This window comes from Methanoculleus methanifontis (assembly GCF_030464365.1).
GTDB classification, from domain to species: Archaea; Halobacteriota; Methanomicrobia; order Methanomicrobiales; family Methanoculleaceae; genus Methanoculleus; species Methanoculleus methanifontis.
On record NZ_VCYI01000007.1, the window covers coordinates 1 to 54432 of the forward strand.

Consider the following 54432-nt stretch of genomic DNA (forward strand, 5'->3'; position numbering starts at 1 on the left):
GAAGCGTTTACGATTCCAGAGATGCAGGTTCATCCCTCAATCATCTCGGCGGATGCAGCCTACGATGCCCAGATGATCCGCCAGTACAACCGGAAACGAAGGATCAAGAGCAACATCCCGACCAACCCGAGATCCCGGATACACCCGAAGCGGGGAAGACCGCGCTGGTTCGATCCGACACTGTATAAAGAAAGAGGGGCTATTGAACGGTTCTTCAGCTGGATCGAGGCATTCAAGAAGATTGTTCCTCGATATGAACGCTATGAACACTCATTCCTCGGGCTGATCCACCTGGCATGTGCCATCATGATCTGGAGGGTTATGGGATGACCTCTCCTTTTTCTTACCGTAGTCACTCGTGGTGTGCTTCTCCCGCGTGACCATCTTCGGCTCCACATCGAACTCAATGATGAGCGGGGGCGCGGTCAGGTCGAAGGAGTAGGCGTCTCTCGGGTGAGCGGGACTGAACTCTATTGTCTTGTCGTAGAGCGTCACGTAGGGGTCCTGCGTCGGCGGAACCTCTGAGGGCCTGCTGAGCGTGGGGCCGGCAATACCACTCGTTGCGGTTGGATACGGGGTTGCCGGGGTCAGGTAGCCGAGGTCGTCATCCTCTTCGCCCTGCTCTTCCGGTGAAAGGCTGCCGGACCAGCCCGGATCGCTGCCGGTCGGCATCTCCGCGCAACCGGCGGATGCAAGAACCAGGATCATCACCGCAGTTACAAAGAGTGGCTTATACACCTTGCTCATCGCAGAGGGGTTATGCAAGGGGATATTTATGTTTTTACTCTTGATCCTTTAAAGAAACATTTTATTCAATAGATATTAATCGGCAGAAAAAATCGTTGGAAACCGGTCTGTTTTCGCGGCATAATTCCCGAAGATGTATTGCCGGGGCGGAAAAAGTGAGGCGCCAGGAGACATTCCCGGGAGAAGCCGATCATGCACCGGCATGCAGGAGAACCTTTTTATCGGACACTCGTATCTCTATCGCTCGGCCGATGATAGTACCGAAGAGACCTGAGCCACAGCACAGAGAGATCGACACGGTTATTCCGGGCAGCGCGAGCGACCTTTGCGAGAGCGTAAACGCTTCGTCTGCCCCTCCGGAAAACGGCGCGGCGCTCTGGTACCTCCTGGGCCTGACCGTCATCGGTGCCCTGCTGCGGTTCTACAACCTCGCCGGCAACTCCCTCTGGCTCGACGAGGCCACGACCCTCTCGTTTGCCGGGCAGTCACTCCTTGGCATCTGGGAGACCACCGCCGGCGGAGAGTTCAACCCGCCGCTCTTCTACTGGCTGGAGCACGGGATGCTCGTCTTCGGGGAGAGCGAGTTCGTGCTCCGGTTCCTCCCCGCGCTCCTCGGCGTTCTGACGATCCCGGTCGTATATTACATCGGCTCTGAGTTCCGGGACAGGAACGTCGGGCTCATCGCCGCCGCCCTCCTCGCGTTCTCGCCCTTCCATATCTTCTACTCCCAGGAGGCCCGGGCATACGCCCCCATGCTCTTCTTCTTCTCACTCGCACTGCTCTTCTACGTGCGGGCGAGCAGATCGAACGAGACCCGTTCCTGGGCTCTCTTCGGTGTCTTCTCTGCGATTGCCTTCTGGATGCACTTCTACGCCATCGTGCCGGTCGCCGTCCTCGTCCTCCACGCCCTGGTCACCCGCGCCGGGAAGATCCGAAAGGACGTCAGGAACGCGAGGAGCCCCGTCCTCGCGCTCGCTGTCTTCATCGTTGCCACCCTTCCCCTGCTCATCGTCACGGTTACCCTCTTCATGATGAGGACATCATCCGCCCCGACCTTCGGCATACAGGGGCTCGATGTCATCCACATGACCCTCTCGCAGGTGTCGGGGGAGAGCGACCTCATCATGGTTCTCTTCCTCCTCCTCTTCCTGCTCGGCGTCGCCTACACCTGGCGCGAGGACAGGAACGCAGCGCTCCTCCTCGTCTTCATGATGATCCTCCCGCTCGTCGCAAGCCTCATCCTCTCCTCACGGATGCCGATGATCCCGCGTTACCTCATCTACCTCCTCCCGGTCTACTTCATCGGGATCGCGTCGGCGTATCCTGGACTCCATGCCCTCGTCAAGGACCGGAGAGCGGTCTACCTTGCTATTGCAGCGGCATTTCTCGTCAGCGCACCCTTCCTTGCAGCCTACTACACGACACCGCAGAAGAACGACTGGCGGGGTTTCTCCGCGGAACTCGGCGGGATGACCGGGGAAGGAGATCTCGTCGTCGTGCTGCCGCCCTACATGGCGCAGCCGCTCGACTATTACTACAGCAACGCGACCGACGGAACCCTCGAACTCGGGGCGAATACCGGAGAAGATCTTGAGACGATCCGGGAGCAATATCCAGACCGTCGTGCGTTCTACATTGTGACCACCGACATCCTTGCCGTGGACACCACCGGGGATGCGCTGGGCTGGCTTGATAAGAATGCAGAGTTCGCCGGACAGCGCATGGGGATCTACCTCTTTGTGTCGGGCTAGAGGGAAGATCGATGGCTGAACCCTACGATCTCTCGGTCATCATCCCGACCTTCAACGAGGAGAAGAACATCGCCGCGATCATCGATGCGGTCAATGACATCTTCAGAGAAAACAGCATCCGCGGCGAAGTCCTGGTGGTGGACGACGACTCGAAGGACCAGACGATCCCGATCGTCCGGGAGATCGCCGGCCGGCAGGAGAACGTGCGCCTGATCGTGCGGAGAGACGATCACGGCCTCTCGCAGTCGGTCGTCGAAGGATTCCGGTCGGCGTGCTCGGATATCCTCCAGGTCATCGACGCCGACTTCTCGCACCCGCCCGAGCTCATCCCCCGGTTTTATGAAGCGATACGGGGCGGCGCGGATATCGCCATCGGGAGCAGGTACATGAAGGGCGGGGATATCGAGGCGTGGCCGCTTGCGCGGAGGGTTATATCGCTTTCGGCCACCGCGTTCGGGCGCGTGCTCTTCCCGGAGGTCACCGACCCCGTGAGTGGATTCTTTGCCGTGCGGCGCGATGTCGTCGACGGCGCCCCGCTTGCCCCCCGGGGCTACAAGATCCTGATGGAGGTCCTCGGCAGGGGCAGATGGGAGTCATTCGTGGAGATCCCGTTCGTCTTTAAGAACCGTGAGGAGGGGAAGAGCAAACTCCGGGCCGGCACCGTGATCGACTACCTCCGGCAGTGCGGCGGCATCGCCTGGTTCGCGGTCGCGCACCGGACAGGACCGGTATGGGCGGAGTGGACGAAGGTCATCCGGTTCGGGCTCGTCGGGATCTCCGGCATCCTCGTCAACATGGGACTCCTCTACGCCCTGACCGAGGTTGCCGGCCTCTACTACCTCGTATCTGCCGCAATCGCGATCGAACTCTCCATCGTGAACAACTTCGCCTTAAACGACGTCTGGACGTTTCGGTCGATAGAATTCCTGAAGTTCGGGCGGAGGTTTTCGCGGTTCGGATCGTTTCAGGCGGTCTCGATGGGCGGTCTCGCCCTCAATATGGCCGTCCTCTACCTCCTTGCGGAAGTTGCCGGGGTCTACTACCTCCTTGCGAACCTTGCAGGGATATCCGTTGCGTTTGCCTGGAACTATATGGTGAACAGGCACTACACGTGGACAAAAGCGTACTGAGGCTGGTCTCTCTCTTAAAAAAGCGGGTTAGGGTCGACGGCGGCATCGGCTACCCGGAGTACGCCCGGATAACCCCCCGGTAGACATCCGCTGCTCGCTCGAGCTGCTCCACGCTGACCCGCTCGTCCACCGCGTGCAGTGTCGGGATCTCCCCCGGCCCGTACTCCAGAACGTCGAAACCCCTATCGCGGAGGTACTTCGCGTCGCTTGCCGCCCACTGGAGGAAGGGGGCCGCCGTCCCGTAGACCCGCTCCACCTCCTGACAGACTGTCCGGACAATCCGGGCATCCGGGGGCGTCAGGGTCGGTTCGGCCACGTCCGTCTCGCGTATCACGGCGTCCGGCGCATGTTCCGCGATGCCTTTCCGGAGTTCGTCGAGGGAGCAGCCCCACGGCACCCGGATGTCGAGCTCCATCCGGCACTGCTCCGCCACGATGTTCGCCTTCTCGCCGCCCTCGATGCGACCGGGGTTGAACATCACCCGGGTCAGGACGTCTTCTCCTCCCTCGATCCCGAAGATCTCGGAAAAGACCCGGGCACCCTCCTTGATCAGCGGCTGCAGGTCTTCGTCGACGGGGAACGGGCGGGTATGAACCTCCCGCAGGTAGCCGAGGAGATCGAACGCCGCCATGACGGCGCTCTTCCCGACCAGGGGATAGAGGGAACTGTGGCCCGGCCTGCCGCTAAAGGAGAGGTCGACCCGGTAGAGGCCTTTCTGGCCGATCGCCGGGCTGGTCGCCGGCGTCGGTTCGGCGATCAGACACTCCCGGGGTTCAAGGAGATCCTGGGCGAGCAGTGACCGGATCCCGTACTCCCCGCCGGTCTCCTCGTCGCAGACGAAGGCGAACTGGGCCTTCGGTTCCACCCCGCTCTCGATGAGGTCGCGGTAGGCGATAAGGAGGGCGGCACATCCCCCCTTCATATCGGTGGCGCCTCTCCCCCAGACGTAACCGTCGGTAACCTCTCCGCTGTTGGGGTCGTGCGTCCAGTCGTCGGGGATGGCGGGGACGACGTCGACGTGGCCGCAGAGGAGGAGCCGGGAGTCCGGTTCGGTTGTGACGAGGTTGTCCCGGCCGCCGGGATGCGAGATGATGCGGTTCTTCACCCCGAGGGAATCGAGGAACTCCCCGATGAACGCGACGACATCTGCCGTGCTCCCCGGCGGGTTCTCGCTCCTGATCCGGACGAGCGACGACGTAAGTCGGGCGACATCCATAGAGTGCTCCCCTTATGCCGACCTGCTCTGGACGTACTCGTCAAAGAGCCGGGCAAGCGACGAGGTGTTATAGAGCAGTTTGATGAACTTCGGGTCGAAGAACTCGTCGATGAACGTCGAGAGATGCTCGGCCGGGATCGCTTTTTTGTCGTCGGGGTTGAGCACGATCCGGAAGCTCCGGTACTGGGCGGGGTCGTCGTTGTCGTAGACGCCAGTCCAGAGCATCGGGAGCGCCTCGTACTTCTCCGGCTGCTTCTCTTTGAGCCAGTTGATGAACCCGGGGAAGTGCACCCGGTCGCCGACCTTCTCCTCGTCCAGACGCCACCGCATGTATTCCATGGTCATGATATTCCGGGGCGACATGTAGTTGTAGGCGAGCGTGCTGAGCGTGTAGTCGATGTGAGCGATTGCATCGGTAAAGTAGAAGCGCAGAACCGGGTGAAAATCGGTTGGGCTTTCCAGGATCAGCGATTTGCTGTACAACTTCTGCAGGACGCGGACATACTCGTTCATTTCCAGCATACTCTCTCCTATTGGGGAGAGAGGTACAAAAAGTATTGCTTCCATACAGCAGTGCCGGTGATACGGGGCGGTGAGGGGCTTTGGTTCTGCTGAATTGGAGTGTGGCAGGGCCTGAGTTTGAGAATGCCGGAGGTCTTCGAGCGGGGAGGGGCCGGAGGGCCTGAGTTCGAGAATGCCGGAGGTCTTCGAGCGGGGAGGGGCCGGAGGGCCTGAGTTCGAGAATGCCGGAGGTCTTCGAGCGGGGAGGGGCGAACATCGCCTTCGAAGCCTGGTGGGTTCTCGAACTCCGTTCAGCGTTGCGGGCAGAACATCGCCATCGAAAATTGCTGCGCAATTTTCTCAAGCTCCGTTCGGCCGCAATAGCGGCCGAACATCGCTTCAATCAAAGAACGGCTTGCGCCTGTTGACGGCTTCGCGGAAGGCGTCTTCGAGTTCCTTGCCGTGCTTGCCCCGGATATCGACCAGGTTGTCGCTCCGCAGAAGACAGGGCTTGAGTTTCCCGTCCGAGGTCACGCGGAGGCGGTTGCAGAATGCGCAGAACTCCGTGTTGTGGAGCGGGCGCACCACCTCGACCTCGGCGCCGTCGAGGCAGTACTTCCTGCGGTGGTGCATCCGGCGGGTGACGACCCGTTTCGCCCGCTCGTTTAAGTCCTGCTCGACGCCATCCACGTCCCCGTGGAACTTGCACTCGTTGAATTCCATCAGCTCGATGACCTGAAGGATGACGTCGCGTTTGTTCCGGACGAACGCCATGAAGTCGTCCAGCTCGTCCTCGTTGATGCCGTCGAGGAGCACCATGTTGAGCTTGACCGGGGTCAGCCCTACCTCGATCGCCGCGTCGATCCCCTTAAGAACGTCCGCGAGGCAGTCTTTGCCCGTGATCTCGCGGTAGCGCTCGGGGCGGAGGCTGTCGAGGCTGACGTTCACCCGGGCAAGCCCGGCCTCTTTGAGGTCCGCGGCCATCTCTGCAAGCAGCGTCCCGTTCGTTGTCAGGGACGACTCCACTCCCGGCGGCACCGAGCGGATGATATCGACGAGGTCGCGGCGGAGCAACGGCTCCCCGCCGGTAAACTTGATACTCCTGATCCCGAACTGCACGCCCACCTGCATCAGCTCGGCGATATCCTCGGCGCTCATCTGCTCTTCCGGGTTCACTTCGCCTTCGGCGTGGCAGTAGATGCACCGCAGGTTGCACCGGTGGGTCAAGCTGATCCGGAGGTTGGTTACGGTTCGGTTATAGGGGTCCTTCAGCACCATCGCATGTTCCCTTGAAATTTTTTGCAATAATGTAGGTCTCGGCACTCCCTTTCCGCGACGCCTTCGTCCTGTAGCCCCGGACGGAATAGAAATGCTTTCTCACTTCGGCAATCAGTTCACCAAAGAGCTCACCCTGGAACGACTTTATCAGCATATTGCCGCCGGGTTTCAGGACCGTGCAGGCAAACGCCAGTGCGTCCTCGCCGAGCCCGATCGCACGGGCCTGGTCGTAGCTCTTCTGGCCGGAGAGTTTCGGCGAGGCGTCGGAGACCACGACGCTGACAACGCCGCCGGCCTCCTCGCGGATACGCTCCTGGACGAGGGGGTCAGTGAAGTCCCCGACGATGGTGGTGACGCCTTCCATGGGCGCGATGGGATTGAGATCCACGCCGATGACCTTGCCGTTGGTCAGGTCGCGGAGCACCTGCAGCCAGCTGCCTGGCGCCGCCCCGAGGTCGACGATGTTGTCGCCGGGCCTGATGATACCGTTTCGCTGCTGAATCTCCAGCAGTTTGTAGGCGGCACGTGCCCGATAGCCCGCTTTCATCGCCTTTCGATAGACACTGTCTTTAGTCCATTGAGAACCCATTGGGAGATACCCTCCACCTGAGGTCGACGGATGGCTGCCTGCACCGCCGGCACAATCAAGAAGATTATGTATAGTATTCGATGTTGTTAAACATGAATGATACGGTTCCGGAGTACGGGCGATCGGCGCCTGCCGCGACCGCTTCTGCGACCGGCGTCATGAGCCTTTTGCCGATTTTGATCGTAAAGCACTATAATGAATAGGGTGATTATATACTTTCAACGAGAGTTTAATAAGGGGTCAGAATGTTAAAGGCAACGATTAACGCAGAAATATTTCGGGAATCCATCGATGCGATCGCCGCACTGGTGACGGAGTGCCGCCTGCACACGGCCGAGGACCTGATCCGGACACGCTCCGTCGATACCGCAAACGTGGCCATGGTCTCCCTGGAACTCCAGAGCACGGCGTTCAACTCTTTCTCGGCGACGGCCGGGGAGCTGGGTCTGGATATCGCAAAGCTGAAGAACATCATCGGGATGATGGGGAAGGGCGACGCGCTGACCTTGAACCTGCTCGACGAAGAGCGGAAACTTGAACTGAGTTTTGGCGGCTACCGCTACTCCATCTCGCTCCTTGATGTCAACACCATCCGGAAAGACCCGAACCCGCCGGGAATCGACCTCCCCGGCAAGGTGGTCGTCCCGGGCGACGCGCTGAACAACGCCATCAAAGCCGCCGCCGTCATCTCCGATAAGATCGCGCTCGGGATCGACCCCGATGCTATGACCTTCTACATGGAGGCGGAAGGAGACACGGATCAGATCAAACTCGCGCTCGGCGAGGACGAACTCGTCGCCTTAAACCCGGTGCAGGCCCGCTCCCTCTTCTCGATCGACTACTTGAAGGACATGGGCCGGGTCATGGCGCGCGCGGACGAGGTGGAGGTCTACCTCGGTATCGATCACCCGGTAAGGTTTGTCTTTGACATTGCGGACGGCAACGGCCGCGTCGAGTACCTCCTTGCTCCTCGGATCGAGGCCGATTGATGGATGTAGTACTCGATCGCAAAGAACTCATTAAATATCCCTTTTTGAAAGAATCGCAGGAGCTGGCACGCCGGCACGTCGAGTCGCTCGAAGAGTTCCTCGGGAGCAGCCCGGGCTTCGCGGCGCTCGAACGGGCGGAGGAACGGGTCAATGCCGCGCTCACGTTCAAAAAGGAGTTTGGGGACGAAGACACCCGGAACCTCAAGCCCGAGCTTGAGATCGCAAGCTACGCCCTTGCCCGGATGCTCGTCTCCTGCATCAATGACCGGTCGCTCATCGACCGCCTTGCCCGCTACGAGGCCGAACGCGCATCGTTCTTCCTTGCGGCCGAAGAGCCGGAGATACGGCGGTTCGTTGCCTGGAGCGTCGGCATCGATACCGGAGCGGTTGCAATGCCGGTCACCCGGTATGTCGAACTGGTTCCTCACCTGCGCGATAAGCGGTGGCGGCTTGTCAACAGGGATGTTCGGCGGGGGGGCGTGAACCTTGAAGCGGGCGAGATCGACGAACTTCTCCGGGAACGGATCCGGGCGATCATCGCCGACCAGCTGCCGCTTCGGGTTCCAGCGGGGATCTGCGAGCGCCTCGCACCGGTGACGGGCGAGATTGCCGCGTTGCGGCAGCAGCAGATCCTTGAAGAGTTCGGCGAGATCAAAGAGGACGCGTTCCCACCCTGCATCAATGCGCTCATCCAGGCGATCACCGCGGGGACGAACCTGACGCACATGGGCCGGTTCGCCATCACGTCGTTCCTCCATACCATCGGGATGAACGTCGCGCAGATAGCGGACGTGTTCGCGCGGGCTCCGGACTTCGACCCGGAGATGACGATGTACCAGGTGGAGCACATCTCCGGGCGGGGCGGCACCGAGTATACCCCGCCATCGTGCGCCACCATGCGCACGTTCGGGCTCTGCGCCAACCGGGACAAGGACTGCGAACGGGTCAACCACCCGCTGAGTTACTACCGGTTCAAGAAAAATATAAAGAAAAAACGGAGTTAAGCGACCTTTTTATCAATCAGGTAGCCAGCGATACTGAGCGCAGCGATGAAGGCTACCAGTGCGACGACGTATGCAAGCCCTTCCATCACCTCTCCCATAAGTTTGGGCAGCGTCACCAGCAGCGCGATAAACAGTGCAAGGCACCCGAACGCGGCCAGCACCTCAAGAACCCGTAGATTCATGTAAACAGGTGGGGTACGTGCAGGTATATCTCTATCCCCGGGGCGGGGGCGACCCACACGCTTATCCGGGCCGACCGACAATCCCGCACGCGTGGAAAGGGACGAGGCACTGGCCCTGCTCCGGCGTTACGTGACGTCCCCGTCCCACATCATTCAAGTCGCACCTGCGGTGCTGCTGCTACGGCCCTTCACACCTAACGGTGCTCACGTTCCCGCCCTTCGGCCGGTCGCGTTCGGCCCGACGCACAGCCATGCCACGGCCGCCGTCATGAGGAAGGCCGCGGAGCATCTCGGCGAGGATGCCGCGACGTGGGAGGTGATCGGCCTTCTGCACGACATCGTCGGCGGAGATAAGGAGCGGCACGGTGTCGAGGGTTACCGGATTCTGATCGAGAACGGTGTATCCGAAGAGATCGCGGATATCGTCAGGCGCCACAACCACATGCTCTTTGGGGATTACGTCCGGCCGGTCGAGGTTGTGCTCCAGGCGGCGGACAGCGCGTCAGGCCTGATCATCGCCTGCGCCCTGGTGAAGGGCGGTGCGATCGACGAGGTCACCCCCCGGACGGTGAAGAAGAAGTTCAAGGAGAAGTCGTTTGCCGCCGGCTGCGAGCGCGAGAGGATCCGGATGATCGAACCGCTCATGGATCTCGAGACGTTCTACCGCATCGCGATCGAGGGGCTCACGGAAGGCCGCGGCGATCTCGATCTCGGCTGAGCGCAACCCATATATGGCTCCCTGACCGAGGATAGAAGGCATGATGCAAGAGCGCGGCAAGGTTATCGATCGCGTGGAAGAGGCCGTAGCGCTGCTCGTCGAGCGGATGGACGCCCGGCTCATCCCGGAGGTCGGGATGAACATCGTCTACGCCCTCCCCGATGCGCGGAGCAAAGAGGACGTGGCGGGAGTCCTCGGCCGGATCGTCAGGCTCGGCGAGGCGGTGCACCCCGTCGGGGAGATCGCGTTCGGGGCAAGCGACCACGTGGCCCGGATCGTCATCACGGCCATGCGTTTCGACCCGCGCATCCGGAGCGCCGCAAACATCCGCTTCTCGGAAGCAATCCTCCCTGAGCTCGATAACCTCCTCTTCGAGGTCTGCTCGTTCGACCGGGAAAACGAACCCGTGGGCGTGCAGACGATGGACTGGGGCGTCGCTTCCTGTTGCAAGGAGGGTGTACCCGACGTCATCTACGACCGTGGGGCCGTGGGGAAAGAGCCGATGATCCGGGTTCTTGGGGAAGATCCCGTCACGGTCGCACAAAATATTCTTAAACTGTCAAATCGCATAATCTATGCACAATTGTAAGGGTAGGTCCACATGGGAATAAAACCGTCATATATCAAGAATCTCGGCGAAGAACTCATCGTCAAGCATCGCGACAGATTCAGTGGAGACTTTGAAGAGAACAAGCACGCTGTCGCTGAGGTTGCCATGATCGACAGCAAGACCGTCCGGAACCGGGTTGCCGGGTACATCTCAAGAAAGATAAATACAAGGAAGCGATAAACTTCCACTATGTTTGAGGGAATCCTTCCGGCAATCATTACCCCTTTTTACCGGGACTCCAGGATGGGTCTCGATATTGAAGGATTACAGTCCAACATCGAATCACTCCTGCAGCGTGGAGTTCACGGTGTCGTGCCCTGTGGGTCGACCGGCGAATCCGCGACGCTTACGTTCGAGGAGCACGAGCAGGTGATCGGCAAGGCCATCGAGGTCGTCAACGGACGGGTGCCGGTGCTTGCCGGGACGGGATCGAACAACACGGAGGAGGCCGTTCGCCTGACCCGGTCGGCGAAGGACGCGGGTGCGGACGGCGCGCTCATCATCAGTCCGTACTACAACAAACCGAACCGTTCCGGGCTCATCAAGCACTTCACGAAGCTTGCCGACCTCGATATCCCGATCGTCCTCTACAACGTCCCCGGCCGGACGGGGCAGAACCTCCAGCCTGACCTTGTGGCGGAACTGGCCCGTCACCCGAGCATCGTCGGGATCAAGGAGGCAAGCGGCGACATCACCCAGGTCTCCCGCATCATCGAGGAGACGCGGGACGAGGACTTCAGCGTGATCTCCGGGGACGATGCAATGACGCTTCCCCTCCTCGCTGTAGGGGGCGCAGGCGTGATATCAGTGACGGCAAACGTCGACCCCGGCCGGATGGTGGGGATGTACGAGGCCTTCCGGGCCGGTGACCTTGCCCGCGCACAGACCCTGCACTACGAACTCGGCCCGCTCATGCGCGCGATGTTCATCGACACAAACCCCATCCCCGTGAAGAAAGCGGTGGAACTCCTCGGGATGGCCGCGGGGCCGGTCAGGCTGCCGCTCGACGAGCTCGACGAAGCAAAGACGGAACAACTGAGAAAGGTGCTGGTAAATCATGGTTAAGGTAGTCGTATCCGGTGCCCTGGGACGCATGGGGACCAACATCGGCCGGATCGTCGATGAAGCCGCCGACATGGAACTGGTCGGAGGCATCGATATACAGGAAGGAACGCTGTTCGGGACCGAGGTCGTCCTCGCCGAGAGGATGGACGCGTTCCTGAAAGAAAAGAAGCCCGACGTCCTGATCGACTTCACTGTTGCGGCTGCTGCGGTCGAGAACATCAAAGTAGCCGCTGAAAACAACGTGGCGCTCATCGTCGGGACGACGGGATTCTCCCCTGAGCAGCGGGCGACGATCGCGAGCGCCGTCGAAGGAACCGTCCCGGCGGTGATATCGAGCAACTTCTCCGTCGGTGTCAACATCTTCTGGAAACTCGTGCGGGAAGCGGCACGCGAGCTCGGCGATTACGACGTCGAGGTCACCGAAGCCCATCACCGCTACAAGAAGGATGCCCCGAGCGGCACGGCAAAGACCATCCTTGATATCCTCGACCAGGAACTTGGTGGCCGCGAGAAGGTCTACGGCCGCGTCGGCGAGACCGAGCGGAAGGGCGAGATCGGCGTCCATGCCATCCGCGGCGGTGATATCGTCGGTGATCACTCCGTTCTCTTCGCAGGGAACTTCGAGTGCATCGAGGTATCTCACCGGGCCTACGACCGGGCAGTCTTTGCCCAGGGCGCCGTCCGGGCCGCACGCTGGGTCGTCGGCAGGGAACCGCGCATCTACGGCATGCAGGATGTCCTCGGGCTGTGATAGGAAAAGCGAAATTTATTTTTGGTGCGGCTATAATACTATGTACATTCGGAGGAACAAAATTGGTAGCAGTTGTTGATATTGAGAAGTGTACCGGCTGTGAAACCTGCGTGGACGTCTGCCCGGCTTCCGCCATCACCATGGAAGACGACAAGGCAAAAGTCGACGCCGATCTCTGCGTTGATTGCGAGACCTGCGTTGACGAGTGCCCTTCAGAAGCGATCTCAATGGAATAAAGAAACCAACTCTTTTAATATCACCTGCACTACAGATACTTCTATCTATGATAAATGTAGGAGTGCTTGGTGCCACGGGAGCGGTGGGACAGCGCTTCGTTCAGTTGCTGGCGGATCATCCCTGGTTTAACCTCCAGACCTTGACCGCATCTGAGCGGAGTGCGGGGAAACCGTACGGCAAGGTGGTCAACTGGCGCCTCGATGCGCCGTACCCGGACAACGTCAGTGATATCGTCGTCACTCCCACAACCGTCGAGAGTCTGAAGGACTGCGACCTGGTCTTCTCGGCGCTCCCTCCTGAAGTGGCGACGTCTCTTGAGACGGAGATCGCCGATGCAGGTATCGGTGTCTGCAGCAACGCCCGCTCGCACCGCATGGAGGCAGACGTCCCGCTGGTGATCCCGGAAGTCAACCCGGATCACCTCGGCCTGATCGATGTCCAGCGGGATCGCGGACGTGAGGGTTTCATCGTGACGAACCCGAACTGCTCGACGATCGTCCTTGCGCTGGCCCTTGCACCCCTGAGAGCGTTCGAGTTCCACGACGTGCGTGTGGCGACCATGCAGGCCATCTCGGGTGGCGGGTTTGCCGGTGTCTCCGCCATGGAGATCTACGATAACGTCGTTCCCTATATCGGCTCCGAAGAGGAGAAGATGGAGATCGAGACGCTGAAGATTATGGGGTCGTTCGATGGTTCCGAGGTGACTCCGGCTTCGTTCGGCGTGAGTGCGAGCTGCCACCGGGTTCCCGTCATCGACGGGCACACCATTGCGGTCTGGGTCGACGTGAAGGAACCGGTTGCCGAGGTGAAAAAAGTTTACGCAAACTTTAAGTCCCCCTTCAGCAATCTACCCTTACAGCCGGAGAAGGCCGTTGAGCTCCTTGACCCGTCTGACCGTCCGCAGCCGCGGCTCGACCGTAACCGTGGACGGGGCATGACGGTGTCCGTCGGGAGAATCCGCGAAGGGTTACGGTTTGTTGCGCTCGGCCACAACACCATCCGTGGGGCCGCGGGCGCATCCGTTCTCAACGCAGAACTGATATGCTCAAGGAAGTACCTTTAGACGAGGTGGGCTAATGATAAAGGATAACACAGTATTCGTGGGAAACAAACCGGTCATGAACTACGTGCTTGCGGTGGTCACCCAGTTCAATAACGGAGCGGAGGAAGTCGCGATTAAGGCCCGGGGGAAGGCAATTTCACGTGCGGTCGATACGGCGGAGATCGCGCTCAACCGGTTCCTTGCAAACGTGGACAAGAAAGAGATCTTCACGTCGACTGAGATGATCGACACCGATACCGGCAAGACGAACGTATCAAGCATCGAGATTGTCCTCACTCATGGGAAGTGAGATCCCGAAGCATTTTTTGATACCATCAATGGAGCGTAGCGGCCGGGTTTCGACGAGGCCTCTCCGCTTGAGGTTTTCTTGTGACGGCGCTCCTGTACAGCGCGCCGGTGGTCTTCGGCGCTCCGGAATAATCCCCTCTTGCGCGCTCCATCCGTCAGACGGTCGAATATATGGCCGATTTGATACGGGTCGACCATAAAGGCTTTATGAGCCTCGCCATATATGCTATACTATGAAACGGTTGGCGGTCGGCATGGCACTGATGCTGGTAGCTGTTCTCGTTCTTCCCGCAATGGCGGCGGGCGATGAGCGGCACAGTTATATCACCGTCAAAGATGTCACCGTCCGGTTGGAGAAGGCAGACGCCGTCGTTACCATGAACTATACGATAGACGACGGCATCGGGTTCCTCGTTCTTCTCCTTGGGAAATCCGACCTGAGGGAGAAGGCACTCGAGGTATTGAACTTCGACAACGCCGACGTTCAGCATCTTGATCTTGAGCGTGTCGAGGTGCGCGTGAAGAACGCGTCGAACGACTACGGGCAGGGGTCGTACTGGTTCCCCGCGCACGGTTTCGGCGTGGTCGTCCCCTCGCTCACGGTCATCTCTCCCCAGGACGTCAAACACTACGAGAACGTTAACGAGTTCCCCGACGGACTCGGCTATTTTGCCTGACTGTCGGTAAGCCGGATGCAGTGCCATCTTTTGATTACGGTATTCTGGCCGCCGCTCATGCTTGCGGCGGCAGTCCGATCCCCGCCAGGGCGCGGCGGGTGTGGCGGGCGAAGTTAACGTCTTTTGAGGATGCCGCTACCTCGAGGTAGAGACGGTTCAGGTCGGCCGCCGTGTCGACGTCGTACCAGGGTTCGAGCAGGGAGACCGAGAGGTCCAGGCGTTCGGCGGTGTCAATCGTCCGTTGTGTCACACAGGCCGAACTCCAGGGGATGCCCGAGAAGAGCCGGGGGGTATGCTTCCGCGTCCCGATCAGGTAGTAGCCGCCGTCGTCGCACGGCCCAATGACAACATCGGCGTCATTGAGCCTGAGAAATGCTTCCGCGATGCACCGGCCGGGAAGGGTCGGGCTGTCGCTGTCGCAGAGCACGACCGCCGTTGCCCCCCACGAGAAGAGTGTTGCTGCAACGCTGTCAAGGCGTTCGCCCAGGTCTTCACCGACCTGGGGGAGCGTGGAAAATCCCGGGGGAACGATCCCGGCAAAGAAGCCGTCTGCAGCAGGGGGTGTGTAGGCCACGAACGGCTGGATTCCGTCGAGGGAGGCGAGTCGCTCGATCGCATCCCGAAGGAATCCAGCATACAACCGTGCCGCCTGTTGAGGCGTGAGCGGCGGAACGAGCCTTGTTTTCACTTTTCCGGGAACCGGTATCCGGGCCATAATGGCAGCCGCCCGCATCACAACTTCCGGCCCAGGCATCGCCCCCTCCCTACCTTCCCCTCGTCGGCGGCATCCACCCAGAGGCCGATGCCGCGTTCCATGTCCCGGAACGTCTCTGTCCCGAAGAGTTCGACGATCCGGCCCTTCAGGCCGCCGGCAAGGGCATCCCGGTAGCGGTGCATCTGCACCGTAAAATCCTCGCTGAGATCTTCGCACACCCCCACGGCAAACCCGTGCCGGCGGAGCAGTCTCCGGTAACCGTCCAGGGTCCCCATGTATGGGAAAAGCATGAATGCATTGAGATTGCGGCGTTCTTTCGCGCTCATGGGCCCGGTCTCTATCCAGTCGGTGAAGGCGATCGTGCCGCCGGGCGCCGCCACGCGGCGGCATTCGCGTATCAGCCGGTCCTTATCAGTGACGTAACACCAGGAGTCCTGTCCCCAGACAATGTTGAAGGTTCCCGACTTGAAGGGCATATCGAGAGCGTTGCCGGATCGAAAGGTGACACGGTCGTCGAGACCGGCACGTTCCGTGCGTAACACCGCCTCGTTCACCATCCGCCCCGTTGCATCGAGACCCGTCACCGTCGCGCCGTAAATCCGTGCCAGGTGCCGCGCCGGCCCTCCGAGACCGGAGAGGACGTCCAGCACCCGTGTGCCTGCGTTCACACCCGCTAACTCCGCGAGGATATCGGTCTCCTGCTCGCCGCCGACGTGGATCTGCTCCCCCATCAGCATCTCCCAGATGACGCCGACCGCCCCTTCGTAGGCGGCAGTGACGTCGCCGATGTTGATATCGAGCATATCCCTCTCACCTCCCCGGCGCCGCCCGCCAGCACTTCGGGTCGGGCCCACAGAGGTCGCCGGTCTCGTAGTATGCCGTCGCCCGGCATCCCCAGCAGACGACGTTCTGCTCGCACCGGGTGCAGAGGGACGAGTTCGGACCCTGCTGCCGCATCCCCGAAAAGAGCAGTTCGCTTCGATGCTCTTCGACGATCCGGGAGAGCGATTGCTCCCTGATGTTTCCGAATCCCTTCCTGATGACCGAGCAGGGCGTGACGTCGCCGTCCACCGTCACGCAGATCACGCTGCCGCAGTAAAATTTGTTGACGTCCATCGTCTCGAACGAGAAGGGAGAACCGGGGTAGCAGATCGCGTCCCGTGCCCGGCAGGCGTCCTGGACTTCCCCGGCTGTCGGCACCCATTCCGGGTGGCGGCATGCCCTGCCGACCGTGCAGATCTGCGTCAGACAGATCGCCGTCCCGACCTCCTCACAGAAGTGCCGTATCGTCTTCATAACGTCTTCCCCTGCGAGCGGCCGTGTGAACGTGATGCAGTTGACGAGCTCGGCTGTGGGTTTGCCGAAGGCGACAAGATTCTCGATGCCGCGGCGGATAGCCCGGATCTTCTCCCCGGCATCCCCGTCATGGAGTTGGGCATAGATAACCGGGTCGAGGGTGTCCAGGTGCACGGAGATGAAACCTCCTTCTGTTACGGCGACAGCGTGCTCTGCGACCTCTGGATCGGCGAGCGGGATGCCGCTCGACCAGATGTTGTTGACAAAACCGAGGTCACGGGCGCGTTCTGCGAGATCGTACCAGTCCTTGCGAACCAGCGGATCGCCTCCCAGCCAGTCGACGGCTTTCACGCCCATCTTCGCCGCCGAAGAGAGCGTGGCGGCGATATCGTCGGCGGGGAGTTCCCCGGCCCGGGCGGCATCGGCCGGAGCGTAGCAGTAGCGGCATCCCTGCGGGCACGCAAGGGTCGACTCAATCTGCAGCGAATAGACCCGCCCCCCCTCGAAATACCGCACCACCTCATCTGTTGCAGGATGAAGGCAGCCGGTGATGACCGTATTGAGATTTCGTCCTCCCGCATCCATGGCAGCAGCCCCTACACAGCCTACCATAAACATCATCATATAAGTGGGTGACGGAGATGCAGCCTTTGCGGGAGGGGTTTTCGCGTATGCTCTCGATCATCACGCCGGTGCTCAACGAAGAAGAGAACATCCCTGGATTTCTGGCCCACATCAACGATCTCGAGGGCCCGTTCGAGGTAATCGTCGTCGACGGCGGGAGCACGGACGGTACGTGCAGAGCGCTCGAAGCGGCAGCGGAGTCGTTCGCCCATAGGGTCGCGGTGCTCTCCTCCCCGGCGGGAAGGGCCGTCCAGATGAACGCCGGGGCCCGGCATGCCGCGGGAACCGCTCTGCTCTTCCTGCACGTCGACTGCAGGATACCTCCGGATGCCCCGGGCGCCATCGGCCGGGCACTGGAGCGTGAGGGCGTCATCGGCGGAGGATTCCGGCACACGTTCGCGAGCCGCGACCCCCTGCTCCGCCTGACAAGCAGGTTCGGGAACCTGCTGGCGGCGAGGACGCAGACGTTCTTCGGGGACTTTGGTATATTCATAGAAAAAGAGGCCTTCTTTAAGCTCGGCGGATACGAGCCGCTTCCCTACCTGGAGGACGTGGAATTCGCGCGAGCAGCACGCCGGCACGGGAGGCTTGTCCAGCTCGACCTCCCCATCGTTGTATCGCCGCGGCGATACCTCCTGGTGGGAAAGTACCGCCTGAGCGCCGTCTATGTCCTGGTTATGCTCCTCAATACGGTCGGCATCCGGCCGAAGCGCTTCATCCGCTATGTCGTCGAGAAGTAGGGGGTTGGGCGTCTCTACGCCTCTCTCTGCAGTGCGACCGGTTCGCGCTCGTCAGCCCACCTGCCAAGGAACGACTGGAGGTAAACGCCGAAAAAGGCGCAGAATAGGCCTCCGATTATCGCGAAGACAATATACAGTGCACCGTTCGTACTTGTTATGGGGAACCCGGAGATCTCGCTGCTGATCGAGAGGATGTAGATGCTCGCCCCGTAGGCGATGGCCCCGATCGCCAGGACAAAGAACGGCAGGGCGACCACCCGCTGGATCGCCTCGCGCTCGTTCAAGAAGACGTCAATAATCTTTCCCACCGATGCCACGAGACCTGCGGCGATGAACCAGATGACGGCACCGTAGATGAACGCCAGGAGCTGGATAACGATGCCGAACGGGGAGTAGTACTCAAGGAGGCTTATGAGCCCGAGAATAACCCCGACGATTCCGAGCAGTATCGCTGCGATGTAGGATACGAAGGTGAACCTCCCGCCGTGGAGCGATGCTTTCAGCGAGGTGATCAGGTAGCCGAAGACCTCGTCTATCCCGACGCCTTTGAAGAGCAGGTAGGTGCCGATGACGCCGACGACGACGATGGTCGCACCTTCGGGGTATCCGAGCAGGTATCCTACCGCGTAGAGGAGCATGGCGAGACCGAGCGGGACGAGCACGATCTTCGAGACCTTCGGGTCGTCGAGAAGGCGCCTTAAGATATAGTATGTCCCTTCAAGGTTCGGCATCTGGTTGACAACGACCCGCCGCACGCTGCTGACCGGCACCCGCGACTGGATGATGGGGAGAACATACTCGTCCTCGGCGCCGTCCGTCACGATGATGCAGGAGGTCGAGCCCGTTGTGGAGAGGATTGCATCGAGACTGGACGCTACGCGTCGATCGCCTTCGAGCAGGTTCATGTGGTTGCCGCAGATGACGGCGACGGCGACCTCTTCCTCTTTTTTTGCGAGTTCGTCGTGGAGTTTGATCGTCTCGAAGATGGCGTTGACATCGGAGTCCTCGGGATCGATCAGGGCCAGTGAAGTCGCTGCATGGAGGCATGCCTCTCTGCCCACGATGGGACCATCGATCCCGGCCTTAAACCCGAGATCGTCATCGCGATCAACACAGAGGACAAGCGTCCGCTCTTTCGCCATTCAATAGAACATCGCCTCAGATCTATTAAATGATTTGCGGCGCGGTAAAAAAGTATTAGATAAGTTTTGCGCGCTGAAGCAGGAGCAGGTCGTCGGTCGTGATCTTCTCACCGTCACGGAACTGCTGGAAGACACGTTCCGCTTCTTTCCGGACGGCCTTCTGCTCTTTGGTGACTTTGGTCTTTCTGGTCTTCTTCCGAAGACCCGAGATCACCTTGTCGTAGTCACGGAGTTCCTTCTGGCAGGCGATGAACTGCTTGTGCTCCTCGTCCGCAGCCTCCTGGGCTTCGACGAACTGCTGGTGGGCCCGATCGGCCTCTTCGCGGGACTTGTCGGCCTTCCTGTAGGACTCCACCATCAGGTCGTGGTGCTGCTGTGCGGCCTCGGCTTTCTCGGTTACTTCCTTGTGGATCTCGGAAGCCTGCCTGCGAAACTCACGGGCGTCGGTAAGTTTCGTCCGCATCTCCTTGTTCTGTTCGAGCTCAGCCTCCTGGTCCTTTGCCGCCGCCTTGAGCTGCTTGATCTTCTCGATCAGTTCGCGCTCCTTATCGGTGCTGTAGACCTCGGTCTGCTGCTTGAACTCCAGGTGCTCGATCTGCTTCTGCAGCTCTTTGATGCCCCGGTTCTGGAGGTTGCCGTGCTCTCTCTTGAAAGACTCGATCTCTTCGAAGAGCGCGTTTGCCTTATCGTTGTATTCGTTCCTCTGGTCTTTCAGCACCTGGACTTCTTCGTTGATCTTATCCCGCTGCTCCTTGTGCTGCTGCGCCTCCTCGACGAACTCGCGGGTCTGGGCGTTCAACGCGTTGCGTTCCCGGGCGTTTTTACTGGCAAGCGCGTTCAACTCGTTGCGCCGGTCTTTGTGCTGTTCAGACTCCGCAAGGACTTTTTTTCTTTTTTCAATCAGATCGTTCAGCATTCTTTACCAATCCTCGACATTCGGTACCTGTCTCATATCCCCGCCAGCAAAAGACCGCTCCCGTATGCTGCAGGATGCCGGAGGCTCGTGTAGCGGCTACACCACAAGAAAAGACGTTTCCGGACTCGGCAATCGAGACCGTCGTTCATCTGTCTGCTCATGTGTTCAACCCCGGTACTTTGGCAATCGCAGACCCGGTGGATCTGTGCCCTGCACAATACACCCCGTGCTGGAGGGATTATACAAGAACGTCTATAATTCAAACGTCATCTGTACTCTTAAGTATTTCGCAGGAGCGCAGAGCACGCTTCTGAGGAACGCTTCCGATTTAAAAATGGTATGAAAGAGGGTAGAGGGTTTTAGAGGAAGTCGATGACGGGGCCGCCGCTCGGGGCGTCCCTTGCCATGCGCCTGCCGGACTGCGCGCTGGACCGCTGCGAGACCTGTTCGTAGGCGTGGTGGCTTCCGAGGATCTGTGCACTTTTTACTCCGGTCATGACTGCCATGACGCGAACTCTTCCTTCGTAGTCGCTGTTCACCCGCGCTCCCCAGATGACGTCCGCGTGGGGGTCGAGTTCGTAGGTCAGGGAACTTGCGATCTCTTCGGCGTCCTGGAGGGTCAGGTCGTTCCCACCCGTGATGTGGATGAGGCTCCCCGTGGCTCCACGGTAGTCGATGTCCAGTAGGGGATGGTTGAGGCACTCGTGAACAACGTTCTCGGCCTTGTTCTGCTGCTTGCTCTCGCCGACGAGCATCACGGCGACGCCTCCCTTGCTCATGATGGCACGCACGTCGGCGTAGTCGATATTGATGAGCGAAGGCTCCGTGATCGTCTCGCTGATGCCCTTGACTGTCTCCGCGATGAGCTGATCCATGACCGAGAACGCCTGACCGAGCGGGAGGTTCGGCACGTATTTGATGAGGCGGTTGTTGTCGAGCACGATCACCGAGTCGGCAGCGGACGAGAGTTGTTCAAGCCCTTCTTCCGCACGAAGAAGCCGGGCCTTTTCGACCTGGAAGGGATAACTGACCATGCCGACGACGATGGCGCCCTGCTCCTTTGCGATCTGCGCGACGACCGGGGCGGTGCCGGTGCCGGTCCCTCCGCCCATGCCGGCGGTGATGAAGACGAGGTCGGCGTCGCAGAGGAGGGTCTCCAGGGTCGGCCGGGCCATCTCGGCCGCACGCCTGCCAACGTCCGGGAAACCGCCGGCTCCAAGGCCTTTAGTGAGCGACTTGCCGACAAGCACCCTCTTATCGGCCTGGATCATGTCCAGGTGCTGCTTATCTGTATTGACTGCGATCGTTTCGGCACCACTGACCTGCATGTGGTACAGACGGTTGACGGTGTTGTTGCCCGCACCGCCGCATCCTACGATGACAATACGTGGCTGGCCGATGATGTCGTCTTCACCATCCGCCATGTCTGTCTTGCGGTACTTTTCTTGTTCTGCGTGTTTTAACGCCTCGTTGATGATCGTCTGCATCAATAATCCTCCTAAACTTTGAATGAAATCTGGTCGGCCTCACGCAGAACACGGTTTCCATGCCGTTCAAGAAGCGCCCGGACTGAATACCTCACAGCCTCCGATACCGTGGGGAATTCGCCGGCCTCCACCAGCTTCTCGAGCATCTCAACCTGTTGCCGTGGCAATCTGATTGTAATCCGATCCATCATTTCAATCACTCATATCTGACATGTGGCTGCCCCTTGTCGGTCATTTGTCAGACAAACGTAACCTTTTCGTCTGACTGTATCAGATAAGGCATAATAATATTCGGATGATATATATGTCTATCGATATGCAATCATGTCTGACATAATGGTTTTATGGATAGCAGCCGACAACGTATCTTCAAAGAGTTGCCACGAATATGAGAGATAATCTCCCTGAAAGGGCGGAACATGGCGGCCGGGTGCGGTGGCACCGCACCCGGGAGAGGGGTGACCTGCTTGATTTCAGTGCCAACGTGAATCCGTATCCTCCAGAGTTTCCCTGGATTCCGGACGCTTCGGCGCTGAAAGATTACCCCGACGACCGGTATGAGACGCTTAAAGAGGAAATCGGCAAAACACTCGGCCGCGATGCCGCAGAGATCGCCGTTGGCAACGGTTCCGTCGAGTTGATCCGCGCGTTCTGTTCTGCCGTGCTCAGGGCTGGTGATACCGCCCGTATTGAGCCGCCGACGTTTGCCGAGTATGAAATGGCGGTGAGGCTTGCCGGTGCCCGGTCTACGGCGGATGACGACGGAGCTGCTGTCTGGTTCGTCTGCAACCCGAACAACCCCACCGGGAAACTCCTGACCCGGACGGAAGTCCTCAGGCTGCTTGATGATGCCGCCGGTCAGGGAACGTGCCTCTTTCTTGACGAAGCCTTCATCGAACTCTCCGACCCGGCCCAGAGCGTTGTCGACGTTTCGGACGAGAACCTCTTTCTGCTGCGCTCCCTGACAAAGAGTTTCGCCGTGCCGGGCATCCGGTTCGGTTACGCCTTCGGCGCGCCCGAGCTCATCGAGAAGGTCGAGACAGTCCGCCTTCCCTGGACGGTGAACACGTTCGCCGAATCCTTCGCGATCGAGGCTTTCCGGCACTACGACCTCCTCGAAGAATCGCGGAAGCGGATTGCCCGGGAGCGGGCCTGGCTCTGCAGCCACCTTGACGCTCTCGATCTCGGCTATGCGCCGCCGTCTGCGAACTATATTCTAATTGAAGTCCCGCTGGAGACGGAGGTGCTCGTTGAGCGGCTCCTCTCCCGCGGCATTCTGGTGCGGGACTGCCGGTCGTTCGGGCTTCCCCGTCACATCCGCGTGGCCGTGCGGACGCATGAAGAGAACCGGCAACTCATCGAGGCGCTCGAAGCATGCTTGCCCTGATCATGGCCGGAGGGCAGGGCACCCGTCTCCGCCTGGGTGAGAAGCCTCTGGTCACCATCTGTGGGCGGCCGATGCTCTCCTACGTCATCGACGCCTTCATGGCCGCAGGCCACGAGGTGGTCGTGGTCGCCTCATACCGGACGCCGTTCACCAAGAACTGGTGCCGGGCGCAGGGGGTCGCCCTGTACGAAGCGGAAGGGCTCGGTTACATCGAGGACATCAACGCCGCTGCGGCGGACCTGGAGGAAGAAGGAACACCCTTCTTCACCTGCGTCTCCGACCTCCCCTGCCTTGCGCCCGAGATCGTCGCCGGCGTCGAGGAGACCTGGCGCCGGGCGGGAACGCCGGCATGCTCGACGTGGGTGCCCCGCGACCTCTGCGAGGAGCACGGCTGCCGCACGCAGTACACCGAATCGGTCGACGGTATCCCGGCCTGCCCCGCCGGAATCAACATCCTGATGGCGGGTGGTTCCGGTGCGGCCCAGGACGAACTGCAACTTCTCCTGCATGACAGGCGGCTTGCCTTCAACGTCAACACGCGCGAGGAACTGGCGCTGGTGCAGGAGTACCTCTGCCGGAAGCGGGACGCGTAGGGCTCCCGTGGATGGTCTCGTCGCCGGGCGGAACCAGTGCACGGCGGCACTCGATCGGAAGAATACCGCCTCTGGCTGGCCACAGGGGTGACGTGCCGGGTGGACCGGCAGACGGGGAAACTGTATTATTGGACTATTGCCAATCTTTATATATGGAATCCTGCCGGGAAATCGAACTAGAAGGCCATATCATTGATTCAGGCGTCATGACCCTGGTGTTTGACAGGATCATGGATATGGGGGGAGAATTCGAGATCCTCACATTCAACGTCGGAAGACTGAAGACGGACACGAGTTACGCACGGCTGCGCGTGACGGCGCCCGGCGATCACCAGCTTGACGCCATCCTCTCCGAGCTGCACCGGCTCGGCGCACGTGCCCCCGAGATCGACGACGTCACCCTCGTACCGGCAGAGGGCGACCGGATCCTGCCGAAGGGGTTCTACTCGACCACCAATCACCCGACCTTCGTAAAATACCAGGGCGAATGGTTGCCCGTCGAACAGATTGAGATGGACTGCCACATCGTGGTCGAGGAGAAGGAGAAACGGGCGATCTGCACACCGATCTCGAAGATCAAGACTGGAGATGCCGTCGTCGTCACCGAGGCCGGGGTTCGCGTGGTCTACCCCGAGCGACCGAGGAAGGTCAGCACGTTCGAGTTCATGCACGGAACCGTCTCGTCCGAGCGGCCGAGCGAGGCGATCATCGCAAAGATCGCCCGCGAGATCCTGAAACTGAAGAAGGAGGGGGGGAAGATCGCGCTCGTCGGCGGCCCCGCCATCGTCCATACCGGAGCGGCCGATGCTCTTGCGAAGATGATCCGTGCGGGCTGCATCGACGTACTCTTTGCAGGGAACGCGCTTGCTACCCACGATATCGAGTCCAACCTCTACGGCACGTCGCTTGGAATGAACGTCAAGACGGGCACGCTCGTCACCGGCGGGCACAAGCACCACATCCGTGCCATCAGCGAGATCATGCGGGCGGGCTCCATCAAGAACGCGGTCGACCAGGGAATCGTCACCGGTGGGATCATGTACGAGTGCGTGAAGAAGGGCATCCCGTTCGTGCTCGCCGGCTCCATCCGGGACGATGGGCCGCTCCCCGACACGATCACGGACGTCGTAGAGGCGCAGGAAGTCATGCGCCGCCATATCCACGATCTCGGGATGGTGGTGATGGTGGGGACGCTCCTGCACTCGGTCGCCGTCGGAAACTGCCTGCCGTCGTACGTCAAGACCGTCTGCGTCGACATCAACCCCGCATCGGTGACGAAACTGATGGACCGGGGCACGACGCAGGCGATCGGCGTCGTGAGCGATGCCGGAACGTTCCTCCCGCTGCTCTGCAAGCAACTGGAGAAGTGCTAGCGGGTGAGCGGCATACAGAACGGCTCTTCCTGATCCAGCACGAACTCCCACTCTTCTTTGCACCCGCACTCCGTTTCCATAAGGGCGCGCAGGAGCCCGACATCTTCAGAGAGCGAGTAGTCGATGATCCCCTTCACGATCGGGCCGTCGCATCTGCCGCAGTTGTGCGGCCCCCGCATCTTCCCGCCGCCGACGGGGTCGCAGAGGATATGCACCGGGGACGCGATCAGCACGTCGAGGACGCTCCAGAGGTACGGCGGCCGGTATGCGTGCTGTTTCCAGAGGTGTTCGACCTCGGTCCTGCTCTGGACGGTGCAGAGGTTCATGGAGATGCTGTCCGCAACAGGAGCGACGTCCTTGATCGAGCGTACCATGTCGTCGCGTGCCTCGCGTTCGGTCAGGAACGGCGGTTTCATCAGCAGGTAGACCTTCATGCCCGCACCGGCAGCGTGGGCGGCCTCTGTGGCGCGGAGGAAGTCGGCGTATGAGAACCCCTTGTCGATGCTCCTCTCCCTGATGAGATCGTTCGTGGTCTCGAGGCCCACGGCGACGTGGAGCGGCTTATCCCAGTCGCCGGTATCGATCCCTTCACGGAACTCGCTGACTGCGTCGGCATCGACGTACTCGGGCCGGGTCTCGGCGATCACGGCCTTGCCCCGGAATGCCTCCGCGACTGCGCGCCTGACCGCGGGGGGAACCTCGTCGGGGTCGAAGAAGCTCCCCGACGTGAAGATCTTGAGCACCTGGTAATCCTCGTCGCGGAAGTTCTCTTTCACCCAACGGACCTGGCGCATCATCCGTTCGGTGAGTTCGTCCCGGGCGAGGTCGGGATAACGCTCGTGCCGGTAGCCGCACATCCGGCACCGGTTCCAGGAGCACCCGCCGCTTCGAAAGATTACCGTCAGCGTATCGAGGATCCGCCCTTCATAGCGGTCTTTCCCCCGCCAGGACGCCAGCGGTTTCTCGGTTAATTTGGATACCATTATACCTCATATTCGAGGATGTTATGATATGAAAAGGATCGCATGGCTGACGATCATCGCCGCGATGATGCTTGTCGGTACGGCATCGGCCGCATACATCTCATTCAATGCCCCGCAGACGGTGTACGTCGGTGACACACTCGATATTACCGGTACCACGATTGTGGGAGGTCTTCCCAAGCCGACGGTCAACCCCGGATTCAGCACGGAGATTGTACTGTACCGTGCCCAGTACATGAAGCATGAGATTGCCCGGAACACAATCGTCGTCCAGGAGGACGGGTCGTTCTCCACGACGTTCGAGACCGACGGTCTTGAGCCGGGGCAGTATTCGATCGAGATCATCGATCCCACGCTCTCCACCTTCGGAAGCAGTTCGAAGGTCAGGCAGATCATCTCCCTGGAAAACCGGTCAGAGAATCTCAAGATCGACGCGCCGCTCAACCAGGACTTCGACGGCATGCTCGATATCCAGGGTTCGATCGCGGATCTCGGTGACGCGGGCGTGCAGGTCAGGGTCGAACGCGATGGCTTTATCGTATACGGGCCGGAGTATGTGGCGACCGACAAGAACGGAGCGTTCTTCGTTGCTGTGCCCATCTCCGAAGGCGGTTCGTACGAGGTCGCCTTCTCCGACGGCAAAGGCTACATCGGCGACGCCGTATTCGTGGTGGCCGGGACGCCTGATCCTGTGCCGACGGAGGCGATGATATCCGCGAGTTCCCCCGCCAGCCGGTCCTCCCCGGCGTACTTCGAGGTCGACACCAGGAGCGGCACGGTGAATATCGTAACTTCGGCCGGGATCGACTGGGTGGTCGAGTACATCGATGAGGATGACAAGCACCACAAGGTCAACGAGAAAGGCATGCTCGAGCCTGAGAGCGTGGAGGTTGCCTCACGGGGTGGCCCGGTCTACGTCAAGGTTTACCCCATGAGTTACAACGACAGCGAAACGGTGCAGGTCTCGGCCTCGAACGCCGACTCGGTCAGGGTGAGCCAGACTGCGCCTGGTCTCTTCGGAGACGCGACCCCCACCCCTGCACAGGCTGCACCGCTCCCGGCTGCTCTTGCACTCATCGCGCTTCTTGTCGTTGTCTTCGCGCGCAGGGGATGAATAACCTTTTTTTGTCCGGTGACCAATAGGTTAAGGCGAGCCGGGATAGTCTAGTCCGGGAAGGCGGTGGCCTTGAAAGCCACTGGTGCCTGGCACCTCGGGAGTTCAAATCTCCCTCCCGGCGTATCTGATTAAAAAGTAGTTCTGTTTTTTTTTATGGCGAAGCCTCGCCGGTCACTTCATTCCTCCCCGATCCAGCCCTCCCGCACCCACCGCTCGTACTCGTCCGGCCGCCAATCCCTGTTTTCCCGCACGATCCCGGCGAAATACTTCCGGTTTTCCGCCATCCGGGCCTCCTGGTCGGGATAGCGCGGCCGGTCCCTGACGGCAAGGACGAGCCGCCGCCCGAGATCGCGTGCCGCCGGTTCGGCCCGGTCGAGCGCCTCCGGGTCGTCATCGAGTGCGACGCTCATCCCCCCGACCGTCGTCACCCCGAGGTAGTTGAGCACGTGGTTCAGGTAGCCGACGACCGCGTCGCCTCCCGAGATCGCGGTGGTCGCGACGCTGCAGCCGTATTTCCCGGCGAACTTCTGGTAACGCATAGCGTCCGCCAGCCGGTCGATGAAGACCTTCATCTGCCCGCTGACGTTGTCGACGTAGACCGGCGAGGCGAACACCAGCCCGTCGGCATCCAGCATCCGGTCGTACGCGGCGGGGAAATCGTCGCCAAAGACGCACGTCCCGTCCAGGCTGCAACTCTCGCAGCCGGTGCAGGCGACGATCTGCAGGTCGGCGCGGTCGATGAGATCGATCTCGGCACCGGCCTCTTTTGCCCCGGCAAGCACGAAGGTTACAAGTTTTCTCGTCTTGCTCTGCATTCCTCGCGGACTTCCCGCAACTGCGGTTATCTTCACTTTTTCATCAAATCCTGAGGATGCGTTGGCTCCGGTGCGGGAAAAATGTGCGGAACCGGGGAGGCGGGCCGCTGTGGGGCGGTGCGCGAACGTATGGGAGACGGTTGGTGATTAGCATATCCACACACGGATTTCCGTTGGCTATCGCCACTGGGGAGGGGCTGACGGGGAGGGGGATGCCCCCCCCTCCCCTGTCTCAACTCCTAAGCTGATGTCTACAACCCCCACCCCACCCGGCCTTCGGCCTCCTCGAACGCACCTTCGGTGCTCATGCTCCGGCCCCGTGGCCCGTCGCACCCCTCCCCAGGGGGCGGGGGCAGTGCATGGCGATATCCCCCACGGTCCACTGTACGGGACTTTTCACGAACCCGAACGGTTCTGTCGATCGCCTACATAGGCGCTACCTGCGCCACAAGAGAACCCGGGAGACGGCCGTGGATATTGCCCGTAAGCAGATCCCGCTAGGACTTCCAAAAAAAGTTAAAGAATCTTCTCCCCGGCCTTCGGCCCGGGGGAGCACTCGTAGATCTCGCGAACCTTCATGACGAAGAGGGTCTTTGCCGGTGCCTTCGCCATCTTCGACCGAACGGTGAACTGCATCTTCTCGAACTCCGGACCGCTGGTCTTGATCTCGATGTCGCCCTTGACCTGGAAACAGCCCTTCGTCTCGGGCCCCCAGACATAGATGGAGACCTTCGGGTTCTCCTGGACGTTTGCGAGCGTCTTCTTCATGAAGTTGTCCGCGATCCAGATCGTCTCGTCGTCGACGAGTTCCACGAACCCGATCGGCACCACGTTCGGCCAGCCGTCCTTCGAGGCCGTGGCGACCGGGAACGCCTTCATCGTACGAAATGCTGCCTTCATCTCTTCAGTAAGTGCAACCATCAGTCTTCACCGGTATACTCTCTCGATTGCAGGTTTAAAAACGATCCTGTTGATGCTAAACGGCGATTGCGGTGAAACCAGCCGGGGACGCGCCCAGGTGGGGAGCGGGCCGTGCCTGTGCCGTGAACGGCAGCACCCCGGTCACGGCTCGAAGTCCATCACAACGGCGGAGTGGTCGCTCAACCCCTGGCCCCGCAGGTCATGGAGGTACCAGCACGCCGTCGGGTTGAGGCGCACGGACGCGAAGATGTGGTCGTAGCGTTTGCACTTCGGCACATCCTCGGGCCCGCGGTCGGGACACCAGCTGTACTCCCGCGCCTGGTAGCCGTGGAGTCTGCGGAAGACGTCGGGGAGGTCGTACTCCGCAAGACCGGGGAGGACATTCATCTCGGCGTTGTACCACCACTTTCTCGGGCGGCCGAGATACTCGTCGCTCTCGGAGATCGTGGTGTTGTAGGTTTTGTCCGGGATGATGTCACGGTAGAAGGGAACGATCGTCCCGTCGGGGAGCTCCGCCTCCGGGATATGAAGATCGCCGCAGAAGATCCGTGGTCTTGCCGATTGGGTGGCGAGGTGGTGGTAGATCCCGACCAGCGTCTCGGCCTTGACGATCTCGTTCCTCCTGCTCCCTATGGCCGTCGGCACGTGAGCGTTGTGAATCTCGAACTCGCCCGCCGGTGCGCTGACGACGGCAGAGACCACTCGCTGTTTCCACGGGATATCGAAGTCGAGCGGGTTTAGTGGCGTGAGGGGATACCTGCTCGCGATCAGGCACCCACAGTTCTTTGCTTCGCCGGGAGGCGAGTACTGTTCCGAGAGCCGGGAGACGCTGTACGCGAACTGAAACGGATCGTTCGCGCCCCGTGCGCGGAGTTCGTTCAGGCGCTCGGCCATGTAGGCCACCCGCGCGATCTCCACCAGCGCGAGGCTGTCGACGGAGTAAAGGAACCCGTAATTCTCCAGTTCTTCCCGGAAGAGCGGCAGAGCCCGGTCCGTCACCTCCTGGAAGGCGACGATATCAGGCGAGTACTGGGAGACTGCTTCAACTTTCTTCTCCACGCTCTTAAGACCGGAGCGGAAGAGATCCACGTTCCATGAAATGAGCCGCATATGCCCTGTACATGGCATGTTGGCATTCCTTATTCATTAATTCATCGAGTTGAGGCTAATTTCAAGGTGTTTATGCGGGACGGGGTCACCCGCTCCGCTGCTCCGGCCCGATCCCGTGTTCGGCGCAGTGCTTGTCGATGGCGTCGAGGAACCTCCTGCCGTAACGCTTCAACTTCGCCTCGCTGACGCCGTAGATCCCGAGGAGGGCAACGCCGGTGGTTGGGTAGAGTTTCGCCATCTCCTTGAGGCTTTTGTCGTGGAAGACGACGAACGGCGGCACGTGGTCGAGGTCGGCAACGATTTTCCGGAGCCGCCGGAGCCGGAGGAAGAGGGCCTCATCATAATCGTTCTCGACACGGGGCGCGACAACGCCCTCAGGATGGGGCTCTGCGAGCGGCACCGGGATCTTTCCCGCGAGCACCTCCCGGCTCCGGCCGTTCGAGACGAGGACGGGGTACCGGCCGCCGGTCGACGTGATGAACCCCTTCCCGACCATCTCCTGGATGAAGAGGAGCCACTGGTCACGGGTGTAGCCTCCGCCGGAGCCGTGGGCAGCAAGCCGGTCGTGCCCGTTCTCGCGGATCCTCGCGCTCTTCGAACCGGTGAGGACGTCGGCGATGTAGGATGCGCCGAACCGTTCCCCGGTCTCCTGGATACAGGTGATGACCGCCGACGCGACCTCCGTGCCGTCAAAGACCCGGATCTCCGTCTCACAACGATCGCATGTGCCGCACCGCTCCTCCGGGTAGGACTCGCCGAAGTAGGCGAGCAGGAACTTTCTCCGGCACCCGGTGGTTTCGCAGTAGTCGAGCATCGCCCCGGCTTTGCGGTAAGCGACGTCCTTCTGCGCCGCATCGCTGCTCTCCTTCTCGATGATGTATTTGATCGTGCCGTAGTCGCCCCGGGAATAGAAGAGGATGCAGTCGCTTTGCTCGCCGTCCCTACCCGCTCTGCCGGTCTCCTGGTAGTAGGACTCGATGTCCTTTGGGAGGTCGGTGTGGATGACGAACCGCACGTCCGGTTTGTCGATGCCCATGCCGAAGGCGACGGTGGCGCAGATGATCGCGACGTCGCCGCGCGAGAAAGCCTCCTGGTGTTCCGCGCGGACGCTGTCGGGGAGGCCCGCGTGGTAGGGAAGTGCCGAGAACCCCTTGTCCTGCAGTTTCTTTGCGAGTTCTTCCGTCGCCTTCTGGGAGAAGCAGTAGATGATCCCGGCGTCGTTTGAGTGCTCGCGTAAGTAGGCGACCAGGCGCGGGAAGTAGCGGGCCTTCGGCACCACCCGGTAGGTGAGATTTTTGCGGTTGAAACTTCCGACGAACCTGGCCGGGTTCTTGAGGGCAAGTTGCACCGCGATGTCGTTCTGGACGGCGGGGATGGCGGTCGCGGTCAGGGCGATGATGGGGACTGTGGGAAACCGCTCTTTGAGCACCCGGAGCCGGCGGTATTCGGGGCGGAAGTTGTGGCCCCACATGGAGATGCAGTGCGCCTCGTCGATGGCGATGAGCCGGACATCGGCTTTTGCGATGAGCGAGAGGAAGAACGGCTGCACCGCCCGTTCCGGCGAGACGTAGAGGATCCGGATGCGGCCTTCGAGGATCACCCGCTCGACGATCTTCTGCTCCCCACGCCCGAGCGAACTGTTGATCGTCGCCGCCGGGATGCCGTTTGCCCGCAGACCGTCGACCTGATCCTTCATCAGGGCGATGAGCGGCGAGACGACGACCGTAAGCCCGCCGAAGACGAGGGCGGGGAGCTGGTAACAGAGGGACTTGCCGCCCCCGGTCGCCATGACGGTGAGGACGTCGCGCCCGGCGAGGACGGCGTCGACGATCTCTTCCTGGTGAGGGAGGAACGACGTGTAGCCGAAGTATTTCTCAAGAGCAGTGTGTTTTGCGTCCATTGCGTCACAGAACCTGATGTGCTGATACGGTTGAACCGGGGGCGGGATAGCGTTTATTGTTCCCGCACCGATGCGCATATCCGCGGGGAACGCACGTACTGAAAGCGATGAAGAACGTTGACATGACGGTTGAGAAGAACGTCCTCACCATACGCGTGGATCTCGAAAAAGAGTTCGGCGCATCGAAGAGCGGGAAGTCGATCACGATCGCCTCGACCGAGGGCAACGTCTCGGTGCCGGGGCACGAGGACATCAAGATCGGGTTGAACATCTACCGGAAGAAGTGAGCGGGCATTGATCTTCTCCCGGCGCTGGCGGTCAGGGAGAGCCATCGCTCATTTTGCGTGAGCGGTATCATCATCCATGCTCTGCAAGTTCACGCGAAGGCGCGAAGTGCGACGTTCCGCTAGGACCGGAGTTTGAGCACCGTCAGGTGCGAAGTGCGACGTTCCGCTAGGACCGGAGTTTGAGCACCGTCAGGTGCGAAGTGCGACGTTCCGCTAGGACCGGAGTTTGAGCACCGTCAGGTGCGAAGTGCGACGTACCGAAGGACCGGAGCGTGGGAACCGTCAGGTTTGAGTGCTGGCAACAACACGACCGAAATAAGGAGAGATCCCCATGCAGTGGACCGTGGGACTATCGCCGTGGGGGGTGGGGACAGGGGAGGGGGTTTCCCCCTCCCCACCTGACGGTGGTCGAGCTCCGGGCGTTCCGCCCATCGCACTCCCCGTCAGCCCCACCTCGCACCTTCGGTGCTCGAACTCCGCTCCTGCGGAGCGTCGTTCCTCCAATGGCGATATCCCCTTGAAATCCGTGCCAGTATGACTGCAGAAATTTCCAGATACGAAGAATGTGAGCACTGTGAGGTTCGATTCGGGACGGACCGAAGGTCTTCGAGAACGCGAAGTTCGTGTGATTGTTGACGAGTTCCCGTCGCGCTTTGCTCCCTCAGTGCTCCTACACCCGTCGTTCCGCTGTGTGTACCCCGCACCTGACGGTGCTCGCGCTCCGGACTCGAAGCCCTTCGGGCTTCTCATGCTCCGGTTCTAGTGAACCGTCGCACCCTTCGGCCCGTCGCAACTCGAAAACGCTTTGCGTTTTCTCGAGCTCCGGACGTTCCGTCCGTCGCACCCGGAAAACCTAACACCCTTCACCCCCGCCCCACGGCGCACCAGAGCGCCCCGTGGATCTCCCGGATCGGACAGCGGTCGCAGAGCGGCGACTTTTTGCAGATGGTCTTTCCCAGGTGCACGATCTGGGCGTGGTAGTCGTTGAAGAGCTCCGCGTCCTCTTCGAGGTTGTCGGCAAAGAGGCGTTGCGTCCGGTCGTAGGATGCCCCTTCGGGGAGGAGGCCGTAGCGCGAGAATATCCGCCGGGTGTAGGCATCGACGACGAAGACCGGTTTTTCGCAGGCATACAGCAGGATGGTGTCCGCCGTCTCCTCCCCGAAACCCCGGAGGGCAAGCAGTCGCTCGCGGAGTTCGCCGGTCTCAACGGCCGCCATCGCCGCCGGATCGGCCCCGAACTCCCTGACGTAGACCCCGGCGAACTCCCGGATCCGCTCTGCCTTCTGGTTGTAATACCGGGAAGGAACGATCAGGCGGGCGATATCGGCGGTATCTGCCGCGGTGAGGAGATGGGGGTCGAACATCCCGGCGTCTTCGAGGTTGCGGACAGCCTGCGCCGCGTTCGTCCAGGAGACGTTCTGGGTGAGGATCGCGCCGACCATCGTCTCGAAGGGTGTCTTTGCAGGCCACCAGTGCTGGTGGCCGAATGACGTGAAGAGGGCATCGTAGATCTGAAGGAGGTCGCCGGTGAGGGTCACCGCCATCACTGCCACCAGGATTTCGCGGCGATCGGCATATGCCAGTCGGTACCGAACGCTCTGCCGGTCACTCTTATCCCGGGCGGGGCCTGCCTGCGCTTGAACTCCGCCCGCTCGACCATTCTCGCGACCTTTCGGACGGCATCTTCGGGATACCCGGCGGCGATGATCTCGTCAGGTGACTCGAAACAGTCGATAAGACGGTGGAGGATCGCGTCGAGAAGATCGTAGGGGGGGAGGGTCTCCTGGTCGGTCTGGCCGGGCCGGAGTTCTGCGGAAGGAGGTTTTTCGAGCACCCTCTCAGGGATGACGGAGCGGCTCACGTTCAGCCACCGGCAGATCTGGTAGACCATCCCCTTCGGGACGTCGGCGATCACGGATAACCCCCCCGCCCCGTCCCCATAAAGGGTGGAGTAACCGACCGCGACCTCCGATTTGTTCCCGGTCGAGAGGAGCATGGAGCCGAACTTGTTCGAGAGGGCCATCAAGACTGTCGCCCGGATTCTGGCCTGCAGGTTCTCCTCGGTGATGTCGCAGGGGAGTCCGGCAAAGACTTCAGCGAGGCCGCCGTCGAACGCCTCCATCATTGGAGCGATCGGGATGCACTGCACCCGGATGCCGAGGTTCTCCACAAGTTCCCGGGCGTCCTCGACGCTCTCCGCGGAGGTGTGGGGGGAGGGGAGGAGCACCCCGAGAACATTCTCCGGCCCGAGCGCCCGGGCGGCGACGGCGGCCACGAGCGACGAATCAATCCCGCCGGAGAGGCCGAGATGGACGGATCTAAACCCGCACTTACGAACGTAGTCGCGGGTGCCGAGCACCAGCGCCCGCCAGATATCGGATTCAGGCTCCTGATCGTCGAGTGCGGCCGCCTGCGGGGCGAGGCGGGCGAGATCGACGGTTACGATGTCCTCGGCAAAGGCTGCACCGCGGGCGATGAGGGTTCCGTCAGCGGAGAAAGCAACGCTCCGGCCGTCGAAGACCAGGTCGTCGTTCCCGCCGACGAGGTTTGCCGAGACGATTGCGACCCCGTGTTCCTTTGCGGCCCGGGAGAGCACCTCCTCGCGCAGGCGCTGTCTGCCGGCGGCAAACGGCGATGCTGAGAGGTTCACGATCACGTCCGGCACCTGCCCGCCGCACAGGACCTCCTCGCCGATAGAGACCCCGACCGTTCTCTCACCGAGTTCAAAAACCCGGGGGATCCCGGCTGCCGGCTCGAAGTAACGGTCTTCGTTGAAGATGCCGGAGGTTGAGGTTTTCCGGAACGTCTCCCGCACCTCCCCGTCCTGGAGGAGAGCGGCGGCGTTGAAGAGCGGCCGGCCGGTTTCGGCAGGGTTCGGCTCGGCGAAACCGACGAGAACCGACGGGGCATCGGCGAGCCCGGCGGCCAGGTCTTCCAGGACGGCGAGGGTCCGGGTTATGAACCCCGCCTGCAGGAGCAGATCCCGGGGAGGGCAGCCGGTCAGGGAGAGTTCCGGGGCGACGATCAGGTCTGGCCGGTGGCGGGACGCCTCGCGTACTGCCGCCGCAATCCGGCCGGCGTTGCCGGCGAGATCGCCGACGACCGGGTTCACCTGGAGGAGTGAGATCTTCATGGTCATTCCCCGATTATGATCAGTAATGGCGGAACGGGTAGCATATGTCTTTGCATACTCTTGTTCGCGTGAACAGACCATATTCCTTTTAAAGGCCAAAAGTCAATGCGCCTTATAGGGAACTATGCAGAGAGCATACCGTGGAGGTATCCGGGGGCGAGCAACCTGACCTCGCGCCGCCGACATTCAAAGGGGGATACCCGTGTCCTCCTGCTTGCTGCATCGGTTCTCGTTGCCTTCATCGCAAACGCCGCCGGCCTCCTTGCCGGCGTTACCATCGTCCTTCCGCACCTGTTCTACCTGCCGATCATCCTTGCCGCCTACTGGTACCCCCGCCGCGGAACCATCTTCTCACTTGCCCTGTCTCTGGGGTACCTGGCGCTGACCCTGCCCTTCACCGGGAGCGATGTCGGAACGACCGTCTCGGTAATTTCGCGGGCGGTAGTCTTCGCCGCTGTCGGCGCTGCCGTGTCGCTCCTCTCTCTCCGGTTGCGGGAGCAGGAAGAGCGGTACCGGGGGATCTTCGACAACTCGGAGGCGGGAACGTTCATCGTTGCCCCCGGCGAGTCCGGGCCGCGCATCGAGGAGACAAATTATGTGGGCGCCGCGCTCCTCGGCTTCACGACGAAGAACCTGGCCGGGAAGCACGTTGCCGGGATCTTCGAAGACCCCGCTGCCTGGGAGGCACTAAAGGAAGATGTCGACCGGAACGGAACCGTCTACGAGTACGAGACGACGCTTCTCCGAATCGATGGAGCAGCCGTCCAGGTGCTCGTGTCGGCCGGCCGGCTCCCGGGTGAGCGAGTTGTCCTCACGCTCGTCGATATCACCGCCCGGAAGAACGCCGAAGACGCACTCCGCCAGACGAACGCCAAACTGAACATGCTGGGACACCTCACCCGGAACGATCTCGCCGCGGCGGTATCGGCCCTCCTCGAACGAATCGGCGGGGGGATGCAGGAGTTCGATGACCCCGATGTCCGTCGGTATCTCAAGAACCTGGAAGAGGACGCCCGGATGGTGCAGCGGCGCGCGGAGATCACCCGGGACTACCAGGATCTCGGCCTCCGACCCGCCGGGTGGCAGCCGGTTCAGAAGGTAGTCCGGGACGTGACGTCGTGCCTGCTGCTCCCCGGGATATCGGTTCGTTCCTGGGTTGAGCGGCTCGAGGTCTTCGCCGATCCGATGCTCGACCGGGTTTTTTCGAACCTGATCGAGAACGCCGCCCGTCACGGAGAGACAGCTTCAAAGGTTGTCATCACCTACCGGATCCTGGATGACGGGCTCTCGATCTCCATCGAGGACGACGGCGTGGGAATCGCTGAACCGGAGAAAGAGCGGATCTTCGATTACGGTGTCGGCATCGAAGGCGGGCTCGGGCTCTTCCTCGTCCGGGAGATCCTGGCCATCACGAACATGACGATCAGGGAGACCGGAACGCCCGGCAGGGGGGCGAGGTTCGAGATACATGTGCCCCCGGGCGGGTACCGGATAGTCTGAGGCAGAAGAATGTTTGCAAAGGTGCTTATTCCGACGGACCTCTCCGAGGCCTCCTTCACCATGGCGGAGCGGGTCGGCGAGATTCCAGGTGTCCGCGAGGTCGTTCTCCTCCACGCCCCAAGATCGGCAGGCTCCTCGCCCACCGATGAGGATGCGCTCCGCCGGATGCAGGAACTGGTGCAGCGGCAGGGATTCCCCGTCGAGGTGGTGGTTACGGAGGGTGACGGGACCGGTGTCCCGGAGAGGATACTCCGGACCGCTCTAGAGGCGGGGGCTGATATGATCGCGATTGGAGTCAGAGACCAGGGGCTTCTCCGGAACCTCTTCTCCGGAAACGTTGCGGCCACCGTGCTCCGGGATGCCCGGGTGCACGTCCTGATCGTGCCGCAGTCGGCAGGAGACGGGTCGGCGCTCTTTTCACGGCTGCTGGTGCCGACCGACCTCGCAGACCCGGCCCCCGAAGTCCGTTCGCTCCTCAAGGGCGCTGCCGGGGACGGGCCGGCGGTGCTCCTGCACGTCGTCGAGCCCGGACGTGCGAAGGCCGAGCAGGAGGCCGGCGACCAACTCGCCGCCCTGAAGAACGTTCTTTCGGGCGTCGGGCGAGATATCGAGCCGCTGGCACGGGTCGGGGATCCGGCACGCACCATCTGCACCGTGGCGGACGAGATCGGTGTATCCCTTGTTGTCATTCCGCGCATAGGAAAACGTGATGCTGCGGGAGCCGCCCCGCTCGGGAGCGTCACGAGCGCCGTTATAGGGTGTGTAAAACAGCCGGTGCTGGTGCTGGCGATCTCGATCCGCCTGGATATCGAGACCCGGGAGCTGCGGAGCGAGGAGTTCGGGCTCGCAGAAGAGATATGGCTCGATTACCACGAGTTAAAGGCAGATCCCGGAACAGATCGGATATTTGGAGTCTTTGCGGACGGTACTCTCGTTTCCGTCGCCCGGTGCCGCCGGCACCCGGACGGTTACGAGGTGGACGGCGTCTTCACCCCGGCCAGGTTCCGGGGCCGAGGGTATGCCCGGCGGGCGATGGACGCACTCGTCGAGGCGTGTCAGCACGACACCCTGTACATGCACTCGGTCAGGAACCTCGTCGACTTCTACGGAGAGTATGGATTCATATCGATACCGGAGAGCGATCTCCCGCCGACGATCCGGGCAAGATTCGCATTTGCTCTCGGCGAGATGGAGGGGGCGAACGTCCAGCCGATGCGCCGGGCCGCAGGCTGGTTCCGGCGATAGTGGCCCCGTGCGTTGTGCTCGCCTGTTTCAGCCGTCGTAGAAGTCCGGGAATTCTGCATCATCTTCGATATCGTCGGGATACGGGACATCGATGACGACCGCTCCATCTTCGAGGACATCACCGATCTCGATGTATACCCCTGCAGGAAACTCCCGTTCCTCTGTTCTGCCGTCAGAATGCTTGATATACGCCCACATACCGTACCTCTGCAGATTCATTGTTTCAGTGCTCCCGGCATACTCCCGGGAGCGTGCTCCCATTGCAGTGTCAGATGGTAGCTATATATATGTCTTTCCTGCCCGGAAAGTCTAAGAATATGTGAGTATTCCGGATTTCCGGGGGACGATATACCTCAAAGCGCGTGCCGGTTGATCGTGCGAGGGAGGCGCGACTCCCGGACACTCGCGACGATGGACACCCATATATATCGTGACAGTGCCCAAGGATGCACACATGCGCATCGGGATTCTCTCCGACACACATGACTGCCTCGAGATGGTGGACGCGGCCGTAAAACAGCTGAACGGGGAACGGGTAGATCTGGTGCTTCACGCCGGGGACTACGTCTCGCCGTTTGTCATTCCCCGGCTCGCAAACCTGCAGCCACCCATGATCGGCGTCCTCGGAAACAACGACGGTGATCATCACCTCCTTTCGGCACGGTTCGCCGAGCACGACCGGCTCAGCCTGCGGGGCACGTTTGCCGCCGTCACCGCGGGCGGCATGACAATTGGGCTACTTCACGGCGATGACCGCGAACTCCTGCAGGCGCTCATCGGACGGAAAGCCTTCGACGTCGTGGTTCACGGTCATACTCATCAGGCGCAGGTCCGCACGCTCTGCGGGACGCTGGTTGTCAACCCCGGGGAGACCTGCGGTTACCTGACCGGGCGGCCGACCGTTGCGGTGCTGGATACGGGAACCCGGAACGTGGAACTACTCTCCATATGAGGGAGTGGGAAAAAGAGGCGGTGCGGGTTATACCGTTCCCGCGTCGTCGGATCCTTCGTCGAGTCTCCAGGCAGGAGTGCCGGCATACCCGAGATCTGCCCTGAGCGTCGCCCCGGAGACCTCGAACGTATCCGGGACGTTGAAGTAGAGGTAACCCTTCAGCGATTCGTACCGTTCAAGCGACGTTCTGTCGAACGACTCCCCGAGCGTGGTGAAAGGCGGGACATCCAGGGGCGCAAACGTGGTTCCCCCGTATTCGAGGACGAACGCGTCCCTCGCAGGTGTCTCGATAGTGTAGAGGTCGGAGTCGCCCTTGTGCCCGAGGTTGGTCGACTTGACGGCTACGAGGAGGAACGTACGTCCTTCGCCTGCTTCGACGGTCGGCGTCGACTCATTGCCGGGAACCTCCCGGTATGCCGTTGCGGTTCGGGTGGATTCGGCAAGCAGCGAGACCATGTTCTCGGCGTCTGGATCATCGTAGGTGTGGCGGTCCATGAGCGGGAGAACCTTCTCCGGCGGTGCGACCACGACCGGTTCGGTGCTGACCGGGATGTCGGGTGTCCGCGCTGCGAGAGAGACGGCGGTGCTCATCGTGGATGCACGGCCCCTCTCCGAGTGTATCTCGCCGGCCTCGCGGCTGACCGTCTCGAGGTTCTCCGACGCCGTTGCCATGTCACTGAAGGCCGCCGGAACGGCATCCTCGTCGGCATCGGTCGAACTGAGAAGTTTCGAGCTTGCTGCGGAGTATGCCTCAAGCGACCTGACGAACTCGTCCTTGAAGGGCTGCCGTTCCGGGGAGACCTGGAGCGGCTGCACCTCGCGTAGCAGCCTGACGGAGAACGCATGCAGGTCGTCCGCCGCTACGGCGGCTGCCTCTGTGTCCTGCAGATAGAGGGCGTGGGCATGCTCCATCGAGAGCCTCATCAGGCGGATGCTGGCGGTGTCGACCAGTCCGGCCAGCCGTTCGTCGTCGTAGGTGTCGGGCCCGGCAACAGGCGCTTCCGGCTCGGTCTCGACGTCGGCACCCGTCGGGGTGGAGGCTGCACCGGTGGTGTTCCCCTCGTCGGGGGCTACCCTGGGCTCGTCAGGGTCCGCCTCATCTTCAGGGAGCACCGGAACCGCATCGTGGGTCTCGTTCTCGTCCGGGAATGCAGGGTCACCGGATGGCTCCGAACCGTTCTTTGCCGCCGGAAGTTCCTTGAGCGAGAACGGCAACATCTCTCCCGTCTCCAGGACCGTGAGCCCCTGGCCGGAACCGGCAGCGGCCGGTACGGTGAGGAGGAATCCCGCGCAGACGGCAATTCCAAGGAAAATCAGAGCGCTCTGGTGGTGCTTGCTCATGCGCATTTTTCTTTCAGTTAATGAATATAAATATTATTATATTTCCATATTGAAAAAAAGGGTTCTCTGGCAAAACCGTTTTCGATACCGCCGCATCTGCGGCATCCGCCAGCCTGCACACCTGGTAGTACGGACCCGCTCGCCGGAGGCCGTGATCCGGAACAGTCGGCAGAAGACCCGCAAACTGCTCATGGTGCAGCGGAATCCTGCAGGAAACGGGGGCATTATCCCGGTTACGGGAGAGGCATTCCAGGGGTTTTCGGCCGTTAAGACGGACATTCCGGGTATCGGTCTGATGTTCGCTGGAGATGTTGCGCCGTCTTGTGGAAACTTATATGAACTCTCGCGGGTTACCGGGTTAAGAGGAAGCCTGATGGAGATCGTGAAGATACCGAATATGGATAAAGCGGAGTACGATAAGCTCATTGAGGAGGGGTTTCTCAGCCGTATCGCATTCCAGGGCGGTAAATATCCGTATATCGCCCCGTTCCTGTACGTCTTCGACGGAAAGTTTCTCTACTTCCTGGCAACCAAGTACGGCAGGAAGAACGACCTCTTCCGGCAGCACCCGTATGTCTCCGTCGAGATCGAGAAGTATTCCGGCGACCTCTCCTGCTACACCTTCGTGACGATGCAGGGGTACCTGGTGCAGCTTGAGGACGCAATCGAGAAGAAGATCATCAGGGAGAAGTTCGTGAACATGATCAAAGTGCACAACCTCTCCAGGAACATCTTTGCGGCGCTCGGCCATAAGCCGGAGGAGCCGATCGAGGCGATCGCCTCCGAAGAGCGTTCGAATATCTGGAAACTTACCGGCGTGACCGATATCGTTGCTCTCAAGAATCTCTAATTTTTTTAACGAAACCCGTGCAGGAGCCCGCGGCGTGGAACCCTTAGGGCCGGGAAGGCACGGGACGGTATGGCTCCGAAATGCCGTTTGATGCTCTCCGTTCTTTTTATTGCGGTGCTGGTCACGATGCCCGCCTTTGCTCACGTTCCGCTCTTCGCCCGGGGCGGGTCGTCACCCGACCCGGCGCTCGTCGTTGAAGACCCTGCAAAGCCGTGGGTGATCTACGACACCCCGCCGCGCGGCACTACTGGTTCCGGATGGAGGAGGGGGAGCGTATCACCATGACAATGCTCGGGCCCCTCGCCCTCGTCATCTGGGCGCGGCGCGTGATCGGCCCCGTGCTTGCTTTCGTTGCCGCTATCCTGCCTGCCCGCCGTCCCCCGCCGTGAGTCACGCGAGAAGCGGTTCGAGCATTGCCCCGGCGGTATCGAGCAGAGCGGCGAGGCCTTCCGGCGTTGCGTTTCCTTTCTCCATCCAGCGGATGATGCCACGCCCATCCAGGAGGTAGATGTAGGCGAGCGACGGGTCTTCTATTCCGTAGGCCCGCCGGCACCGCTCGATATCCTCTGGAATGGTCAGCACCTGGTCATGCTTCGCGGGAGGGGTGCCGCCCGCGAGCCCCTGCCGGATGCTATCGGCAAGAGATCTCCCGATGAGGCTGTCGCCGACGACTAGAGCGAGGTAGGTCGCCACCCGGGGATTCTCGGTGAACGCTCCGATGAAGGGGCCGCTCCAGGACTCCGCCATCGGCCCGGCGGACTCGAGGAAGACGAGGACGACGAGTGAGACGTCGCCTCCTGCATCGTCGGGGAGGGTGACGACTCTGCCGGAGAGGGACGTTGCCATAAGGGTGGGAAACGTCCTGCCGAGGGCTGCGGGCACCGGTTCGGGGGTTGCTGCCGTTCGGTTCATGGCCTGCAGGTAAGGGTACCCATTAGATAAAGCTCTCCCCGGGGTGTGCGGTATCCGGGTGGGGAGCGTTGCGCCAAGCACTATAACTTTCAAGCGCAACAGTTCCTCCAGGGAGGCGTATCGGTTTGATCAGCATCGGGGAAGGATGGGAAGACCTTGCCGCGGCGCTCCGTGATTCGGATGCCGGGGAGCGCGTCTACGCCGTCGGATCGACGGACAGCGGGAAGACGACACTCTGCCGGTATCTTGTCGATACGGCGGCGACAAAGGCGAGGACGGCGTATGTCGACTGCGATACCGGGCAGTCCCGGATCGGCCCGCCGACGACCGAGGGGATGATCCTCTGTTCCGGTCCCACTTTCCTCCGGTTCGTCGGTTCGACGTCCCCGGGCGGCCACTTCGTCCAGACCATCACGGGAGCAAAGCGCCTCGTTGAGAAGGCCGAAGAACTCTCCGCCCGCGTCATTGTCATCGACTCGCCCGGGCTCGTCTCCGGCGGGGTGGGCATCGAGTTCCAGTTGCAGATGATCGACCTTCTCCGCCCCACCCGGATCGTCGCCCTCCAGCGCGGCCGGGAGCTCGAACGGCTGCTCACGAACTTTTCTCGCCGCCCGGGGACTGTGATCCACCGGATCGCTGTCTCCCCTGCCATGGTTGCCCGGCCTGCCGCCGGTCGGCGGCGTTACCGCGAGGAACGTTTCAGGGCCTATTTTACCGATGCAGAATTGCAGAATGTCCCGTTCCGTGGGCTCGGTCTCCAGGGCAGGGTGCCCGACATGAGGAACCTCCGCGGGATCGGTGGCCAGCTGGTTTCCCTCAACGACCCCGAGAACTTCGTCATCGCTCTCGGCATCGTCGAGGACCTTCATCCCGGAAGGCGGCTCGAGGTCGTCGCCCCGCCCTTCGACCCGGCCGCCGTCGCGTCGGTCAGGTTCGGCTCGATCTCCCTGGATCTCGGGGCGGTCCCGGGGTCGATGGAATCGTTCCGGTGCTGAGTCCTTCTCACGCCGGGATGAGCGAGAGCCAGAGTATGTAGACCACCGCCTGGGCGAGGGTGAGCGGGATACCGACCCGCGCAAACTCGGCGAATGTCAGTGTCTCGCCTTCCTTCTCCGCACCCTGGATGACGATGACGTTGCTGGCGGCGCCGAGGATCAGCATGTTCCCGGCGATGGTGCTGCCGGCCGCAAGCGCCATCAACCCGACGGTGGACGTCCCGAGACGGGAGATGGCCGGGAGGAAGAGGGCGACGAAGGGGACGTTCGAGATGAACTGGGAGACGACGACGCCGGTTGCGACGATGACCGGGACGGCGCCGAGATCGAGTAAACTCCCTTCTATGAGCGGCTGGAAGAGCCCCGACTGCCAGACGCTCGCCATGAGGATGAAGAGCATCACGTCGAGGTTGATCGACGCGAGCGCGTCGAGCGGTGCGATCGATCCCGTCACGAGGACGGCCACGGCGCCGAGGAGCACCACCTGCCAGATACGGAAGTCGACGTTCCCTACCTCTCTGACCGCGATCAGGAGGAAGACGATGACGAGAACGACGAGCGGGATGAGTGTGCCCATGGTATCGCCGGTGAAGAACTTGCGCGCTATCGTTGGTTTCTCTCTACCCGAAAAAAGGCTCTGCCGGGGCCGAGTGGCCTTCAGGCCTCTCGTCCGACGGTATAGTTGATGACGCTCTCACAGATGTCGCCGGAGTATTCCCCGATCCGCCGGATACTGTCTGCAATCTGCCCCGTCGGGATCGCCGTCACCGCCTCGAACCGGAGCGCCCGGGTATTGATATCGCGGGTCATCTCCTCAAGGTCGCGCACCCTCTGAAGCGTCATGTTCGCCTTCTCGATGTCTCCGGTGTGAAACGCCTCCATGCTCCACGAGAATATCTGCAGGGCAAGCGCGCTTGCCTCGTCCATGGGGTCGAGCGTTGCCGCCTCGATATCCCGGTCGATCAGGAGGAGAGCGTTGTGCGCGACCCGGGTGGCGTGGTCGGCAATCCGCTCGATGATCCTGCTCACCTGAAAGCAGTATGCCGCCTGGGCTACCGGGATGTCCATCCGGCGCGCGAGTGTGGCGTCGCTCACGATGAGATTGTCTTGCCGTGCGACGAGCCAGTGCAGCCGGTCGACCTCAGTATCCCGCGCGATGATGTCGCTCGCAAGCGCCGCGTCGTGGTCCCGTATTGCGGTCATCGCATCTTGCTGCATGCCCCGCGCGAGAAGGTGCATCCGTTTGATGGTGTTTTCAAACGGCATCTCTGCGGGGTTGAGGAGATCTTTGATCGTTATCGAGGTGTCGGTCTCGCCGACCACCTCCTGCCCGATCGCCATCTGCGTGAACTCCCTGACGAGCTGCAGGATGAACGGCGGCAGCCTTCCCTTCGACTCAAGGCGGATGGTCGTGAACCCGGCGATGTACGCCCCTACGAGGAGGCGGAGCAGGTAGGTGCGGTTGGTCGCGGCCCCGACCTCGAAGACCCTGGTCCGGTGGGCCGACTCGCCGCTGATCTTGGGGGTGATCAGGAGCGATCCGTCGGGCTGCACGACCAGTCCCACCGGATCGTTCTTCTGGATGTTCGCGGCCCTGATCCACTGTTTCGGCAGGGATACGATGTATGACGAACCGCCGGTGATCTGGACTTTTCTGATCTCCATGGGCTGGTAGGCGTTGGCGCCCGGAGGATATATGCATTCTCTGGGCTATATATGTCACCGGCATTTCCGGGGGACAACTATACCGGTATGGTCTTTTTCGGAACCTTCGGAACCACCCGGCCGCGCGGTTGTCGGCGGGGGAATTCCGCCGCTACACCCACATGAGCGCCGTGATCCAGAGGAGCAGGGCGAAAAGGATCGCGGTCGTTACGATAGACCCGATCCGGTATCGCCGTGCGACGGCCTTGTCCTGGGGGGCCCGGGGTTCTATCTTCATCAGAACCACGGCGACGAGTGCGCCCGCTATCAGCCCGACGATCTGTCCGGCAACCAGCAGCCCGGAAGTGATGATACTCATCGGTTGGAGCACCAGGACAAGGCCGGCCACCACCGTCGGCGGTATGATGGCGGCGGCGATGGCGACGCCGGCGATGACCTCCGCCGTACCCTTGCTGAACGCCACCGCCGCCGCGAAACCAAGGAAGACCGCCATCAGGCTGTAGATGGGGTTCAACACGAGGCGCGTGGCGATCGCTTCGGTCATCGTGAGCGGTATGGCGATGTTGATCAAGAAGCTGGCGACGGCGGAGAGGATGAAGACGCCCAGGAGCAGCGTCGCGAGCACGCCAAGGCATCGCGTGGCGTTCTGGATATCCCCGAGGCCGGCATAGACGGAGAACCCGTAGATCGGGCCCATGATCGGGGAGAGGAGCATCGCCCCGATGATGATCGTCGGGTTGTCGAGCAGGAGGCCGGAGAGGGCCACCAGTCCGGCGATGGACGTCAACGCGAGTTTTTCGAGATCGAGTTCGCCGTAACCCTTGACCTGATCGACCAGCTTCTCGACCGGCGTCTTCTCTTCCTTCTCCTCGACCTTTTTTTCGGCACGCTTCAGGAGCGACGAGATGACGAACTCGGGTTGTGAGACCTCGATCATGTTCTCGTTGTACCGGAGATCGAGTACGTCCTGTATCTTCTCGATCAGTTCGTCGAGGTTTTCGGCCGGCGTGTATAGGGTGATCTCGTAGATGTCCTGAACGAGCGATACCGTGTAGTGAAGCCCCTCGAGAACCTCTTCTATCCTCTCGTGCCCGTCCTCCCGCACGTGAACGACGATCTTCTTCATGTCTCCACCCGGCCGCCGGTAGTTCCACCGTGGGGCGTGAGTATCTGTGCCTCCCGGTCTGTTCCCTGCCGCGTGCCCGGCCGGAGGCTCTCTCCGGGAGCCGATCCTGCAAAAGCGGGTGCTGCACCATAACAGCCGGCAGGCGCACGGAGGCAGTGCTCCGCTACGCAGCAATACGGGTATTCTAGGGTGAGAAATGTCGACAAGGCGTCCCCCATCGTGTGATCGCCGGGCTCGTCATCGTCCACGGGAGCGATCCCGGCGACAGTACTATCCACGAAGAGTCTAATAGCGGCGAACGAGATTAACTTTTCCTGGACGTGCAGTGGAGAAGAGGCGAACCGACACCGGTCGTCCTGATGACATGTTACCCCGGCAGAACGCGGTGGTGCGTCGCGGAGACCTGCCTCCCGGTGGACGATGATCCCTGAAGAAATGCGGTTTCGCACCTGCGGTGCTCCGGCCCGTCGCACCTAATGGTGCTCCTGCTCGGTTCCTGCGGAACCTCGCAACTCGAAAACACTTCGTGTTTTCTCGAGCTCCGGCCCTGCGGCCCGTCGCATTTAGAGAGAAGAGGATACACGAAAAGACGACGTCAAGGGGGGAAGTGTCTTGTGTGGATCCAAATCTCTCTAGGTCTATCTAGTGCAGTCTAATATTTAATAATTTCTGTTTGGGAAATGTAGAAAATAAAGGTTTTGGCCGGTTGCCCGGGCATTTAAGGATTACCGTGCGGGAGCCGTCTCGACTCTCGCTCCTCGGGGCTCCGGCCCTTCTACGACCGGGTTGTCCGGATAGGTAACCCACTCGGTGAATGATCCCTCGTAGATCCGAACGTTCGGGTAGAGGTAGAGCCACTTTAAGAGGACAAACTCGTTCGTGGCTTCCCTCCCGGTTCCGCACGAGCAGATGACCGTCTTGCTCCGGTCGACACCATGTTCTTCCAGGATCATGTCGAGTTCGTCATTGGACTTGAGCCGCGCCGGGTTCGCCTCGTGCATCAGACTCTTCCAGGGCAGGTTGACGGCTCCGGGGATATGCCCGGCCTTCCGCCAGGGCCCCTTCCCTTCATAGACCTTTGCCGGGCGTGCGTCGAGCACGACCACGTCGTCGTTGTCTTTGATCCGCACGAACTCCTCGTACCCGATGGGGTAGTCGTCCCGGACCTCGACGGTGAAACTGGACGGCTCGACCGCGGGGTAGTCCTGCGAGAGTTCCCGCCCTTCGCTTTTCCACGCGTCAATCCCGCCGTCGAGGATGTACACGGTGTTGTGACCGTATTTCGCCAGGGTGTAGGCCATCATCGTCTGCCCGAGCCCGTCGCCCGCGCCGGAGAACGCGCCTTTCCCGGTGTAGACGACGACCGGGGAGTCGGCCTCGATACCCGCGCGCCGGAACGACTCCTGCAGGCAGGCGTTCGGGCTGTACGATCCCGGGAATCCGCGGTTGGATACCCGCAGGACGCCTTCGGTCAGGTAGACGGCACCGGGGACGTGCTCCTGGATGTAGTCGTGTATGTTCGGTTGAACGTCGACGATCACCAGGTTTTCATCGTTCAGGTGGCGATCCACCCACTCCGAGTTCACCAGTTTGACCTTCCCGTCTCCACGGGGATACGGGATATTCTCCCGGTCGCTCGTGGCCTGCAGGCGCTCCATGCCGCCGGGAGTAAACATCTTCTCTTCCATTTTCCCTCACCTCATGCTGGATACTCTCACCGGGGGCCGGTGAGCCCGCGTCACTCCAGGTTTGAGAGCACATATATCTTTGTGCGGGGTTGGGTGTGCGACTGGCCGAAGGTGCGACGTTCCTCCGGAACGGAGTTGGAGCACCGTTAGGAACGACGTTCCATGGGAACGGAGTTCGAGCACCGAAGGTGTGAGGTGCGGGGGCAGGAGGACGAGAAGAACGAAGTTCTTCGAGGGGACGGGGTCTGGTGAGGAGAAGTATTGCGCTCCGGCGAGCACATTTGCTAGAGCGGTGAGTCCTGGAGGCTGGTGCGCTGGTTCAACAGGCGCCGAAGGGTGGGGGTTTGGGTGTGCGAAGGTTTCCTTTATGGCTGATTCTGTTCCCCTTACGGCTGATTCTTCCTCACGATGTCGCAAAGCCTGTACACGGCTTTCCACTGGATATCGCCATTGGGGGAGGGGCTGACGGGGAGGGGGGCATGCCCCCCTCCCCTGTATCTGCCCAGTACGCCGACATCTGTAACCCCACTCGAAGACTTTCGGTTTTCTCAAACTCCTAGAGTTGTCCGTCGCCCTTCCTGAGTTATCGAACACCTCCCTATATTGGCACTCGCAAACCTCTCCTCAAAAACCCCCACCTCCCGCGCTTCGCGCTCCTCCCGCCCCCAAGGGGGCGGGCAGTGCGTGGCGATAGGTGACTGACCGAAGGGCCGGAGCATGAACATCGAAAGTGTACAGTCCCTAGAAAACCGTGCACGGGACTTGAAACGCCCAGAACGTGGCTGGAGGAGTCAAGCATCGAAGATGTGCGTTAACCTTCCATAAAAATTGGGTATGGGCCCCCTCACTCCTCGGCCCCTTCCGGGCCGATCTCGATGCTCTCCCCCGGCGAGAGCAGCGCGACCCGGATCGACATCGTCCGCTCGATGGTCCGCTTGAAGTCCTCCAGGCTCTGCCGGATGACAGGGAACGTATCGTAGTGCATGGGGATCACGAGCGGCGCGCCGATATACCGGGCCGCGATCATCGCCTCTTCTGGCCCCATCGTGTAGCAGCCGCCTACGGGGAGAAGCGCTACGTCCGGCCGGTAGAGGTCGCGGATGAGTTGCATGTCGGAGAAGAGCGCCGTGTCGCCGGCGTGGTAGACGCTGACGCCGTCCATCGCGATGACGAATCCGGCGGCAACACCGCCGTAGAACCCCGCCCCCTCGTCTTCCAGCCACGACGAGTGAAGTGCGGGCGTCATCGTGAACCGGACACCGTCGACGGTGATCGTGCCGCCGAGGTTCATCGGTTCGGTGGGAACGCCCTTCGTTTTCAGATACTTCGCCACCTCGTTGATGGCGACCGTCTTCTTCCGGAGTTCTGCGGCAATGCCCAGGTGGTCGGCGTGGGCGTGCGTCACGGCAACGATATCGGGCTCCGCCTCAAGGGATCCCTCCGGGATGAAGGGGTCGATGAGGATCGTCCGCGAACCCTCAAGCGAGAAACACGCGTGGCCAAGCCAGGTCAATCTCATGGAGAAGAGATCAATTCGTAATACTAAAAAAGTGTTCAGTGGGTTATGGGGATGGATAGGGGTTCAGAACTCCCCCATGTCGATCGCTTCGGTGATGTCGATCGCTTCGCTAAGACCGTCGTTCACGACGCCGCGCGTCATCAGTTCGGAGAGATCGCGGTCCTCCATGACATCCCTGATCCGTTCCAGGAACGGATCGAGAGTGGTGTCTCTCTGCTGCTCGAGCACGTGGCGGTACTCACGAAGCGTCGAGGGGCTTATATCGAGTTCCTCACTGATCTCCTTCATGGTCTTCCCCGAATCAAGAAGTTCCCCCATCGCCGCCTGGTCGAACGGCATCTTGAAATCGAGCTCCCTGAAGAGTTTGAGGCGGACCCGGGCACGTGCCACGGTTTTGCTCAGCTTCTCATCGCCGAGCGCCCTCGCGATTTCGGTGTCGTTCTTGCCATCGTAGTACGCAGCCACGAGTTTCGCGAGTTGCCGCGGGACGAGTTTGGTCTTGAAATACCCCCGATCGAGGATCTCCCGCATGATCAGGGCAATCTCGCGCTCCACAGCGTCGCGATCCCGGAGCGTACCATGAACCTTTCTCATCGGTTCGACGATTGTCTTCTTGTTCGTGATGGTCGTGAACAGCTCGAGGAGCTGCTGCTTGCGGGTATCTTCTGCCATGTCCGTCTCACTCAGTTCTGTATTCCACCGTCTGGTTCTGAGGGTCACCCATGACGACCCTATATATATACATTTTCCCCGGGTCGGGGCGTAACGTTCCCTACATTACAACTGCTATCATTTAAACTTTACCATATACGCTCTCAAAACAGAAGGATCGTTTCAGTGGATGTAACTGTATCTTCCGGGGTATCGCACGCCGTGAAAAGAACCTTTCCCATACTTGTCCATTTCTCGAAGGATCGTGATCCCGCGCGAGATGAGGACTATTCTTTATTAGCACCGGCGCTCAACTGTATTGCAAGACTATGGCCGAGACGAGCGATATTTACGAGAAAATCATGGAAGTAGCCAGAAGACGAGGTTTCGTCTGGCCCTCATCCGAGTTATACGGGTCGATTGCCGGATTCATCGATTACGGCCCTCTCGGAGCGATGCTAAAGCGGAACGTTGAGAATCTATGGCGGTCGTTCTACGTCTTCCAGGAAGGTTACTACGAGATCGAATGCCCCACCGTCGGAAACGAAGCGATCTTCGTCGCATCCGGTCATGTGAAAGAGTTCGCCGACAAGATGGTGCAGTGCCCGCACTGCGGCGAGTACCTCCGCGCCGATCATATCGCAGAGGAGAACGGCATCGAGAACGCAGGCACGCTCTCGGCGGAAGCGCTCCAGACGGCGCTCTATGAACTCCCCTGCCCGTCGTGCAAGGAACCCCTGGGCGAAACGGCCGTCTTTGCGTTCAACTTGATGTTTGAGACGACCATCGGTCCGGGCTCACAGCGGAAGGGCTACCTGCGCCCCGAGACCGCCCAGGGCATCTTCACCGACTTCTCCCGGCTCCTGCGCTTTTACCGGGACAAACTCCCCTTCGGCGCTGTTCAGATCGGGAAGTCCTACCGAAACGAGATCTCCCCCCGCCAGGGCATGATCCGGCTACGGGAGTTCTCTCAGGCGGAAGCCGAGATCTTCGTCCACCCTGAGCAGAAAGACCATCCTGCCTTCCACCGCTACGCGGACTACACGGCCCCCCTCCTCACCATTGCGCGGCAGCTCGACGGCCAGAAGCCGGCCGCAATGACGATGCGCGCAGCCGTGGACGAGGGGGTGATTGCGAACGAGTACGTCGCCTACTACATCGCGCTGACGCACCGGATCCTGACCGCTATCGGTGTCGACCCGGCAAAACTCCGGTTCCGTCAGCACCTGACCGACGAGCGGGCGCATTACGCGGCCGACTGCTGGGACGCCGAGGTCTACTCCGGCCGGTTCGGGTGGGTGGAGATCGTCGGCATCGCCGACCGCACCAACTACGATCTGCGCTCGCACGCGGAGCACTCCGGCACCTCGATGACGGTCTTCATACCCTACGACGAGCCGAAACAGGTCGTGAAACGACGGATTGTGGCCGATATGGGTGTGCTCGGACCGCGGTACCGCGGCAAGGCGAAGGCGATCGCGGATGCTCTCGCCGCATCCGAGCCGGGGGAGGACGGTGCGCTGGTCACCGTCGACGGCGAAGAGTTCTTCATCCCCGCCGATCTCTACCAGGTCCGCGAGGAGGAGATCGAAGTCCGCGGCGAAGAGGTGATGCCCCACGTCATCGAGCCATCGTACGGCATTGACCGGATGATCTACGTCGCTCTCGAGCACAGCTACGCCGAGGAAGAGGTCGAAGGCGAGATCCGGAGAGTGCTCCGGCTCCCGGCGGCGGTCGCGCCGATTCAGGTCGCCGTCTTCCCGCTGATGAACCGCGACGGTCTCGACAGGATCGCGCGGACGATCACGGAGAGGCTCACGCAGTGCCGCATCCTCGCCCAGTACGACGACTCAGGCGCCATCGGCAGGCGTTACCGGAGACAGGACGAGGTCGGGACGCCCTTTGCCGTCACCGTCGACTACGACACGCTCGAGGACAACACCGTGACCGTGAGAGACCGCGACAGCATGGAACAGGTTCGCGTACCGATCGAGCGCCTGCCCGAGCTTCTCTCCGCACTCATCTCCGGAGCCACCACGCTGCGTGAAATCAGGGTATGAACTACGTCTCCCACCCGCTGATCCGGCCAGAAAGCATCGAAGAACGGCGGTATCAACTCTCCATCGCGCTCAGGGCGCTTGATGGGAACACGATGGTCGTCCTCCCGACGGGGCTCGGGAAGACGGCCGTCGCGCTCATCGTCGCGGCGTCCCGCCTCTATTCTCACCGGGGGAGAGTGCTCGTGCTTGCGCCCACAAAGCCCCTGGTCGAGCAGCACCTCCGTTTCTTCAAACAGTTCCTGCTCATCCAGAACGGTTCCGAGCCGGATGAGCCCGATTTTGCCATGTTCACCGGCGACACCTCCCCGGCGGAGCGGACGCGGGCCTGGGAGGCGTGCCGGGTCTGTTTCGCCACCCCGCAGGTGATCAAGAACGACTGTCTTGCAGGGAGGTACAGCCTCGCCGATGTCGTACTGCTGGTCGTGGACGAGTGCCACCGGGCGGTGGGGAACTACGCCTACGTCTTCCTCGCCGGGCACTACTGCACCGCGGCTAAAGACCCCCTGCTGCTCGCGATGACCGCCTCGCCCGGCGGGGATCCGGCGAAGGTGCAGGAGGTCTGCGACAACCTGCATATCGAGGCGGTCGAGACCCGGGTGGAGACCGACGAAGATGTCCGGCCCTACATCCACGAACGCGACATCCAGTACGTCGACGTCTACCTGCCCGAAGAGCTGCAGGCGGCGCTCGTCGTCCTTCGGGGGCTCGTGGAGTCGCGTCTTGGCCGGCTCGCGAAACTCAACTTCCGCGTCCCGAAACCGGACAAACTCTCGATGAAGGCGCTCAACGCCTTGAACGCCCAGATCCAGCAGCGTATACGGACACGCGATCCATCGGCGTTCATCGCGGCGTCCCTGCACGCCGAGTGCATGAAGCTCCGGCATGCCATATCGCTTGCCGAGACGCAAGGGAGCGAGGCGCTCAAGCACTACCTCGCCCGGCTCGGTGCGGAAGGAGTCTCGAGCGCAGGGAGCAAGGCGAGCAAGCGCCTCGTCGCCGACCCCGCCTACAAAAACCTCATCGAGGCCGCCGGCGGCTGGAAGGAGGAACTGCACCCCAAGGCTTCAATCGTCCGCGAACTGGTGCGGGCGCAGCTTGCAGCGCACCCCGAGAGCCGGATCATCGTCTTCGCCACGTACCGCGACACCGTCCAGACGCTCGTGGATACGCTCACCGCTGCCGGCATCGCCTGCGAGCGGTTCGTCGGCCAGGCGTCCCGGGACGCAGAGCGGGGGCTCTCGCAGAAGGAGCAGATCGCGAGCCTCGCCCGGTTCCGGGAGGGCGAGTTCAGGTGCCTGGTCGCGACCTCTGTGGGCGAGGAAGGGCTCGACGTCCCCTCGACGGACATGGTGATCTTTTATGAGGCCGTCCCCTCAGAGATCCGGAGCATCCAGCGGAAAGGTCGAACCGGGAGAAGCGGCAGCGGCACGATCGTCGTGCTGGTGACGAAAGGCACGTCCGATGAAGCGTTCCGGTACGTGAGCCAGAGCCGGGAGCGGGCGATGGTGACGGAGATCAAGGGGATGAGCACCGCACCCGCTCCCCCACCCGCTCCCGCACCTGCCCCGGCCGTCTCGTCCGCAACCAGGCAGGCGGACATCCTCTCGTTTGCTCCGGCTGGGCCGGCAATCACCATCGACGACCGAGAGACGTCGTCGCGGGTCGTCGGACGCCTGCACGAACTCGGGGCATCGATCGCGCTGGAGCGTCTCGAGGTCGGCGACTACGCCATCGGCGACCGCATCCTCGTGGAGCGCAAGACCGTGCAGGACTTCATGAACACCCTCGTCGAGCGCGACCTCTTCGGGCAGATCAAGGCGATGGCCGACGCGGTGCCGCGTCCCGTCCTGATCATCGAAGGAGAGGGCGACCTCTATACGGTGCGAAACATCCACCCGAACGCTATCCGGGGCACGCTTGCGGCCATCACGGTCGATATGGGTGTCGCGCTGATACGCACACGGGATGCGGACGACACCGCCGAGACACTTTATGTGCTTGCACAGCGGGAGGGGAGCGAGCGGGGAGAGCGGAAGGTGCACCCGAAGAAGTCTTACCGCTCGGTTCGTGAAGAGCAGGAGTACGCGCTTGCTGCGTTCCCGAACGTCGGTCTAAAGAGCGCCCGTCTCCTCCTCGAACACTTCGGCTCGCTCAAGGCGATCATCGATGCCGAACCGGAGGAACTGGCGGCGGTGCACGGGATCGGGGAAAAAACCGCCCGTGCGATATGGGATCTCGCCCGCAGGCCTTACCGCTGACCCAGTCTCGCGAGGGCTCTGGCGCCCCGCTCGACCGCCTTCATCAGGGTCAGGCACTCGTCGGGCCTCTGTTCTCCCCTGATCCGTTCGCAGAGGTGGACGATCGTCCGCTCGATCTCCACGGCAGCCTCGCCCTGCGGCTCCCGTGCGGCCGGTGCCGGTGGCTGTCCGGTTTCCGGGGCCGGTGCAGGCGGCTCCGGTTCGGGAAGAGGTTCTTCTGAAGCAGCAAGCGGGCAGACGACGCACTGTGTCTCCCCCTTATACTCAAAGAGGGGGTAACCGCAGACCTTACAGGATTTAGCGAGCATTTTTCCTCCCTTAAGGAGATACTCGGC

General features: G+C 61.3%; 59 protein-coding genes and 1 tRNA gene (1 of these 60 only partly in view). 29 read left to right on the forward strand and 31 right to left on the reverse strand.

Annotated elements, in window-relative coordinates:
- Nucleotides 1-330 (forward strand): transposase (locus tag FGW20_RS06355; protein WP_301677249.1); only part of this gene is annotated, 330 nt, incomplete at its 5' end.
- Here the strand turns inward: FGW20_RS06355 and FGW20_RS06360 are convergent.
- Nucleotides 271-747, reverse strand: coding sequence for a hypothetical protein (locus FGW20_RS06360; protein WP_301677250.1), 477 nt, complete (start codon nucleotides 745-747; stop codon nucleotides 271-273). The two genes, FGW20_RS06355 and FGW20_RS06360, sit on opposite strands and share 60 nt — an antisense overlap.
- Before the next feature lie 251 nt (nucleotides 748-998).
- Between FGW20_RS06360 and FGW20_RS06365 the strand changes: the two genes are divergently transcribed.
- Together FGW20_RS06365 and FGW20_RS06370 are read left to right on the forward strand one after the other, a co-directional pair.
- The gene (locus FGW20_RS06365) at nucleotides 999-2498 is read left to right on the forward strand and encodes a glycosyltransferase family 39 protein (protein WP_301677251.1); all 1500 of its coding nucleotides are present in this window, start codon (nucleotides 999-1001) and stop codon (nucleotides 2496-2498) included.
- Between the two features lie 11 nt (nucleotides 2499-2509).
- Nucleotides 2510-3628 (forward strand): glycosyltransferase, encoded by a 1119-nt coding sequence (locus FGW20_RS06370; protein WP_301677252.1) that lies wholly within the window; start codon nucleotides 2510-2512, stop codon nucleotides 3626-3628.
- Between the two features lie 49 nt (nucleotides 3629-3677).
- On the opposite strand, the gene FGW20_RS06375 is transcribed toward FGW20_RS06370, so the two are convergent.
- The 4 genes from FGW20_RS06375 to FGW20_RS06390 all read right to left on the reverse strand — a co-directional run bounded on the left by FGW20_RS06375 (nucleotide 3678) and on the right by FGW20_RS06390 (nucleotide 7212).
- A complete protein-coding gene (locus tag FGW20_RS06375) occupies nucleotides 3678-4844 on the reverse strand; it encodes a M20 family metallopeptidase (protein ID WP_301677253.1) in 1167 nt (388 codons plus the stop codon).
- Nucleotides 4845-4856: 12 nt separating this feature from the next.
- Entirely contained in the window at nucleotides 4857-5366 is a 510-nt protein-coding gene (locus FGW20_RS06380) for a hypothetical protein (RefSeq protein ID WP_301677254.1), read from the reverse strand.
- Between the two features lie 378 nt (nucleotides 5367-5744).
- The gene (gene moaA / locus FGW20_RS06385) at nucleotides 5745-6623 is read right to left on the reverse strand and encodes a GTP 3',8-cyclase MoaA (RefSeq protein WP_301677255.1); all 879 of its coding nucleotides are present in this window, start codon (nucleotides 6621-6623) and stop codon (nucleotides 5745-5747) included.
- A complete protein-coding gene (locus FGW20_RS06390) occupies nucleotides 6601-7212 on the reverse strand; it encodes an RlmE family RNA methyltransferase (RefSeq protein WP_301677256.1) in 612 nt (203 codons plus the stop codon). The genes moaA and FGW20_RS06390 overlap by 23 nt, the downstream gene beginning before the upstream one ends.
- Nucleotides 7213-7457: 245 nt before the next feature.
- Between FGW20_RS06390 and FGW20_RS06395 the strand changes: the two genes are divergently transcribed.
- Both FGW20_RS06395 and priL read left to right on the forward strand, forming a co-directional pair.
- Entirely contained in the window at nucleotides 7458-8201 is a 744-nt protein-coding gene (locus tag FGW20_RS06395; RefSeq protein WP_301677257.1) for a DNA polymerase sliding clamp, read from the forward strand.
- Nucleotides 8201-9205, forward strand: coding sequence for a DNA primase regulatory subunit PriL (priL, locus tag FGW20_RS06400; RefSeq protein WP_301677258.1), 1005 nt, complete (start codon nucleotides 8201-8203; stop codon nucleotides 9203-9205). The genes FGW20_RS06395 and priL overlap by 1 nt, the downstream gene beginning before the upstream one ends.
- Here the strand turns inward: priL and FGW20_RS06405 are convergent.
- A complete protein-coding gene (locus FGW20_RS06405; protein ID WP_301677259.1) occupies nucleotides 9202-9387 on the reverse strand; it encodes a hypothetical protein in 186 nt (61 codons plus the stop codon). The two genes, priL and FGW20_RS06405, sit on opposite strands and share 4 nt — an antisense overlap.
- Before the next feature lie 91 nt (nucleotides 9388-9478).
- Here FGW20_RS06405 and FGW20_RS06410 point away from each other — a divergent pair, with 91 nt between their 5' ends.
- The 9 genes from FGW20_RS06410 to FGW20_RS06450 all read left to right on the forward strand — a co-directional run bounded on the left by FGW20_RS06410 (nucleotide 9479) and on the right by FGW20_RS06450 (nucleotide 14796).
- Complete coding sequence (locus tag FGW20_RS06410) at nucleotides 9479-10105, forward strand: HD domain-containing protein (protein WP_301677260.1); 627 nt, start codon at nucleotides 9479-9481, stop codon at nucleotides 10103-10105.
- 40 nt (nucleotides 10106-10145) lie between these two features.
- Nucleotides 10146-10694, forward strand: coding sequence for a thiamine-phosphate synthase family protein (locus tag FGW20_RS06415; protein ID WP_301677261.1), 549 nt, complete (start codon nucleotides 10146-10148; stop codon nucleotides 10692-10694).
- Between the two features lie 12 nt (nucleotides 10695-10706).
- Complete coding sequence (locus FGW20_RS06420; RefSeq protein WP_048113378.1) at nucleotides 10707-10895, forward strand: 30S ribosomal protein S17e; 189 nt, start codon at nucleotides 10707-10709, stop codon at nucleotides 10893-10895.
- A 9-nt stretch (nucleotides 10896-10904) separates the two neighbouring features.
- A complete protein-coding gene (dapA, locus tag FGW20_RS06425) occupies nucleotides 10905-11780 on the forward strand; it encodes a 4-hydroxy-tetrahydrodipicolinate synthase (RefSeq protein ID WP_301677262.1) in 876 nt (291 codons plus the stop codon).
- Nucleotides 11773-12531, forward strand: a complete 759-nt coding sequence (gene dapB, locus FGW20_RS06430; RefSeq protein WP_301677263.1) for a 4-hydroxy-tetrahydrodipicolinate reductase — start codon at nucleotides 11773-11775, stop codon at nucleotides 12529-12531. The genes dapA and dapB overlap by 8 nt, the downstream gene beginning before the upstream one ends.
- A gap of 62 nt (nucleotides 12532-12593) precedes the next feature.
- Nucleotides 12594-12767: a 4Fe-4S binding protein gene (locus tag FGW20_RS06435; protein WP_301677376.1), complete on the forward strand. Its 174-nt coding sequence runs from the start codon at nucleotides 12594-12596 to the stop codon at nucleotides 12765-12767.
- Nucleotides 12768-12814: 47 nt separating this feature from the next.
- Nucleotides 12815-13831 carry an aspartate-semialdehyde dehydrogenase gene (gene asd / locus FGW20_RS06440; protein WP_301677264.1) on the forward strand — a complete coding sequence of 339 codons (1017 nt, stop codon included), beginning with the start codon at nucleotides 12815-12817 and terminating at the stop codon, nucleotides 13829-13831.
- Between the two features lie 13 nt (nucleotides 13832-13844).
- Entirely contained in the window at nucleotides 13845-14120 is a 276-nt protein-coding gene (albA, locus tag FGW20_RS06445) for a DNA-binding protein Alba (RefSeq protein ID WP_301677265.1), read from the forward strand.
- A 232-nt stretch (nucleotides 14121-14352) separates the two neighbouring features.
- Complete coding sequence (locus tag FGW20_RS06450; protein ID WP_301677266.1) at nucleotides 14353-14796, forward strand: hypothetical protein; 444 nt, start codon at nucleotides 14353-14355, stop codon at nucleotides 14794-14796.
- A 55-nt stretch (nucleotides 14797-14851) separates the two neighbouring features.
- On the opposite strand, the gene FGW20_RS06455 is transcribed toward FGW20_RS06450, so the two are convergent.
- From FGW20_RS06455 to FGW20_RS06465, 3 genes are read right to left on the reverse strand one after another with little or no spacing between them, the layout of a single operon-like run.
- Nucleotides 14852-15550: a TIGR04282 family arsenosugar biosynthesis glycosyltransferase gene (locus FGW20_RS06455; protein WP_301677267.1), complete on the reverse strand. Its 699-nt coding sequence runs from the start codon at nucleotides 15548-15550 to the stop codon at nucleotides 14852-14854.
- Nucleotides 15529-16314, reverse strand: a complete 786-nt coding sequence (locus FGW20_RS06460; RefSeq protein WP_301677268.1) for a methyltransferase domain-containing protein — start codon at nucleotides 16312-16314, stop codon at nucleotides 15529-15531. Before FGW20_RS06460 ends, FGW20_RS06455 begins: the two co-directional genes overlap by 22 nt.
- Nucleotides 16315-16321: 7 nt before the next feature.
- A complete protein-coding gene (locus FGW20_RS06465) occupies nucleotides 16322-17392 on the reverse strand; it encodes a radical SAM/SPASM domain-containing protein (RefSeq protein ID WP_301677269.1) in 1071 nt (356 codons plus the stop codon).
- An 86-nt stretch (nucleotides 17393-17478) separates the two neighbouring features.
- On the opposite strand from FGW20_RS06465, the gene FGW20_RS06470 reads away from it, so the two are divergent.
- On the forward strand, nucleotides 17479-18171 hold the full coding sequence (locus FGW20_RS06470; RefSeq protein ID WP_301677270.1) for a TIGR04283 family arsenosugar biosynthesis glycosyltransferase: 693 nt from the start codon (nucleotides 17479-17481) through the stop codon (nucleotides 18169-18171).
- A 14-nt stretch (nucleotides 18172-18185) separates the two neighbouring features.
- Here the strand turns inward: FGW20_RS06470 and FGW20_RS06475 are convergent, their stop codons facing one another.
- The 4 genes from FGW20_RS06475 to FGW20_RS06490 form a co-directional block, all read right to left on the reverse strand.
- Nucleotides 18186-19313 (reverse strand): DUF373 family protein, encoded by a 1128-nt coding sequence (locus FGW20_RS06475; RefSeq protein ID WP_301677271.1) that lies wholly within the window; start codon nucleotides 19311-19313, stop codon nucleotides 18186-18188.
- Between the two features lie 55 nt (nucleotides 19314-19368).
- A complete protein-coding gene (locus tag FGW20_RS06480) occupies nucleotides 19369-20229 on the reverse strand; it encodes a coiled-coil protein (RefSeq protein WP_301677272.1) in 861 nt (286 codons plus the stop codon).
- A 359-nt stretch (nucleotides 20230-20588) separates the two neighbouring features.
- Nucleotides 20589-21716 (reverse strand): cell division protein FtsZ, encoded by a 1128-nt coding sequence (gene ftsZ / locus FGW20_RS06485; RefSeq protein WP_301677273.1) that lies wholly within the window; start codon nucleotides 21714-21716, stop codon nucleotides 20589-20591.
- Between the two features lie 11 nt (nucleotides 21717-21727).
- Entirely contained in the window at nucleotides 21728-21907 is a 180-nt protein-coding gene (locus tag FGW20_RS06490) for a ribbon-helix-helix domain-containing protein (protein ID WP_048063790.1), read from the reverse strand.
- A 197-nt stretch (nucleotides 21908-22104) separates the two neighbouring features.
- Here FGW20_RS06490 and FGW20_RS06495 point away from each other — a divergent pair, with 197 nt between their 5' ends.
- From FGW20_RS06495 to FGW20_RS06505, 3 genes are all read left to right on the forward strand, one after another.
- Nucleotides 22105-23103, forward strand: a complete 999-nt coding sequence (locus FGW20_RS06495) for a pyridoxal phosphate-dependent aminotransferase (RefSeq protein ID WP_301677274.1) — start codon at nucleotides 22105-22107, stop codon at nucleotides 23101-23103.
- Complete coding sequence (locus tag FGW20_RS06500) at nucleotides 23091-23696, forward strand: NTP transferase domain-containing protein (protein WP_301677275.1); 606 nt, start codon at nucleotides 23091-23093, stop codon at nucleotides 23694-23696. Before FGW20_RS06495 ends, FGW20_RS06500 begins: the two co-directional genes overlap by 13 nt.
- Before the next feature lie 152 nt (nucleotides 23697-23848).
- A complete protein-coding gene (locus FGW20_RS06505; RefSeq protein ID WP_301677276.1) occupies nucleotides 23849-25069 on the forward strand; it encodes an ornithine cyclodeaminase, nickel-pincer nucleotide-dependent in 1221 nt (406 codons plus the stop codon).
- Here FGW20_RS06505 and FGW20_RS06510 read toward each other — a convergent pair.
- Complete coding sequence (locus FGW20_RS06510) at nucleotides 25066-26052, reverse strand: archaeosine biosynthesis radical SAM protein RaSEA (protein WP_301677277.1); 987 nt, start codon at nucleotides 26050-26052, stop codon at nucleotides 25066-25068. The genes FGW20_RS06505 and FGW20_RS06510 overlap by 4 nt on opposite strands.
- Before the next feature lie 28 nt (nucleotides 26053-26080).
- On the opposite strand from FGW20_RS06510, the gene FGW20_RS06515 reads away from it, so the two are divergent.
- Nucleotides 26081-27166, forward strand: coding sequence for a hypothetical protein (locus FGW20_RS06515; protein WP_301677278.1), 1086 nt, complete (start codon nucleotides 26081-26083; stop codon nucleotides 27164-27166).
- A gap of 39 nt (nucleotides 27167-27205) precedes the next feature.
- Nucleotides 27206-27290: transfer RNA gene (locus FGW20_RS06520), tRNA-Ser, on the forward strand.
- Nucleotides 27291-27345: 55 nt separating this feature from the next.
- Here the strand turns inward: FGW20_RS06520 and FGW20_RS06525 are convergent.
- From FGW20_RS06525 to recQ, 4 genes are all read right to left on the reverse strand, one after another.
- Nucleotides 27346-28020, reverse strand: a complete 675-nt coding sequence (locus tag FGW20_RS06525; RefSeq protein ID WP_301677279.1) for a flavodoxin family protein — start codon at nucleotides 28018-28020, stop codon at nucleotides 27346-27348.
- 480 nt (nucleotides 28021-28500) lie between these two features.
- Nucleotides 28501-28905 (reverse strand): pyridoxamine 5'-phosphate oxidase family protein, encoded by a 405-nt coding sequence (locus tag FGW20_RS06530; protein WP_301677280.1) that lies wholly within the window; start codon nucleotides 28903-28905, stop codon nucleotides 28501-28503.
- A gap of 141 nt (nucleotides 28906-29046) precedes the next feature.
- Nucleotides 29047-30015, reverse strand: a complete 969-nt coding sequence (locus tag FGW20_RS06535; protein ID WP_301677281.1) for an endonuclease/exonuclease/phosphatase family protein — start codon at nucleotides 30013-30015, stop codon at nucleotides 29047-29049.
- An 85-nt stretch (nucleotides 30016-30100) separates the two neighbouring features.
- On the reverse strand, nucleotides 30101-31915 hold the full coding sequence (recQ, locus tag FGW20_RS06540; protein WP_301677282.1) for a DNA helicase RecQ: 1815 nt from the start codon (nucleotides 31913-31915) through the stop codon (nucleotides 30101-30103).
- A gap of 107 nt (nucleotides 31916-32022) precedes the next feature.
- On the opposite strand from recQ, the gene FGW20_RS06545 reads away from it, so the two are divergent.
- Entirely contained in the window at nucleotides 32023-32202 is a 180-nt protein-coding gene (locus FGW20_RS06545; RefSeq protein ID WP_301677283.1) for a hypothetical protein, read from the forward strand.
- An 863-nt stretch (nucleotides 32203-33065) separates the two neighbouring features.
- Here FGW20_RS06545 and FGW20_RS06550 read toward each other — a convergent pair.
- Both FGW20_RS06550 and FGW20_RS06555 read right to left on the reverse strand, forming a co-directional pair.
- Complete coding sequence (locus tag FGW20_RS06550; protein ID WP_301677284.1) at nucleotides 33066-33746, reverse strand: endonuclease III domain-containing protein; 681 nt, start codon at nucleotides 33744-33746, stop codon at nucleotides 33066-33068.
- Nucleotides 33746-35335: an NAD+ synthase gene (locus tag FGW20_RS06555; RefSeq protein ID WP_301677285.1), complete on the reverse strand. Its 1590-nt coding sequence runs from the start codon at nucleotides 35333-35335 to the stop codon at nucleotides 33746-33748. Before FGW20_RS06555 ends, FGW20_RS06550 begins: the two co-directional genes overlap by 1 nt.
- A gap of 105 nt (nucleotides 35336-35440) precedes the next feature.
- On the opposite strand from FGW20_RS06555, the gene FGW20_RS06560 reads away from it, so the two are divergent.
- Together FGW20_RS06560 and FGW20_RS06565 are read left to right on the forward strand one after the other, a co-directional pair.
- The gene (locus tag FGW20_RS06560) at nucleotides 35441-36835 is read left to right on the forward strand and encodes an ATP-binding protein (protein ID WP_301677286.1); all 1395 of its coding nucleotides are present in this window, start codon (nucleotides 35441-35443) and stop codon (nucleotides 36833-36835) included.
- A 21-nt stretch (nucleotides 36836-36856) separates the two neighbouring features.
- Entirely contained in the window at nucleotides 36857-38080 is a 1224-nt protein-coding gene (locus tag FGW20_RS06565; RefSeq protein WP_301677287.1) for a GNAT family N-acetyltransferase, read from the forward strand.
- Between the two features lie 27 nt (nucleotides 38081-38107).
- On the opposite strand, the gene FGW20_RS06570 is transcribed toward FGW20_RS06565, so the two are convergent.
- Nucleotides 38108-38341: a hypothetical protein gene (locus FGW20_RS06570; RefSeq protein ID WP_301677288.1), complete on the reverse strand. Its 234-nt coding sequence runs from the start codon at nucleotides 38339-38341 to the stop codon at nucleotides 38108-38110.
- Between the two features lie 193 nt (nucleotides 38342-38534).
- Between FGW20_RS06570 and FGW20_RS06575 the strand changes: the two genes are divergently transcribed.
- Nucleotides 38535-39032 (forward strand): metallophosphoesterase, encoded by a 498-nt coding sequence (locus FGW20_RS06575; RefSeq protein ID WP_301677289.1) that lies wholly within the window; start codon nucleotides 38535-38537, stop codon nucleotides 39030-39032.
- A gap of 27 nt (nucleotides 39033-39059) precedes the next feature.
- Here the strand turns inward: FGW20_RS06575 and FGW20_RS06580 are convergent, their stop codons facing one another.
- Entirely contained in the window at nucleotides 39060-40373 is a 1314-nt protein-coding gene (locus FGW20_RS06580) for a hypothetical protein (RefSeq protein WP_301677290.1), read from the reverse strand.
- A 373-nt stretch (nucleotides 40374-40746) separates the two neighbouring features.
- Here FGW20_RS06580 and FGW20_RS06585 point away from each other — a divergent pair, with 373 nt between their 5' ends.
- Together FGW20_RS06585 and FGW20_RS06590 are read left to right on the forward strand one after the other, a co-directional pair.
- Nucleotides 40747-41223: a pyridoxamine 5'-phosphate oxidase family protein gene (locus tag FGW20_RS06585; protein WP_301677291.1), complete on the forward strand. Its 477-nt coding sequence runs from the start codon at nucleotides 40747-40749 to the stop codon at nucleotides 41221-41223.
- A gap of 90 nt (nucleotides 41224-41313) precedes the next feature.
- Nucleotides 41314-41508, forward strand: coding sequence for a hypothetical protein (locus FGW20_RS06590; protein ID WP_301677292.1), 195 nt, complete (start codon nucleotides 41314-41316; stop codon nucleotides 41506-41508).
- A gap of 105 nt (nucleotides 41509-41613) precedes the next feature.
- On the opposite strand, the gene FGW20_RS06595 is transcribed toward FGW20_RS06590, so the two are convergent.
- The gene (locus tag FGW20_RS06595; RefSeq protein WP_301677293.1) at nucleotides 41614-42135 is read right to left on the reverse strand and encodes a hypothetical protein; all 522 of its coding nucleotides are present in this window, start codon (nucleotides 42133-42135) and stop codon (nucleotides 41614-41616) included.
- A 125-nt stretch (nucleotides 42136-42260) separates the two neighbouring features.
- Between FGW20_RS06595 and FGW20_RS06600 the strand changes: the two genes are divergently transcribed.
- Nucleotides 42261-43130: a Clp1/GlmU family protein gene (locus tag FGW20_RS06600; protein WP_301677294.1), complete on the forward strand. Its 870-nt coding sequence runs from the start codon at nucleotides 42261-42263 to the stop codon at nucleotides 43128-43130.
- Nucleotides 43131-43137: 7 nt separating this feature from the next.
- Here FGW20_RS06600 and FGW20_RS06605 read toward each other — a convergent pair whose 3' ends face one another.
- From FGW20_RS06605 to FGW20_RS06635, 7 genes are all read right to left on the reverse strand, one after another.
- Nucleotides 43138-43707 (reverse strand): SLC13 family permease, encoded by a 570-nt coding sequence (locus tag FGW20_RS06605; protein ID WP_301677295.1) that lies wholly within the window; start codon nucleotides 43705-43707, stop codon nucleotides 43138-43140.
- Between the two features lie 80 nt (nucleotides 43708-43787).
- Nucleotides 43788-44795 carry a phosphate uptake regulator PhoU gene (locus FGW20_RS06610; RefSeq protein ID WP_301677296.1) on the reverse strand — a complete coding sequence of 336 codons (1008 nt, stop codon included), beginning with the start codon at nucleotides 44793-44795 and terminating at the stop codon, nucleotides 43788-43790.
- Between the two features lie 151 nt (nucleotides 44796-44946).
- A complete protein-coding gene (locus tag FGW20_RS06615; protein ID WP_301677297.1) occupies nucleotides 44947-45921 on the reverse strand; it encodes a TIGR00341 family protein in 975 nt (324 codons plus the stop codon).
- Entirely contained in the window at nucleotides 45918-46199 is a 282-nt protein-coding gene (locus FGW20_RS06620; protein WP_301677298.1) for a hypothetical protein, read from the reverse strand. The genes FGW20_RS06615 and FGW20_RS06620 overlap by 4 nt, the downstream gene beginning before the upstream one ends.
- A gap of 447 nt (nucleotides 46200-46646) precedes the next feature.
- Nucleotides 46647-47609, reverse strand: a complete 963-nt coding sequence (locus tag FGW20_RS06625; protein WP_301677299.1) for a sulfurtransferase — start codon at nucleotides 47607-47609, stop codon at nucleotides 46647-46649.
- A gap of 844 nt (nucleotides 47610-48453) precedes the next feature.
- Nucleotides 48454-49128, reverse strand: coding sequence for a metal-dependent hydrolase (locus tag FGW20_RS06630; protein ID WP_301677300.1), 675 nt, complete (start codon nucleotides 49126-49128; stop codon nucleotides 48454-48456).
- A gap of 63 nt (nucleotides 49129-49191) precedes the next feature.
- A complete protein-coding gene (locus tag FGW20_RS06635; RefSeq protein ID WP_301677301.1) occupies nucleotides 49192-49800 on the reverse strand; it encodes a helix-turn-helix domain-containing protein in 609 nt (202 codons plus the stop codon).
- Between the two features lie 308 nt (nucleotides 49801-50108).
- On the opposite strand from FGW20_RS06635, the gene glyS reads away from it, so the two are divergent.
- Both glyS and FGW20_RS06645 read left to right on the forward strand, forming a co-directional pair.
- Complete coding sequence (glyS, locus tag FGW20_RS06640; protein ID WP_301677302.1) at nucleotides 50109-51839, forward strand: glycine--tRNA ligase; 1731 nt, start codon at nucleotides 50109-50111, stop codon at nucleotides 51837-51839.
- The gene (locus tag FGW20_RS06645; RefSeq protein WP_301677303.1) at nucleotides 51836-54097 is read left to right on the forward strand and encodes a DEAD/DEAH box helicase; all 2262 of its coding nucleotides are present in this window, start codon (nucleotides 51836-51838) and stop codon (nucleotides 54095-54097) included. The genes glyS and FGW20_RS06645 overlap by 4 nt, the downstream gene beginning before the upstream one ends.
- On the opposite strand, the gene FGW20_RS06650 is transcribed toward FGW20_RS06645, so the two are convergent.
- On the reverse strand, nucleotides 54088-54432 hold the 3' portion of the coding sequence (locus tag FGW20_RS06650; RefSeq protein ID WP_301677304.1) for an Sjogren's syndrome/scleroderma autoantigen 1 family protein. 30 nt of this gene lie beyond the right edge of the window; only the last 345 of its 375 coding nucleotides appear in the window; its start codon lies off the right edge, out of view — the gene reads right to left on this strand; it ends in the stop codon at nucleotides 54088-54090. The two genes, FGW20_RS06645 and FGW20_RS06650, sit on opposite strands and share 10 nt — an antisense overlap.

What these genes read in the sequence shown, in the direction of transcription:
- FGW20_RS06360 (WP_301677250.1), bottom strand. Translation starts at nt 747, where the DNA reads ATGAGCAAGGTGTATAAGCCACTCTTTGTAACTGCGGTGATGATCCTG.
- FGW20_RS06365 (WP_301677251.1), top strand. Translation starts at nt 999, where the DNA reads ATGATAGTACCGAAGAGACCTGAGCCACAGCACAGAGAGATCGACACG.
- FGW20_RS06370 (WP_301677252.1), top strand. Translation starts at nt 2,510, where the DNA reads ATGGCTGAACCCTACGATCTCTCGGTCATCATCCCGACCTTCAACGAG.
- FGW20_RS06375 (WP_301677253.1), bottom strand. Translation starts at nt 4,844, where the DNA reads ATGGATGTCGCCCGACTTACGTCGTCGCTCGTCCGGATCAGGAGCGAG.
- FGW20_RS06380 (WP_301677254.1), bottom strand. Translation starts at nt 5,366, where the DNA reads ATGCTGGAAATGAACGAGTATGTCCGCGTCCTGCAGAAGTTGTACAGC.
- moaA (WP_301677255.1), bottom strand. Translation starts at nt 6,623, where the DNA reads ATGGTGCTGAAGGACCCCTATAACCGAACCGTAACCAACCTCCGGATC.
- FGW20_RS06390 (WP_301677256.1), bottom strand. Translation starts at nt 7,212, where the DNA reads ATGGGTTCTCAATGGACTAAAGACAGTGTCTATCGAAAGGCGATGAAA.
- FGW20_RS06395 (WP_301677257.1), top strand. Translation starts at nt 7,458, where the DNA reads ATGTTAAAGGCAACGATTAACGCAGAAATATTTCGGGAATCCATCGAT.
- priL (WP_301677258.1), top strand. Translation starts at nt 8,201, where the DNA reads ATGGATGTAGTACTCGATCGCAAAGAACTCATTAAATATCCCTTTTTG.
- FGW20_RS06405 (WP_301677259.1), bottom strand. Translation starts at nt 9,387, where the DNA reads ATGAATCTACGGGTTCTTGAGGTGCTGGCCGCGTTCGGGTGCCTTGCA.
- FGW20_RS06415 (WP_301677261.1), top strand. Translation starts at nt 10,146, where the DNA reads ATGATGCAAGAGCGCGGCAAGGTTATCGATCGCGTGGAAGAGGCCGTA.
- FGW20_RS06420 (WP_048113378.1), top strand. Translation starts at nt 10,707, where the DNA reads ATGGGAATAAAACCGTCATATATCAAGAATCTCGGCGAAGAACTCATC.
- dapA (WP_301677262.1), top strand. Translation starts at nt 10,905, where the DNA reads ATGTTTGAGGGAATCCTTCCGGCAATCATTACCCCTTTTTACCGGGAC.
- dapB (WP_301677263.1), top strand. Translation starts at nt 11,773, where the DNA reads ATGGTTAAGGTAGTCGTATCCGGTGCCCTGGGACGCATGGGGACCAAC.
- asd (WP_301677264.1), top strand. Translation starts at nt 12,815, where the DNA reads ATGATAAATGTAGGAGTGCTTGGTGCCACGGGAGCGGTGGGACAGCGC.
- albA (WP_301677265.1), top strand. Translation starts at nt 13,845, where the DNA reads ATGATAAAGGATAACACAGTATTCGTGGGAAACAAACCGGTCATGAAC.
- FGW20_RS06450 (WP_301677266.1), top strand. Translation starts at nt 14,353, where the DNA reads ATGAAACGGTTGGCGGTCGGCATGGCACTGATGCTGGTAGCTGTTCTC.
- FGW20_RS06455 (WP_301677267.1), bottom strand. Translation starts at nt 15,550, where the DNA reads ATGCCTGGGCCGGAAGTTGTGATGCGGGCGGCTGCCATTATGGCCCGG.
- FGW20_RS06460 (WP_301677268.1), bottom strand. Translation starts at nt 16,314, where the DNA reads ATGCTCGATATCAACATCGGCGACGTCACTGCCGCCTACGAAGGGGCG.
- FGW20_RS06465 (WP_301677269.1), bottom strand. Translation starts at nt 17,392, where the DNA reads ATGGATGCGGGAGGACGAAATCTCAATACGGTCATCACCGGCTGCCTT.
- FGW20_RS06470 (WP_301677270.1), top strand. Translation starts at nt 17,479, where the DNA reads ATGCTCTCGATCATCACGCCGGTGCTCAACGAAGAAGAGAACATCCCT.
- FGW20_RS06475 (WP_301677271.1), bottom strand. Translation starts at nt 19,313, where the DNA reads ATGGCGAAAGAGCGGACGCTTGTCCTCTGTGTTGATCGCGATGACGAT.
- FGW20_RS06480 (WP_301677272.1), bottom strand. Translation starts at nt 20,229, where the DNA reads ATGCTGAACGATCTGATTGAAAAAAGAAAAAAAGTCCTTGCGGAGTCT.
- ftsZ (WP_301677273.1), bottom strand. Translation starts at nt 21,716, where the DNA reads ATGCAGACGATCATCAACGAGGCGTTAAAACACGCAGAACAAGAAAAG.
- FGW20_RS06490 (WP_048063790.1), bottom strand. Translation starts at nt 21,907, where the DNA reads ATGATGGATCGGATTACAATCAGATTGCCACGGCAACAGGTTGAGATG.
- FGW20_RS06495 (WP_301677274.1), top strand. Translation starts at nt 22,105, where the DNA reads ATGAGAGATAATCTCCCTGAAAGGGCGGAACATGGCGGCCGGGTGCGG.
- FGW20_RS06500 (WP_301677275.1), top strand. Translation starts at nt 23,091, where the DNA reads ATGCTTGCCCTGATCATGGCCGGAGGGCAGGGCACCCGTCTCCGCCTG.
- FGW20_RS06505 (WP_301677276.1), top strand. Translation starts at nt 23,849, where the DNA reads ATGGAATCCTGCCGGGAAATCGAACTAGAAGGCCATATCATTGATTCA.
- FGW20_RS06510 (WP_301677277.1), bottom strand. Translation starts at nt 26,052, where the DNA reads ATGGTATCCAAATTAACCGAGAAACCGCTGGCGTCCTGGCGGGGGAAA.
- FGW20_RS06515 (WP_301677278.1), top strand. Translation starts at nt 26,081, where the DNA reads ATGAAAAGGATCGCATGGCTGACGATCATCGCCGCGATGATGCTTGTC.
- FGW20_RS06530 (WP_301677280.1), bottom strand. Translation starts at nt 28,905, where the DNA reads ATGGTTGCACTTACTGAAGAGATGAAGGCAGCATTTCGTACGATGAAG.
- FGW20_RS06535 (WP_301677281.1), bottom strand. Translation starts at nt 30,015, where the DNA reads ATGCGGCTCATTTCATGGAACGTGGATCTCTTCCGCTCCGGTCTTAAG.
- recQ (WP_301677282.1), bottom strand. Translation starts at nt 31,915, where the DNA reads ATGGACGCAAAACACACTGCTCTTGAGAAATACTTCGGCTACACGTCG.
- FGW20_RS06545 (WP_301677283.1), top strand. Translation starts at nt 32,023, where the DNA reads ATGAAGAACGTTGACATGACGGTTGAGAAGAACGTCCTCACCATACGC.
- FGW20_RS06550 (WP_301677284.1), bottom strand. Translation starts at nt 33,746, where the DNA reads ATGGCGGTGACCCTCACCGGCGACCTCCTTCAGATCTACGATGCCCTC.
- FGW20_RS06555 (WP_301677285.1), bottom strand. Translation starts at nt 35,335, where the DNA reads ATGAAGATCTCACTCCTCCAGGTGAACCCGGTCGTCGGCGATCTCGCC.
- FGW20_RS06560 (WP_301677286.1), top strand. Translation starts at nt 35,441, where the DNA reads ATGCGCCTTATAGGGAACTATGCAGAGAGCATACCGTGGAGGTATCCG.
- FGW20_RS06570 (WP_301677288.1), bottom strand. Translation starts at nt 38,341, where the DNA reads ATGGGAGCACGCTCCCGGGAGTATGCCGGGAGCACTGAAACAATGAAT.
- FGW20_RS06575 (WP_301677289.1), top strand. Translation starts at nt 38,535, where the DNA reads ATGCGCATCGGGATTCTCTCCGACACACATGACTGCCTCGAGATGGTG.
- FGW20_RS06580 (WP_301677290.1), bottom strand. Translation starts at nt 40,373, where the DNA reads ATGAGCAAGCACCACCAGAGCGCTCTGATTTTCCTTGGAATTGCCGTC.
- FGW20_RS06585 (WP_301677291.1), top strand. Translation starts at nt 40,747, where the DNA reads ATGGAGATCGTGAAGATACCGAATATGGATAAAGCGGAGTACGATAAG.
- FGW20_RS06590 (WP_301677292.1), top strand. Translation starts at nt 41,314, where the DNA reads ATGCTCTCCGTTCTTTTTATTGCGGTGCTGGTCACGATGCCCGCCTTT.
- FGW20_RS06595 (WP_301677293.1), bottom strand. Translation starts at nt 42,135, where the DNA reads ATGAACCGAACGGCAGCAACCCCCGAACCGGTGCCCGCAGCCCTCGGC.
- FGW20_RS06605 (WP_301677295.1), bottom strand. Translation starts at nt 43,707, where the DNA reads ATGGGCACACTCATCCCGCTCGTCGTTCTCGTCATCGTCTTCCTCCTG.
- FGW20_RS06610 (WP_301677296.1), bottom strand. Translation starts at nt 44,795, where the DNA reads ATGGAGATCAGAAAAGTCCAGATCACCGGCGGTTCGTCATACATCGTA.
- FGW20_RS06615 (WP_301677297.1), bottom strand. Translation starts at nt 45,921, where the DNA reads ATGAAGAAGATCGTCGTTCACGTGCGGGAGGACGGGCACGAGAGGATA.
- FGW20_RS06625 (WP_301677299.1), bottom strand. Translation starts at nt 47,609, where the DNA reads ATGGAAGAGAAGATGTTTACTCCCGGCGGCATGGAGCGCCTGCAGGCC.
- FGW20_RS06630 (WP_301677300.1), bottom strand. Translation starts at nt 49,128, where the DNA reads ATGAGATTGACCTGGCTTGGCCACGCGTGTTTCTCGCTTGAGGGTTCG.
- FGW20_RS06635 (WP_301677301.1), bottom strand. Translation starts at nt 49,800, where the DNA reads ATGGCAGAAGATACCCGCAAGCAGCAGCTCCTCGAGCTGTTCACGACC.
- glyS (WP_301677302.1), top strand. Translation starts at nt 50,109, where the DNA reads ATGGCCGAGACGAGCGATATTTACGAGAAAATCATGGAAGTAGCCAGA.
- FGW20_RS06645 (WP_301677303.1), top strand. Translation starts at nt 51,836, where the DNA reads ATGAACTACGTCTCCCACCCGCTGATCCGGCCAGAAAGCATCGAAGAA.